52 protein-coding genes (2 of these 52 only partly in view) are annotated in these 57,671 nt (G+C 54.9%); 51 read left to right on the top strand and 1 reads right to left on the bottom strand.

Annotated elements, in window-relative coordinates:
• The 47 genes from rseP to BCM02_RS05555 all read left to right on the top strand — a co-directional run.
• On the top strand, window positions 1-378 hold the 3' portion of the coding sequence (rseP, locus tag BCM02_RS05785) for an RIP metalloprotease RseP (RefSeq protein ID WP_148928118.1). It extends 909 nt beyond the left edge of the window; 378 of the gene's 1,287 nt are visible here — the last part of the coding sequence; its start codon lies off the left edge, out of view; it ends in the stop codon at window positions 376-378.
• Window positions 379-385: 7 nt separating this feature from the next.
• Window positions 386-1,834 (top strand): proline--tRNA ligase, encoded by a 1,449-nt coding sequence (proS, locus tag BCM02_RS05780; protein WP_148928117.1) that lies wholly within the window; start codon window positions 386-388, stop codon window positions 1,832-1,834.
• 112 nt (window positions 1,835-1,946) lie between these two features.
• Window positions 1,947-6,278, top strand: a complete 4,332-nt coding sequence (locus BCM02_RS05775; RefSeq protein WP_148928116.1) for a PolC-type DNA polymerase III — start codon at window positions 1,947-1,949, stop codon at window positions 6,276-6,278.
• 340 nt (window positions 6,279-6,618) lie between these two features.
• On the top strand, window positions 6,619-7,080 hold the full coding sequence (gene rimP, locus BCM02_RS05770; RefSeq protein WP_148928115.1) for a ribosome maturation factor RimP: 462 nt from the start codon (window positions 6,619-6,621) through the stop codon (window positions 7,078-7,080).
• Between the two features lie 57 nt (window positions 7,081-7,137).
• Window positions 7,138-8,235 (top strand): transcription termination factor NusA, encoded by a 1,098-nt coding sequence (gene nusA, locus BCM02_RS05765; protein WP_148928114.1) that lies wholly within the window; start codon window positions 7,138-7,140, stop codon window positions 8,233-8,235.
• Window positions 8,236-8,282: 47 nt separating this feature from the next.
• A complete protein-coding gene (gene rnpM, locus BCM02_RS05760; protein WP_148928113.1) occupies window positions 8,283-8,594 on the top strand; it encodes an RNase P modulator RnpM in 312 nt (103 codons plus the stop codon).
• Window positions 8,581-8,910 (top strand): L7Ae/L30e/S12e/Gadd45 family ribosomal protein, encoded by a 330-nt coding sequence (locus BCM02_RS05755; protein WP_187434048.1) that lies wholly within the window; start codon window positions 8,581-8,583, stop codon window positions 8,908-8,910. Before rnpM ends, BCM02_RS05755 begins: the two co-directional genes overlap by 14 nt.
• Entirely contained in the window at window positions 8,903-11,947 is a 3,045-nt protein-coding gene (gene infB / locus BCM02_RS05750) for a translation initiation factor IF-2 (RefSeq protein ID WP_148928111.1), read from the top strand. Before BCM02_RS05755 ends, infB begins: the two co-directional genes overlap by 8 nt.
• A 7-nt stretch (window positions 11,948-11,954) precedes the next feature.
• Entirely contained in the window at window positions 11,955-12,311 is a 357-nt protein-coding gene (rbfA, locus tag BCM02_RS05745; RefSeq protein ID WP_148928110.1) for a 30S ribosome-binding factor RbfA, read from the top strand.
• On the top strand, window positions 12,308-13,312 hold the full coding sequence (locus tag BCM02_RS05740) for a DHH family phosphoesterase (protein WP_148928109.1): 1,005 nt from the start codon (window positions 12,308-12,310) through the stop codon (window positions 13,310-13,312). Before rbfA ends, BCM02_RS05740 begins: the two co-directional genes overlap by 4 nt.
• A complete protein-coding gene (gene truB / locus BCM02_RS05735) occupies window positions 13,309-14,229 on the top strand; it encodes a tRNA pseudouridine(55) synthase TruB (RefSeq protein ID WP_148928108.1) in 921 nt (306 codons plus the stop codon). Before BCM02_RS05740 ends, truB begins: the two co-directional genes overlap by 4 nt.
• Before the next feature lie 76 nt (window positions 14,230-14,305).
• Window positions 14,306-15,256 (top strand): bifunctional riboflavin kinase/FAD synthetase, encoded by a 951-nt coding sequence (locus BCM02_RS05730; RefSeq protein WP_148928107.1) that lies wholly within the window; start codon window positions 14,306-14,308, stop codon window positions 15,254-15,256.
• Between the two features lie 172 nt (window positions 15,257-15,428).
• Entirely contained in the window at window positions 15,429-15,698 is a 270-nt protein-coding gene (rpsO, locus tag BCM02_RS05725; protein ID WP_090574209.1) for a 30S ribosomal protein S15, read from the top strand.
• Between the two features lie 289 nt (window positions 15,699-15,987).
• Window positions 15,988-18,096 (top strand): polyribonucleotide nucleotidyltransferase, encoded by a 2,109-nt coding sequence (gene pnp / locus BCM02_RS05720; protein ID WP_148928106.1) that lies wholly within the window; start codon window positions 15,988-15,990, stop codon window positions 18,094-18,096.
• Between the two features lie 148 nt (window positions 18,097-18,244).
• Window positions 18,245-19,240: a polysaccharide deacetylase family protein gene (locus BCM02_RS05715; RefSeq protein ID WP_148928105.1), complete on the top strand. Its 996-nt coding sequence runs from the start codon at window positions 18,245-18,247 to the stop codon at window positions 19,238-19,240.
• Between the two features lie 90 nt (window positions 19,241-19,330).
• Complete coding sequence (locus BCM02_RS05710; RefSeq protein ID WP_148928104.1) at window positions 19,331-20,584, top strand: M16 family metallopeptidase; 1,254 nt, start codon at window positions 19,331-19,333, stop codon at window positions 20,582-20,584.
• Entirely contained in the window at window positions 20,577-21,020 is a 444-nt protein-coding gene (gene dut, locus BCM02_RS05705) for a dUTP diphosphatase (protein WP_148928103.1), read from the top strand. Before BCM02_RS05710 ends, dut begins: the two co-directional genes overlap by 8 nt.
• A gap of 215 nt (window positions 21,021-21,235) precedes the next feature.
• The gene (gene dpsA / locus BCM02_RS05700; protein ID WP_148928102.1) at window positions 21,236-22,135 is read left to right on the top strand and encodes a dipicolinate synthase subunit DpsA; all 900 of its coding nucleotides are present in this window, start codon (window positions 21,236-21,238) and stop codon (window positions 22,133-22,135) included.
• The gene (locus BCM02_RS05695) at window positions 22,132-22,725 is read left to right on the top strand and encodes a dipicolinate synthase subunit B (RefSeq protein ID WP_148928101.1); all 594 of its coding nucleotides are present in this window, start codon (window positions 22,132-22,134) and stop codon (window positions 22,723-22,725) included. The genes dpsA and BCM02_RS05695 overlap by 4 nt, the downstream gene beginning before the upstream one ends.
• 493 nt (window positions 22,726-23,218) lie before the next feature.
• On the top strand, window positions 23,219-24,433 hold the full coding sequence (dapG, locus tag BCM02_RS05690; protein ID WP_148928100.1) for an aspartate kinase: 1,215 nt from the start codon (window positions 23,219-23,221) through the stop codon (window positions 24,431-24,433).
• A 103-nt stretch (window positions 24,434-24,536) separates the two neighbouring features.
• A complete protein-coding gene (gene dapA / locus BCM02_RS05685) occupies window positions 24,537-25,400 on the top strand; it encodes a 4-hydroxy-tetrahydrodipicolinate synthase (protein WP_148928099.1) in 864 nt (287 codons plus the stop codon).
• 473 nt (window positions 25,401-25,873) lie between these two features.
• Complete coding sequence (locus tag BCM02_RS05680; protein WP_148928098.1) at window positions 25,874-27,553, top strand: ribonuclease J; 1,680 nt, start codon at window positions 25,874-25,876, stop codon at window positions 27,551-27,553.
• A gap of 126 nt (window positions 27,554-27,679) precedes the next feature.
• Complete coding sequence (locus BCM02_RS05675) at window positions 27,680-28,432, top strand: ClpP family protease (RefSeq protein ID WP_148928097.1); 753 nt, start codon at window positions 27,680-27,682, stop codon at window positions 28,430-28,432.
• Window positions 28,429-28,653 carry a YlzJ-like family protein gene (locus tag BCM02_RS05670; RefSeq protein WP_148928096.1) on the top strand — a complete coding sequence of 75 codons (225 nt, stop codon included), beginning with the start codon at window positions 28,429-28,431 and terminating at the stop codon, window positions 28,651-28,653. Before BCM02_RS05675 ends, BCM02_RS05670 begins: the two co-directional genes overlap by 4 nt.
• 67 nt (window positions 28,654-28,720) lie before the next feature.
• Window positions 28,721-31,399 (top strand): FtsK/SpoIIIE family DNA translocase, encoded by a 2,679-nt coding sequence (locus BCM02_RS05665; protein ID WP_148928095.1) that lies wholly within the window; start codon window positions 28,721-28,723, stop codon window positions 31,397-31,399.
• Between the two features lie 99 nt (window positions 31,400-31,498).
• Window positions 31,499-32,314 (top strand): spore cortex-lytic enzyme, encoded by an 816-nt coding sequence (gene sleB / locus BCM02_RS05660; RefSeq protein WP_148928094.1) that lies wholly within the window; start codon window positions 31,499-31,501, stop codon window positions 32,312-32,314.
• A gap of 139 nt (window positions 32,315-32,453) precedes the next feature.
• A complete protein-coding gene (gene yfmF, locus BCM02_RS05655; RefSeq protein WP_148928093.1) occupies window positions 32,454-33,734 on the top strand; it encodes an EF-P 5-aminopentanol modification-associated protein YfmF in 1,281 nt (426 codons plus the stop codon).
• A gap of 2 nt (window positions 33,735-33,736) precedes the next feature.
• The gene (gene yfmH / locus BCM02_RS05650) at window positions 33,737-35,023 is read left to right on the top strand and encodes an EF-P 5-aminopentanol modification-associated protein YfmH (RefSeq protein WP_148928092.1); all 1,287 of its coding nucleotides are present in this window, start codon (window positions 33,737-33,739) and stop codon (window positions 35,021-35,023) included.
• A gap of 14 nt (window positions 35,024-35,037) precedes the next feature.
• Window positions 35,038-35,769 carry an elongation factor P 5-aminopentanone reductase gene (gene ymfI / locus BCM02_RS05645; RefSeq protein WP_148928733.1) on the top strand — a complete coding sequence of 244 codons (732 nt, stop codon included), beginning with the start codon at window positions 35,038-35,040 and terminating at the stop codon, window positions 35,767-35,769.
• A gap of 137 nt (window positions 35,770-35,906) precedes the next feature.
• Window positions 35,907-36,152, top strand: a complete 246-nt coding sequence (locus BCM02_RS05640) for a DUF3243 domain-containing protein (RefSeq protein ID WP_148928091.1) — start codon at window positions 35,907-35,909, stop codon at window positions 36,150-36,152.
• A gap of 157 nt (window positions 36,153-36,309) precedes the next feature.
• Window positions 36,310-37,074 (top strand): DUF3388 domain-containing protein, encoded by a 765-nt coding sequence (locus BCM02_RS05635; protein WP_148928090.1) that lies wholly within the window; start codon window positions 36,310-36,312, stop codon window positions 37,072-37,074.
• Between the two features lie 18 nt (window positions 37,075-37,092).
• Window positions 37,093-38,055 carry a helix-turn-helix domain-containing protein gene (locus tag BCM02_RS05630; RefSeq protein ID WP_148928089.1) on the top strand — a complete coding sequence of 321 codons (963 nt, stop codon included), beginning with the start codon at window positions 37,093-37,095 and terminating at the stop codon, window positions 38,053-38,055.
• 111 nt (window positions 38,056-38,166) lie between these two features.
• Window positions 38,167-38,658, top strand: coding sequence for a YajQ family cyclic di-GMP-binding protein (locus BCM02_RS05625; protein WP_148928088.1), 492 nt, complete (start codon window positions 38,167-38,169; stop codon window positions 38,656-38,658).
• A gap of 138 nt (window positions 38,659-38,796) precedes the next feature.
• Window positions 38,797-40,125 (top strand): 30S ribosomal protein S12 methylthiotransferase RimO, encoded by a 1,329-nt coding sequence (gene rimO, locus BCM02_RS05620; RefSeq protein ID WP_148928087.1) that lies wholly within the window; start codon window positions 38,797-38,799, stop codon window positions 40,123-40,125.
• Window positions 40,122-40,700: a CDP-diacylglycerol--glycerol-3-phosphate 3-phosphatidyltransferase gene (gene pgsA / locus BCM02_RS05615; protein WP_148928086.1), complete on the top strand. Its 579-nt coding sequence runs from the start codon at window positions 40,122-40,124 to the stop codon at window positions 40,698-40,700. The genes rimO and pgsA overlap by 4 nt, the downstream gene beginning before the upstream one ends.
• 75 nt (window positions 40,701-40,775) lie before the next feature.
• Window positions 40,776-42,029 carry a competence/damage-inducible protein A gene (locus BCM02_RS05610; protein WP_148928085.1) on the top strand — a complete coding sequence of 418 codons (1,254 nt, stop codon included), beginning with the start codon at window positions 40,776-40,778 and terminating at the stop codon, window positions 42,027-42,029.
• 343 nt (window positions 42,030-42,372) lie between these two features.
• Entirely contained in the window at window positions 42,373-43,431 is a 1,059-nt protein-coding gene (recA, locus tag BCM02_RS05605) for a recombinase RecA (RefSeq protein WP_148928084.1), read from the top strand.
• 97 nt (window positions 43,432-43,528) lie between these two features.
• Complete coding sequence (locus tag BCM02_RS05600; protein ID WP_148928083.1) at window positions 43,529-44,230, top strand: RecX family transcriptional regulator; 702 nt, start codon at window positions 43,529-43,531, stop codon at window positions 44,228-44,230.
• Between the two features lie 302 nt (window positions 44,231-44,532).
• The gene (rny, locus tag BCM02_RS05595) at window positions 44,533-46,074 is read left to right on the top strand and encodes a ribonuclease Y (RefSeq protein ID WP_148928082.1); all 1,542 of its coding nucleotides are present in this window, start codon (window positions 44,533-44,535) and stop codon (window positions 46,072-46,074) included.
• 96 nt (window positions 46,075-46,170) lie between these two features.
• Complete coding sequence (locus BCM02_RS05590; protein ID WP_148928081.1) at window positions 46,171-46,965, top strand: TIGR00282 family metallophosphoesterase; 795 nt, start codon at window positions 46,171-46,173, stop codon at window positions 46,963-46,965.
• A gap of 155 nt (window positions 46,966-47,120) precedes the next feature.
• Window positions 47,121-47,381 (top strand): stage V sporulation protein S, encoded by a 261-nt coding sequence (locus tag BCM02_RS05585; RefSeq protein ID WP_006286829.1) that lies wholly within the window; start codon window positions 47,121-47,123, stop codon window positions 47,379-47,381.
• Between the two features lie 152 nt (window positions 47,382-47,533).
• The gene (locus BCM02_RS05580) at window positions 47,534-48,487 is read left to right on the top strand and encodes a dipeptidase (RefSeq protein ID WP_148928080.1); all 954 of its coding nucleotides are present in this window, start codon (window positions 47,534-47,536) and stop codon (window positions 48,485-48,487) included.
• A gap of 184 nt (window positions 48,488-48,671) precedes the next feature.
• Complete coding sequence (locus tag BCM02_RS05575; RefSeq protein ID WP_148928079.1) at window positions 48,672-50,411, top strand: 2-oxoacid:acceptor oxidoreductase subunit alpha; 1,740 nt, start codon at window positions 48,672-48,674, stop codon at window positions 50,409-50,411.
• Entirely contained in the window at window positions 50,412-51,278 is an 867-nt protein-coding gene (locus BCM02_RS05570) for a 2-oxoacid:ferredoxin oxidoreductase subunit beta (protein WP_148928078.1), read from the top strand.
• 199 nt (window positions 51,279-51,477) lie between these two features.
• Window positions 51,478-52,047, top strand: coding sequence for a phosphate propanoyltransferase (pduL, locus tag BCM02_RS05565; protein ID WP_148928077.1), 570 nt, complete (start codon window positions 51,478-51,480; stop codon window positions 52,045-52,047).
• Window positions 52,048-52,294: 247 nt separating this feature from the next.
• Entirely contained in the window at window positions 52,295-53,890 is a 1,596-nt protein-coding gene (miaB, locus tag BCM02_RS05560) for a tRNA (N6-isopentenyl adenosine(37)-C2)-methylthiotransferase MiaB (RefSeq protein WP_148928076.1), read from the top strand.
• A gap of 18 nt (window positions 53,891-53,908) precedes the next feature.
• Window positions 53,909-54,406, top strand: a complete 498-nt coding sequence (locus BCM02_RS05555) for a YlbF/YmcA family competence regulator (RefSeq protein ID WP_148928075.1) — start codon at window positions 53,909-53,911, stop codon at window positions 54,404-54,406.
• 404 nt (window positions 54,407-54,810) lie between these two features.
• Here the strand turns inward: BCM02_RS05555 and BCM02_RS05550 are convergent, their stop codons facing one another.
• Complete coding sequence (locus tag BCM02_RS05550) at window positions 54,811-56,037, bottom strand: MFS transporter (protein ID WP_246183240.1); 1,227 nt, start codon at window positions 56,035-56,037, stop codon at window positions 54,811-54,813.
• A gap of 160 nt (window positions 56,038-56,197) precedes the next feature.
• Here BCM02_RS05550 and BCM02_RS05545 point away from each other — a divergent pair, with 160 nt between their 5' ends.
• The 4 genes from BCM02_RS05545 to BCM02_RS05530 all read left to right on the top strand — a co-directional run.
• Window positions 56,198-56,560, top strand: a complete 363-nt coding sequence (locus BCM02_RS05545) for a DUF3889 domain-containing protein (protein WP_187434046.1) — start codon at window positions 56,198-56,200, stop codon at window positions 56,558-56,560.
• Window positions 56,561-56,615: 55 nt separating this feature from the next.
• Entirely contained in the window at window positions 56,616-56,927 is a 312-nt protein-coding gene (locus BCM02_RS05540; RefSeq protein ID WP_148928073.1) for a YbjQ family protein, read from the top strand.
• A gap of 348 nt (window positions 56,928-57,275) precedes the next feature.
• Window positions 57,276-57,662, top strand: a complete 387-nt coding sequence (locus BCM02_RS05535) for a DnaJ family domain-containing protein (protein WP_148928072.1) — start codon at window positions 57,276-57,278, stop codon at window positions 57,660-57,662.
• A protein-coding gene (locus BCM02_RS05530; RefSeq protein ID WP_148928071.1) for a rhodanese-like domain-containing protein crosses the window boundary here: on the top strand, window positions 57,659-57,671 show its 5' portion. It continues 299 nt past the right edge of the window; only the first 13 of its 312 coding nucleotides appear in the window; the start codon lies at window positions 57,659-57,661; its stop codon lies beyond the right edge, outside the window. Before BCM02_RS05535 ends, BCM02_RS05530 begins: the two co-directional genes overlap by 4 nt.

The raw sequence follows: 57,671 nt of genomic DNA, 5'->3' as shown, positions 1-57,671 counted from the left end.
GGTCAAGATATGAAAAATTGGACCATAATGATCTTCGATGGCTTCAAGAAGCTCATCCTTGGCCAATTCAAGATGGACGATCTAGGCGGTCCTGTCCGTACCGCGCAGGTGACGGGACAGATTGCCCAGCAAGGAATCGAACAATTGACCAAGTGGACGGCGGTGCTCAGCCTATACTTGGGGATCTTTAATTTACTGCCTATTCCCGCATTGGATGGAAGCCGGCTGATGTTCCTCGGTCTTGAAGCGGTCCGCCGAAGGCCGATCGATCCGAACCGGGAGAGCATGGTCCACTTTATCGGCTTCGCGCTGCTCATGCTGCTGATGGTGGCCGTAACGTATAATGATATTTTGCGATTGGTGAGAGTGAAGGAGTAGAGCGTTCATGTCGAAAGAGAAGCAGTTTGTGACGGAGATTACGCCGCAGGGCGAGGATTTCTCCAGATGGTATATAGACGTTATTAAGAAAGCCGAGTTGATGGATTACTCTCCGGTACGGGGCTGTATCGTGTTCCGTCCGGAGGGCTTTGCCCTTTGGGAGAATATCCAAAGCGACCTCGACCGCCGTTTCAAAGAAACGGGACATCGCAATGCATACTTCCCGCTCTTCATCCCGGAAAGCTTCTTCCAGAAGGAGAAGGAACACGTCGAAGGCTTTAACCCGGAGCTGCCTTGGGTAACCGAAGCGGGCGGCGAGAAGTTGGAAGAGCGTTTGGCGATCCGACCGACTTCGGAGACGATTATCGGTCATATGTACTCCAAATGGATTCAGTCGTACCGCGATTTGCCGGTGCTGATCAACCAATGGGCGAATGTGGTTCGTTGGGAGAAGCGCACGCTGCCGTTCCTCCGCACGAGCGAGTTCCTGTGGCAGGAAGGCCACACGGCGCACGAGACCGAAGAGGAAGCACGCCAAGAAACGATGCAAATGCTGAATACGTACAAGGAATTCGCGGAAGAAGTGCTCGCGATTCCGGTCATCGTCGGTCAGAAGACGCCGTCGGAGCGTTTCGCCGGCGCGGTCGATACGTATTCTATTGAAGCGATGATGAAAGACGGTCGAGCAGTGCAAGCCGGCACGTCCCATTACTTGGGCGACAAATTCGCGATTGCGTTCGATATCAAATATTTGGATCGCAACAATACGCTGCAATATTGCCATACGACGTCGTGGGGCGTTTCAACTCGCTTAATCGGCGCGCTGATTATGGTGCACGGCGACGACCGCGGTCTCGCGCTGCCGCCGAAAATCGCGCCGACGCAGGTGGTCATGATCCCGATCGGACCGCCGAAGACGCGGGAGCAGGTCGTCGGCCGCGTGGACGAGTTGTTCGCGCAACTGAAGAAAGCAGGCGTACGCGTCAAAGTGGATGATCGCAGCGACGTCAGCCCGGGCTGGAAGTTCAACGAGTACGAAATGCGAGGCGTTCCGATCCGTCTGGAGCTTGGCCCGCGCGACATGGAGAATGGACAAGCCGTCCTCGTCTCCCGAATCTCCGGCGAGAAGCGCATCATCCAGCAGGATCAATTGCTGGAAGAAGTGCAGCGCATGCTGGACGAAATCCACGCAGACATGTATAATCGAGCCTTGCAGTTCCGTTCCGAGCACTTCTATTCGGTCGAGACGCTGGACGAGATGAAGACGCTGTTGGAAGAGAAGCGCGGATTCTCGCTCGCAGGCTGGTGCGGATCCGACGCTTGCGAGAAGCAAGTCAAAGAAGAAACCGGGGCGACAAGCCGCAATATTCCGTTCGATCCGGCGGAGAAGAAGACGAAATGCCTATGCTGCGGCGAGGAAGCTCAGCATACCGTCGTTTTCGCGCGTGCTTATTAATATAGCCATATCGTAACCTTTCATATTGATCGACACTCCCCTACAAGTTGCAGAAGCGCTGTTCGTCATCACGACCGCTTGTAGGGGATTATTTATTTGGGGAGGAAGAAGGGTGAGCCATACCGGGGATAAGCGACAACGATTTGAACTGCTCATGCAGCAGGCGGAGTTGTCGCCGCAATTATCGGCAGAGCATTTTAGCGACGGGTATATTGACAAAGTCATCGTAAGCCGCAGCAACCGGGAGTGGACGTTTTGCATTCGCAAAGCGTCTTTGGTGCCTTTGCCGGCGTTTAGCTTATTTTGTCGCAGTGTACAAGCGAAATTCGCCCATATTGCGGAAATTCATATTATGCTCGCGTACGAGGACGATCTGCATACGGATACGATCGTGCGTGAATACTGGCCCGCGTTCGTAGAGTGGGTTCAGAAGAACAACGCGTCCGTCAACGGCTGGCTTAGCAAAGCGCAGCTCGAAGCAGAAGGCGGACTCGTGACGCTTCATCTGATGGACGAGATCAGTCTGGAGCTGGCGCGCAAGAAGCGGATCGACGAGATGGCGGTCCAATTTTTCGAACGGCAGTTCGAACGGACGCCCAAGATGAAACTGACCGTTGGCAAAGTCAACAGCGAGCATATCGAGCAGTTTATCCAGAAACGGCAGCAGGAGGAGCGCGAAGTCATCGAGGCCATGATGAACAGCGTGCCGGTCGAGGAAGCGCCGCCGTTGGATGAAGGCGAAGTGCCGCTCGTCGTGGGCTATGACATCAAAGAACCGCCGGTGCCGATTATGAACATTCTCGAGGAAGAGAAGAAGATTACGGTCCAAGGGACGATCTTCGGCCTTGAGGTGAAAGAATTGCGCAACGGCAGCACGCTTTTCACGTTCAACCTGACCGACTTCACGGATTCGATCGCGATGAAAATGTTCGCCAAGACGAAAGAAGACGTCAAGGTGCTCAGCAATCTGGCGAACGGCAAATGGGTGAAGGCACGCGGCCGCATCGAATACGACCGGTTTATGATGGAGCCGGAGCTCGTCATGATGCCTTCCGATTTGCATGAGGTCAAAGCGCCTTCCGAGCCGATAGATGACGCCGCGGAGAAGCGCGTCGAGTTTCATCTGCATACGACGATGAGCACGATGGACGCGGTCACGCCGGTGGACGTTTATATTAAGCAGGCGGCGAAATGGGGCCATAAAGCGATCGCGATATCGGACCATAGCAACATTCAGTGTTTCCCGGAAGCGGCGAAGGCAGGCAAGAAGAACGGGATCAAGGTGTTATTCGGCCTCGAAGCAAACGTCGTTAACGATGCCGTACCGATGGTGCTGAATTCGCGAGATGAAGTGATGCAGACGGCGACGTACGTCGTATTCGACATCGAGACGACCGGTCTCTCGGTCATCAACAACACAATCATCGAGCTGGCCGGCGTGAAGATGCGGGAAGGCAAGGAGATCGATCGGTTCTCGACGTTCATCGATCCCCATGAGGACATTCCGTACCACATTCAGCAGCTGACCAATATTACGAACGAAATGGTGCAAGGCGCTCCCGAGCTCGAACCAAAGCTGCGTGAATTCGTGGAATTCGTCGGCGATGCGGTGCTCGTCGCGCATAACGCCAAGTTCGATATGGGCTTCATTCAAGCGGCGTGCAAGAGATTCGGCATGCCGGAGGTAACCAATCCCGTACTCGACACGTTAGAGCTCGCCCGTTTTCTCCATCCGAGCATGAAGAACCACCGGCTGAATACGCTGTCGGATAAGTACAAGATCAGTCTCGAGAATCATCACCGCGCCATCGACGACTCGATCGCCCTAGGCGGAGTCATGTACGGCCTGATCGGCGACGCCGTCGCCCGCAATATTACGAATCTTCATATGCTCAACGATTACGTCGGTCTCGATATTTCGAACTCCCGGCCGTTCCACTGCGGCATCTACGCGCTTAATGCGGTCGGCAAGAAGAATTTATTCAAGCTCATCTCGATGTCGCATACGGAGTACTTTAAGCGGGTGCCTTGTATCCCGAAGAGCAAGTTGTCCGATATGCGCGATGGACTGCTAATCATCTCGGGCTGCGAGAAGGGCGAGTTTTTCGAGACGGTGTTGAACAAGTCGCTCGAAGAAGCCGAAGATGTCGCGGAATATTATGACGTGCTGGAGATCCAACCGGTCGGTTTCTATATGCATTTAGTGGACAAGGGTCTCGTCGGCAGCCGCGCGGAGATCGAGCAGGCGCTTCGCCGCGTGTGCGAAATCGGAGACAAGCTGAACAAGCCGGTCATCGCGACGGGCAACGTCCATTATTTGCGTCCGCGCGAGAAAATGTTCCGCGATATTACGATCCATGGCATTACGGGCTTCAGTCCGCTCAAGGATCAGAACAAACCGGACGCGCATTTCCGCACGACGAAGGAGATGCTCGGCGAATTTGCTTTCTTGGGCGAATCCCGTGCGCATGAAGTCGTCATCAAGAACACCAATGAATTAGCAGACCGGTTCGAGCCGTATGACATGTTCCCATCGACCGGGGGTCCGACCGATAACGGACTGTTCAGTCCGATCATCGACGGGGCGGAAGAAGAAATTCGCAACACTTGTTATGAAACGGCCAAACGGTTGTACGGCGAGCCGATTCCGGATATCGTCGTGCAGCGTTTGGAGAAAGAGCTCGTGCCGATTATCAAATACGGATTCTCCGCGAACTATTTGATCTCCGAGCGGCTCGTGAAGAAATCCAATCAAGACGGCTATCTCGTCGGTTCCCGGGGATCCGTCGGATCATCGGTCGTTGCGACGTTTCTCGGCATCTCCGAGGTTAATCCGTTGCCGGCGCACTATACGTGTCTGAGCGAGGAATGCAAATACAGCGAGTGGTTCCTTGACGGCAGCTACCCGTCGGGCTTCGATCTTCCGGACAAAATTTGCCCGAACTGCGGCCGACCGCTTAAAGGCGAAGGACAGGATATTCCGTTCGAGACGTTCCTTGGTTTTAAGGGCGATAAGGTTCCCGATATCGACTTGAACTTCTCCGGCGAATACCAGCCGACGGCGCACAACTATACGAAAGTGCTATTCGGGCCGAAGAACGTGTTCCGCGCAGGGACGATCGGCACGGTCGCGGAGAAGACGGCATACGGGTTTGCCAAGAAATACGAAGAGCACACCGGCAAGAAGTGGCGCGGAGCCGAGTTGAATCGCCTGGCGGCAGGCTGTACCGGCGTTAAGCGGAGTACGGGCCAGCATCCCGGCGGCATCGTCGTCGTACCGGATTACATCGAGGTGGATGATATTACCCCGGTCCAGTTCCCGGCGGATGACGTCAATGCGGAGTGGAAAACAACCCACTTCGATTATCACGCCTTCGACTCGAACTTGCTTAAGCTCGATATTCTCGGACACGACGATCCGACGATGATGCGGATGCTGCAGGACTTGACGGGCGTCGATCCAACGACGATTCCGATGAACGACCCCAAGGTGATGAGCATCTTTAGTTCGACCGAAGCGCTTGGCGTTCTTCCGAGCCAAATTCGCACACCGGTCGCGACGTACGGCGTACCGGAGATGGGAACCAAGTTCGTGCGACAGATGCTCGAGGAGACCAAGCCGTCGTCCTTTGCCGACTTGCTCCAGATTTCGGGTCTATCTCACGGGACTGGCGTATGGCTCGGCAATGCGCAAGAACTAATCAAGAATAAGACGTGCACGATCAAGACCGTAATCGGCTGCCGCGACGACATCATGTTATTCCTGATTTATAAAGCGGGCATGGACGCTTCGCTGGCCTTCAAAATTACGGAGAGCGTGCGTAAGGGCAAAGGCTTGACGCCGGAGTGGATCGAGGAGATGAAGCGGTGCAAAGTGCCGCAATGGTATATCGACTCATGCTTGAAAATCGAGTATATGTTCCCCAAAGCGCACGCAGCCGCATACGTTATTTCGGCGGTGCGGACGGCCTACTTCAAACTTTATTATCCGATCCAGTTCTATGCGACTTACTTCTCCGTGCGCGCGGACGATTTCGATTTGGAATTGCTGTGCCAAGGGTACGATGCGATCTTGCGCCGTTTGATGGAAATCGAGGCCAAGGGCTTCAATGCCACGCCGAAGGAGAAAAACAGCGTTTCTCAGCTGGAGATGTCGCTGGAGATGACCTCGCGAGGGTTCAGCTTCAAGCCGGTCGATCTATACCGCTCGGACGCGACCCGCTTTATTGTCGACGGCAACTCGCTAATTCCGCCGTTTGGCGCGATTGCCGGTATCGGCGAGAACGCGGCGCGCAATATCGCGGCTTCGCGCGATCATGGCGAGTTTTTGTCCATCGAGGATTTTCAGCAGAAATCGAAAGCGACCAAAACCATCGTGGAAGTACTCACGGGGATGGGCTGTTTCCGGGGCTTGCCGGAGTCGAACCAGCTGTCGCTGTTCTAAGCTGCCTGGCCGCGAACGGTTGTCACCACAACATGGTTATGCTATACTCGTTATGGTAATGCTGATGATACGTTCTTTTTCGCAGAAGAGTGGGGAAACCCACTCTTTACGTTTTGTCCGCGACTTTTTTCGACTGCGCGGGCAAAGACTAACATCCGCATCGGTTCAAGAAATGCAGCCGTTGCCGCTATGCATGGACAAGACGCATGCCGCAAACGACGGGGATGCGATTGTATATATGCCTGTCGGCGGGCACGACGTTCGTCCGACGGGAGCATGCCGGTCATGCACGCAAGTAACATACATACGAACAACGCAGCTGTACGAGGGAGGCACACGTTTGAGTACATCCAAAATCAAATCCGTCGTCGAAGAGATGGTTCGCCCTTTTCTAGACGAGAATGGCTTTGAGCTTGTCGACATTGAATACGTCAAGGAAGGCAGCAATTACTTTTTGCGCGTGTTCGTGGACAAGGAAGGCAATATCGATATCGACGAATGCGGCCGGATCAGCGAGTATTTGAGCGAGAAGCTGGATCAGAACGACCCGATCCCGGATGCTTATTTCCTCGAAGTATCTTCTCCGGGGGCAGAGCGTCCGCTCAAGAAGCCGGAAGACGTGCGCAAAGCGGTTGGCAAACACGTGTTTGTCACTACTTACGAGCCAATCGACGGCAGCAAGGAATTCGAAGGCAAGCTGCTTGCGTTCGAAGGCGACGAGCTGGTCGTGGAAGTCGGCAAGAAGAAACACGCCCTTCCATATGCCAAAGTCGCAAGCGCCCGGCTCGCCATCGTATTTTGATCGCGCCCAGCGCGGGATGGGCGGACGGAACGAATTGAAAGGGGGAACTCATTTCCAATGAGCATGGAGTTTATTGAAGCGCTGTCGGAAATCGAAAGAGAGAAAGGCATTGCGAAAGACATTTTAATTGAAGCGATTGAAGCGGCATTGATTTCCAGCTACAAACGCAATTTCAACACCGCCCAGAACGTCAGGGTGGATATTAACCGGCACTCCGGCGTCATTAAAGTATATGCGCGCAAAACGGTCGTCGATGAGGTGTTCGATCCGAGGCTGGAAATTTCGGTCGAAGCCGCACGCGCGATCAACCCGCATTATACGCTCGATGACATCGCGGAGATCGAAGTCACGCCGCGCGATTTCGGACGGATTGCGGCGCAAACCGCTAAGCAAGTCGTGACCCAACGCATTCGCGAAGCGGAGCGGGGTCTCATTTATAACGCTTATATCGACAAGGAAGAGGACATCGTCAACGGGATCGTACAACGTCAAGACGTCCGCAACTTGTTCGTCGACCTCGGCAAGGTGGAAGCGGTTCTGCCGCTGACCGAACTGATGCCAACCGACAAGTTCAAGCACGGCGACCGCGTCAAATCGTTCATCACAAAAGTGGAGAACACGACCAAGGGACCGCAGATTTTCCTCTCCCGGACCCATCCGGGGTTGCTGAAACGCTTGTTCGAGCTCGAAGTGCCGGAAATTTACGACGGCGTCGTCGAGATTCGTTCGGTCGCGCGCGAAGCGGGCTTCCGTTCCAAAATTGCCGTCCATTCCCGCAATGCGGAAGTCGATCCGGTCGGCTCCTGCGTCGGTCAAAAAGGAATGCGGGTACAAACTATTGTTACGGAGCTGAAGGGCGAGAAGATCGATATCGTTCGCTGGTCGGAGAACGTGGAAGAATATGTAGCGAACGCGCTCAGCCCGTCAAAGGTGCTCGAGGTTATCGTGTATGAGCAGGAGAAAATGGCGCGCGTCATCGTGCCGGATTATCAGCTGTCGCTTGCGATCGGCATTAAAGGCCAGAACGCCCGCCTTGCCGCGAAGCTGACCGGCTGGAAGATCGATATCAAGAGCGAGACCCAAGCCGAGCAAGAGTTCGGCCGGCCGAAATCGCCGATGAGCACGATGCACCAGGACTCCGTCTCGATCGATTAAGCGAAGGGCCCTTTTCGGGCCAATGTTTTCGATTAGGGGGAGTAGCGGTGAGACCAAGAAAAATCCCGCTGCGCAAATGCGTGGCTTGTCAGCAAATGCTGGCGAAGAAAGAACTGATTCGGGTCGTGCGTACGCCCGATGAAGCGGTGCTGATTGACTTAACGGGTAAGAAAGCCGGGAGAGGCGCTTACTTGTGCGGCAAAGTGTCGTGCTTCAAGCTGGCTAAGAAGTCGAAGGCGCTGGACCGTGCGCTCAAACAGCCGGTCAGCACGGAGATTTATGATCAACTCGAGCAGGATTTTATCGCGGTCGAGGATGAGTTTATCGCGGCCAAAGATCGGGCGGATGACGATGAATAAAACGCTATCTCTTCTAGGTATGGCCATGCGGGCGGGCAAGTTGGTGACGGGCGACGAGACGGTCCTGAAGACCATTCGTCAAGGCAATGCGAAGATCGTTATCGTGGCTGCCGACGCATCGGACAACACGAAGAAGAAATATCGCGACAAATGTTCGTCCTATAATGTGAAACATATCGAGGCGCTCGACCGGGACTCGATCGGACGCGCCATAGGCAAAGCGGAGCGGGTTCTCGTCGCCGTGACGGACGGAGGTTTTGCTGCCGGCATCGAACGAAGTTTAATCCAATCTTCGGAGGTGGAGAGTATTGACTAAACAGCCAGACAGCAAGGATAAAGATAAATTGCGCGTCTACGAATATGCCAAATCGCTTAATATGAGCAGCAAGGAGATCATCACGATTTTGAAGCGTCTTGATCAGCCGGTGAATAATCATATGAGCGTAATGGAAAACGAAATGGTGAGTAAAGTCGAAGGCTTCTTCCGAAATATTAAACAGAACGCGGCCGTCAAAAGGGCGCAAGAGGGCGCGAGCGTAGCTTCTGCGGCCCGTCCGTCCCAACAGGAATCCAAAAGTCAGCAGAACCGTCCGGTACAGCAACGGCCGCAAGAGCAGACCGCGCAAGGACAGGAAACGAAACCGGCGCAAGCCGAATCGAATTATGAACGACAGGGGAATACGTCCATTAAAACTAACTCAAACACACCAAACCAAGGCGGACAACAAAGCCGTCCGCAAAGCAGTCGTCCACAAGGTCAAGGAGGCCAAGGCGGAAGCCGCGGCCCAGGTCAGCAAGGTCAAGGCGGTTACCAAGGCAACCGCGGTCAAGGTCAAGGCCAAGGCGGTCAAGGCCAAGGCGGTCAAAGCGGAAGTCGCGGTCCGGGTCAAGGCGGTGGCTATCAAGGCAGCCGTCCGCAAGGCCAAGGCGGACAGGGCGGAAGCCGCGGTCCGGGTCAAGGCAGTGGCTACCAAGGCAACCGTCCGCAAGGTCAAGGCGGCCAAGGCGGTCAAGGCAGTGGCTACCAAGGCAGCCGTCCGCAAGGTCAAGGCGGTCAAGGCGGTGGCTACCAAGGCAGCCGTCCGCAAGGCCAAGGCGGTCAAGGCGGTGGTTATCAAGGTAACCGTCCGCAGGGCCAAGGCGGTCAAGGCGGCGGATACCAAGGCAGCCGTCCGCAAGGCCAAGGCGGCGGATACCAAGGCAGTCGTCCGCAAGGCCAAGGCGGCGGTCAAGGAGGCGGTTACCAAGGCAGCCGTCCGCAGGGCCAAGGCGGTCAAGGCGGCGGTTATCAAGGCAGCCGTCCGCAAGGACAGAGCAGCGCTGGAGGCCAAGGGCGTACGTTTGACCGTCCGGCTCCTTCTTCGGGCGGTTCCGATTTCGGAGGACGTTCCCAAGGCGGCCAAGGCGGCCAAGGCGGCCAAGGTGGTAATCGCGGCGCTGGCGGCGCGAGAAAACCGCAGAAGCCGGGCGGCAATAGCTACGGCGGCAACAACCGCGGATTTGATGATAACCGTACGGGCAACTTCAGAGGCGGCAATCGCGGCAAGGGCGGCCGGGGCAAGGGCGGCCATCAGATGGAGCGCAAAGAGAAAGTCGACAACACGCCGAAGAAGATTATCGTACGCGGCGAGATGACGGTCGGCGATCTAGCGAAGCTCCTTCATAAAGACGCTTCCGAGGTCATCAAGAAACTCATCTTCCTCGGCGTTATGGCGACGATCAACCAAGAGGTCGACATCGACACGGTTCAACTGATCGCCACCGAATACGGCGTTGAAGTCGAAGTGAAGATTCCGGTAGAAGAAGACGCGTTCGAAACGTTCGAGGAGAAGGACGAAGAGGAAACGCTCGAAAGCCGTCCGCCGGTCGTCACGATCATGGGTCACGTTGACCACGGCAAAACGACGTTGCTCGACGCCATCCGCAAGACGAGCGTAACGACGGGCGAAGCCGGCGGCATTACGCAGCATATCGGCGCATATCAAACCGAAATTAACCATAAAAAAATCACGTTCCTGGATACGCCGGGCCACGAAGCGTTTACGCTCATGCGCGCCCGCGGCGCCCAAGTAACGGATATTACGATCATCGTCGTGGCAGCGGACGACGGCGTCATGCCGCAGACCGTTGAGGCGATCAACCACGCGAAAGCGGCAGGCGTGCCGATTATCGTCGCGGTGAACAAGATCGATAAACCTGATGCCGATCCGGACAAAATCAAGCAAGCGCTCACCGAATACGAGCTCGTGCCGGAAGAGTGGGGCGGCGATACGATTTTCGTCAATGTTTCCGCGAAACAGCGTATCGGTCTCGAAGAGATGCTTGAGATGATTCTGCTCGTAGCCGAAGTGAACGACTACAAAGCGAACCCGAACAAGCGGGCGCGCGGTACGGTCATCGAAGCCGAGCTTGATAAAGGCAAAGGTCCGGTAGCGCGCGTGCTTGTCCAGCATGGCACGCTCAAGATCGGGGATGCGTTCGTTGCGGGCAACTGTTTCGGTCGCGTTCGCGCGATGGTCAATGATAAGGGCCGCCGTCTGAAGGAAGCTGGACCAAGTACGCCGGTCGAGATTACGGGCCTGACGGAAGTGCCGCTCGCGGGCGATCCATTCCTCGCCTTTGAAGACGAGCGCAAGGCGCGCGCTATCGCGGAACGCCGCGCGATCAAGCATCGCCAGACCGAGCTTGGCGCGAATTCCCGCGTTACGCTCGACGATCTGTATAAACATATCAAAGATGGCGAAATTAAAGACCTGTTCGTCATTATCAAATCCGACGTACAGGGCTCGACGGAGGCGCTTAAAGGCTCCCTGGCCAAAATCGATATTGAAGGCGTTCGCGTTAAAGTCATCCATAGCGGCGTAGGCGCGATTACGGAATCCGATATCAACCTCGCATCCGCATCCAACGCGATCGTCATCGGCTTCAACGTTCGTCCTGAACCGCAAGCGCTGGCGACGGCAGAGCAGGAGAAAGTCGACATCCGCCTGCACAACATCATCTATAACGTGATCGACGAGATCGAGCACGCGATGAAAGGGATGCTGGATCCGATCTTCAAAGAAGTGGTTATCGGTCAAGCTGAAGTTCGGAACATCTTCAAAGTCAGCAAAGTCGGCACGATTGCAGGCTGTATGGTTACATCGGGCAAAGTTTCCCGAAATGCTAAGGCCCGCTTAATCCGCGGCGGTATCGTAGTATTCGAAGGCGAAATCGAGACGCTCAAGCGCTTCAAGGATGATGCCAAAGATGTTTCGCAAGGCTACGAGTGCGGCATTACGCTTGACCGCTATAACGACTTGAAAGAGGGAGACACGATCGAAGCCTACATCATGGAAAAAGTTGAGAGGTGATTAACCTATGGCGAAAATTCGCGTAGGGCGTGTCGGAGAACAAATCAAGAAAGAAATCAGCACCATCATCCAGACGGAACTGAAAGATCCCCGGATCGGTTTTATTACCGTGACGGGGGTCGAGGTGACGGGCGACCTGTCCCAGGCGAGAGTCTTCCTCAGCGTGCTCGGCAATGACGAGCAGAAGGAAGAGACGCTCAAGGCGCTATCGAGAAGCACCGGGTTCATCCGCTCCGAGCTCGGCAAGCGGATCCGGTTCCGCCATACGCCGGAGCTGATCTTCAAGTTCGACAGCAGCATCGAGTACGGCAGCCGGATCACGTCGATTCTCGGCCAATTGAATGATGGAGGTAATGGACAATGACGGCGGGCATGCCGTCATTTCCTGCATACGCGGAACAATTGGGACAGGCGCTTGCGTTTATGCGGGGAGGCGAACACTTTCTGATCGTTTCCCACGTCCAGCCCGACGGAGATGCCATCAGTTCAACGCTGGTGACCGCCTGGCTGCTAGCCAAGCTGGGCAAGACGTTCGTCATGATGAACGAGAGCGCGGTTCCGCTGCGGCTAGGCTATCTGAAAGGTTCTTCCTATATTCAGAACATGAACGAGGTTGCCGATGAAGCGCGTTTCGACCGCATTATCGCGGTGGATTGCGCGGATTATAAGCGGATTGGTCTCGTTTCCGAACGGTTCGCGCAAGGTTGCGGCTTGCTCAACATTGATCATCATCCAACGAACGACCATTTCGGAACCGTGAATTTGATCCGAGCGGATGCGGCTGCAACGGTCGAAATTTTGTATGACCTTATCGAACACGCCGGGATTCCGCTTGACGTTGAGGCAGGCACGGCCGTCTATACGGGCCTGTTGACCGACACGGGAGGATTCCGCTATTCCAGCACCTCGCCGCGCGTCATGCAGATTGCTTCCGCCATTTTAACGCTAGGCGTATCGGGACATCTGCTGGCCGAACATTTGCTGGAGAAAATGACGAAAGCGCAGCTACTCCTTCTGCAGCGCGGGCTTGCGAACCTGACCTTCTCTGCCGATAACCGCATCGCATGGATCACGGTTGGTCATGCGGATCTCGAAGCGACGGGAGCGACGAGCGAAGACCTGGAAGGACTCGTGAACTACGCGCGGAACGTCGAAGGCGTCGATGTCGGCATGCTCTTTAAGGAAGCGGCAGACGGTTGCGTGAAGGTAAGCCTTCGTTCGTCCGGGGCGGCCAACGTATCGGCGATCGCCCAGACGTTCGGTGGCGGAGGTCATGTGAGGGCTGCAGGCTGCCGATTGGATATGGCGATGCAGGACGCGGTTAACCAGGTTATTCAAGCGGTTAGCGAGGCTTTAAAAGGATGACGGACGGGATTTTGGCAATATGGAAGCCCGCTGGCTGGACGTCCCACGACGTGGTGGCCAAGGCCAGAGGGATACTGAGAATCAAGCGTATCGGCCATACCGGAACGCTCGATCCGCAAGTAACCGGCGTGCTGCCGATCTGCGTCGGCCGCGCGACTCGGGTCGTCGAATACGTCCAAGAGCGTCCGAAGGCATACGAGGCGGTACTTAAGCTCGGCATTGCGACCGATACGGAGGATATGACGGGCACGGTGCTGGAAGACCGGCCCGGCATCCGGTTAACGGAGGGGCAGCTGCGCGAGGCGTTAGCTTCATTCGTCGGGGAGATCGAACAGGTGCCGCCGATGTTCTCGGCCGTACGCGTGGACGGGAAACGGTTGTACGAGCTCGCTCGCGAAGGCAAGGTCGTCGAACGTAAATCCCGACGCGTCACGATTCACGAGATCACGCTAATCAGCGCGGATTTGGAGCAGGATTACCCGGAGATTCGTTTCGCGGTCGTTTGTTCCAAGGGTACATATATTCGGACGTTATGCGTCGACATCGGCCGGCTACTGGGTATGCCGGCAACGATGAAGGAGCTGGTGCGCACGATGTCCGGCGGCTTGACCCAAGCGGATTGCGTGACGTTGGAACAACTCCGCGAGCTACAGGCTAGCGGGGGGATTGCCGACAAGCTGATCCCCGCGGACGCACCGCTTGATTATATGCCTCGCGGCGACGTCGGCGAGATCACGGCGCGTAACGCGCTTCAAGGCAAGAGGATCGCCTTCAAGTATGTTCGCATCGAGGAAGCGGCGCTGCGCGAGTCATCGCTCATTCGTCTTTACGGCAACGACGGGATGTTCCTGGGCGTGTACGAACCCGATGCGGAGAACGAGACGCTGAAGCCCGTCAAAGTATTTACGCCCGTATAAACCCTTGGCCGTGCGCGTATGCATCGTATTGCGGAACAGCCTAGTTGAGACGAAGAACGTAAAGCAGGTGTAGCTCTTGAAAATCATTTCGTTGCATTATCCACTAACGGCCGGCGAGTTGGAAGACGCAGAACCGACAACGATCGCGATCGGCCATTTCGACGGCGTTCATCGCGGACATCAGAACGTCATCCTCACGGCGGTGGAATCGGCGCGTGATAGCGGCGCGAAAGCAGCCGTCATGACGTTCCATCCGCATCCGAAGGAAGTGTTGGGACATAGCGCCGGGCAGTATGTATCGGCGCTTACGCCGCTCGCCGACAAGCTGGAATGTTTCGAACGGCTCGGCGTCGACATCGTATTCGTCGTGCAGTTCGATTTGGCGTTCGCGGCGGTATCGCCAAGCATGTTCGTTCACGACATCTTGCGTCCGCTTCAAGTCGGCCGCGTCGTTGTCGGCTTCGATTTCGCGTTCGGAGCCAAAGGGGCGGGCAATGCTTCGGTCATGCGCGAACTGTGCGAACCGCAAGCGATCGAAGTGAGCGTCATCGAACCTTTTTTGCTGGATGGCGAGAAAGTAAGCAGCACCCGGATACGGGCGATGTTGGCGGAAGGAAAGCCTCAAGTTGCGGCCGAACTGATCGGAGCGCCTTACGCGGTCCGCGGCACGGTCGTGCAAGGGGAAGGACGTGGGAGAACGATCGGTTATCCAACGGCGAACGTGCAACCGAGCGCATCGTACGTGGTGCCCAAGATCGGCGTTTACGCGATTCGCGCGGAGGTCGACGGCCAGCTTTACGACGCGGTTCTAAATATCGGCGTCAAGCCAACCTTCCACGAACACTTGCCCGAGCCCGTGTTCGAAGCGCATTTATTCGACTTTCATGAAAGCCTGTATGGCAAGACCGTCACGTTGCGTCTGATTGCATTCTTGCGCGCGGAGCGGAAGTTCGAATCGATCGATGCGCTCATCGCGCAAATCAAAGCCGACGCGGAAGAGGCCCGCTCTATCCTTATATCAAATTAATAGCGGACTCCATTTACTTTTCGGTATGGCTTGTGGTATACTCTTAAACGTTGCGTAGTTGAAGCGGATTTTACCAAGTATGCTGCGCACTGAACCTTTGCTTGGCCATCGTGCTTTCACCGGGACGATCGGCGAGGCAATCGGCGATTATGATACAAGGAGGTGAACAAGGATGGCACTTACGCAAGAACGCAAGCACCAACTGATCGACGAGCACAAAACTCATGCGAACGATACCGGATCCCCGGAAGTTCAAATCGCTATCCTGACGCAAAACATTGTGAACTTGACAGATCATCTTCGGACGCACAAGAAAGATCACCACTCGCGCCGCGGTCTGCTTAAGATGGTTGGTCAGCGCCGTAAACTGCTGGCTTACCTGAAAAACAAAGATGTTAAACGTTACAGCGCACTGATCGAAAAACTCGGTCTTCGCCGATAACATGCGGGGAAAAAGCAACCTGGTTGTTGGGCCATTCGTAAGGATGGCCTCGCCGGGTTGCTTTTTGTAACGTAAAGGACTTGTCCGAGGAAAGGACGGAGTATGGTTAGCCGCCTTGGATGAAAAGCTACATAATGGGGTTATTGCGGTTCCGCTTCACGACGGAGTGACGGATCGATCCTAATTGATAAGCTCCAACTTTTGCGGGAGCTTTTCTTATATCAACTTGCAAACTGATAGAACTGCAGCCATCGGGGGAGAGACCTCAGGTGCAGCAAGGAGGGATTTCATGATACAGCGTGTTGAAATGTCGCTAGGCGGACGTCCGCTTATTTTGGAGACGGGACGATTGGCGAAACAAGCGAATGCGGCGGTGACGGTCCGTTACGGCGAGACGGTTATCCTGTGTACGGTAACGGCTTCGAATGAACCGAAAAAGCTGGACTTTTTCCCGCTTACGGTGAACTACGAAGAAAGACTGTACGCGGTAGGCAAAATTCCAGGCGGATTTATTAAACGCGAAGGCCGTCCGAGCGAGAAAGCGATTTTGGCGAGCCGTTTGACCGACCGACCGATTCGTCCGTTGTTCCCGGAAGGGTTCCGGAACGAAGTTCAAATCGCGGATATCGTCATGAGCGTCGACCAAGACTGCCCGCCGGAGATTGCGGCGATGATCGGAACGTCGGCGGCGTTGTCGATCTCGGACGTGCCGTTCAACGGACCGATCGGCGGCGTTATCGTCGGACGAATCGACGGCGAGTTTATTATTAACCCTACGATCGAGCAAGAATCGAAGACCGACATTTATGTCGTCGTCGCGGGCACGAAAGATGCCATTATGATGGTTGAAGCGGAAGCGAACGAAGTGCCGGAGAGCGTGATGCTGGAAGCGATCATGTTCGGGCATGATGAAATTCGCAAGATCGTCGCGAAGATCGAAGAGCTCGTAGCTGTTGCCGGCAAGCCGAAAATGGAAGTCAAACTTCATGAACCGGATGCGAAGGTGAACGAGCAAGTTCGCGCATTCGCTTCGGAACGTCTTGTACAAGCCGTCCGCATTCACGAGAAGCACGCGCGCCAGGATGCCATCGACGCGGCGAATGCGGAGACGATCGCTCATTTCGAAGTCGAATACGCGGAGACGCCTGAGTTGCTCGGCGACGTGAAGGAAGTGCTGTACGATATCGTCAAGGAAGAAGTTCGGCGACTGATCACGCACGACAAAGTGCGTCCCGACGGCCGCGCGCTGGACGAGATTCGTCCAATCGAATGCGACGTCGCGCTTCTGCCGCGCACGCACGGTTCCGGTCTGTTCACGCGGGGACAGACGCAAGCGCTCAGCATTTGTACGCTTGGCGCGCTAGGTGACGTGCAAATTCTCGACGGTATCGACCTGGAAGAAACGAAGCGTTTCATGCACCATTACAACTTCCCGCCGTTCAGCGTCGGCGAAGCGAGACCGCTACGTCCTCCAGGCCGCCGCGAGATCGGACATGGCGCTTTGGGCGAGCGCGCTCTCTCCAAAGTCATTCCGCCGGAATCCGAATTCCCGTACACCATTCGCCTCGTATCCGAAGTGCTGGAGTCGAACGGTTCCACGAGCCAAGCAAGTATTTGCGCGAGCACGCTGGCAATGATGGATGCGGGCGTACCGATCAAGGCACCGGTAGCCGGCGTGGCTATGGGTCTCATCAAGAATGGTGAGCATTTCTCCATCCTGTCCGATATTCAGGGCATGGAAGACCACCTCGGCGATATGGACTTCAAAGTCGCGGGTACGCCTGAAGGCGTGACAGCGATTCAAATGGACATCAAAATCGACGGCATCGACCGCGCGATTTTGACGCAAGCGCTCGAGCAAGCTCGCGTAGGCCGTATGCACATTTTGAGCAAGATGAACGAAGTCATGCAGAAGCCGCGCACAGAGCTGTCTCAGTACGCGCCGAAGATCGTCATCATGAACATCAATCCGGACAAAATCCGCGATGTCATCGGCGCAGGCGGCAAAGTCATCAACAAGATTATCGAAGAGACCGGCGTCAAAATCGATATCGAACAAGATGGCAAAGTGTTCATCGCTTCCTCCAACCAAGCGGCGAACGAGCGCGCGAAGCAGATCATCGAAGGCATCGTCCGCGAAGTCATCGTCGGCGAAATTTACTTGGGTACGGTCAAACGGATCGAGAAATTCGGCGCGTTCGTGGAAATTTTGCCAGGTAAAGACGGCCTAGTTCACATCTCCCAGCTGTCGACCGAACGGGTGGCGAAAGTTGAGGATGCCGTGAAGATCGGCGATCAATTTACCGTCAAGGTAACGGAGATCGACAATCAAGGCCGCGTCAACTTGTCCCGCAAAGTATTGCTGGTCGCTCAACAAGAAGAGCAGGCGCAGTCTTAGGACGTCGCCGCTCTCTCCTTTATATCGTCGAAGAAAGAGCCAGAGTCATATCTGTCTCTTTTTTTGTTTTCCAACATCCCCCACACCTGCTCGTTCATATTTCCGTCCAAGCTGTAATAGGATGAAAGAGAAGGGTGGGACGAACGTCATGAAGCTGGGAAAGATGGTCGCGATGGCGATTATGATGGGGACGCTGTTGATCGCGGTTCAATGGAGCGGAGATTGGACGGCTTATATAAACGGCGTGAAGCAGGGTATTGGGGCGCGAGAGGCGTTCGCGAACTTGTCCATGTCGCCGGGAGATCGGACGCTGCGCAAGACAATCGAAGAAGAGGCGGCGAAGACGCGCGTTAAGCCGATCAATGCACAGGTTGACCGTATTTGGAAAGCGATTCCCGGGTATAACGGATTGGAGATCGACGTAGAGCGTACGATGGAACGGATGAAACATGCGCCGTTGCATACGCCGATCGATTATGTATATAAGGAAACGCCGCCGGCCGTCGGGCTTGACGATCTGGGAGCGGTCCCGATTTACCGGGGAAATCCGAACAAGAAGATGGCTTCGTTCATGATAAACGTCGCATGGGGGAATGAATATGTGGAACCGATGCTGAAGACGCTTCGAAAGGGGGGCGTCAAAGCGACCTTCTTTCTCGACGGTACATGGCTGATGAACAATCCGGATTTGGCCAAACACATTCAGGCGGAAGGTCACGAGATCTCCAACCACGCATATTCGCATCCGAGCATGAGCAAGTTGTCCAGGCAAGCGCAACTCTCTCAAATTACGCGAACCGAAGCGTTGCTGAAGTCGACGCTTGGCGTGCAAAACCGTTGGTTTGCTCCTCCTTCGGGCGATTATAACCAGATGACCGTGGATGTGGCATATGGTCAAGGCCTGCAAACCGTGCTTTGGACGCTCGATACCGTCGATTGGCAGCATCCTTCGCCGAGCTCGATCGTCGCCAAGATCGGCAGCAGGATCGAACCGGGATCCCTGATTCTAATGCATCCGACCGATTCGGCGAGCGGGGCGCTGCCGGGGTTGATCACGGCGATCAAAGCGAAAGGGTACGCGCTTGGCACCGTATCCGACACGCTGTCGCCCGACCGTGTGCCGCAAGTTGTGACCGCGCCTTAATTTTGTTATAGTGATATCATTGATTTTTAGGATCATGCTCATGATGATGGGGGTTCTCTTCATATAGAGAATGCTCGAGGAGGAATAACCTTGAATACATACACGCTTAGCAACGGACTGCGGGTCGTCGTGGAGTATATTCCTACATGCCGGTCGGTCTCGTTCGGGATCTGGGTCAAGACGGGGTCGCGCAATGAGACGCCGGAGAACAATGGAATCTCGCATTTTATCGAACATATGCTGTTTAAAGGAACGGAGAAACGCTCCGCCAAAGACATTGCCGACCTGTTCGACGGCATCGGCGGCAACGTGAACGCGTTCACGGCCAAGGAGTATACCTGCTATTTCGCGAAAGTGCTGGACCAGCATTTGCCGCTCGCCGTCGACGCGCTCGCCGATATGTTCTTTAATTCCCAGTTCGACGACAACGAACTCGCGAAAGAGAAGAACGTCATTCTTGAAGAAATCGCGATGTACGAGGATACTCCGGACGACAAGGTGCATGACGAAGCTTCGCGCGCATCGTACGGCGATCACCCGCTGGCATATTCCATTCTCGGACTGGAAGAGCGGCTAACGGCGATGACGAGCGACACGCTGCGTAATCATTTGAAGAGTAATTACCGGATTGATAATACGGTCATTGCGGTGGCGGGCAATGTGGAGAAAGAAGCGCTGATCGAACTGCTCGAACGTCATTTCGGCGCGTTCGCCAACCGAGGGACCGATAGCCCGATCACCGCGCCGGCATTTGAAGGCACCTATCTCTTCCATCAGAAGAAAACGGAACAAAATCACATTTGCATGACGTTCCCAGGCTTGTCGATTGCCGATCCGCAGCTGTACGCGATGATTCTGCTGAATAACGCGGTAGGCGGCGGCATGAGCTCGCGTTTGTTCCAGGAAATCCGAGAGAAACGGGGGTTGGCTTATTCCGTCTACTCCTATCATACCTCGTATGCGGACAGCGGTTTGTTCACTGTCTATGCGGGAACCGCGCCGAAACAGACGAAGGACGTGTTAGACCTGACAATCGAGATGATGCAGGAACTGTCGGCGAAGGGATTGTCCGACGCAGAGCTGCATCGCGGCAAGGAGCAGCTTAAAGGCAGCCTGATCTTGAGTCTTGAGAGCACCAGCAGCCGAATGAACCGCCTGGGCAAGAACGAGCTGATGATCGGTAGGCACTACACGCTGGATGAGTTGCTGGCCCGCATCGACGCGGTAAGCATGGACGATATCCGCGACGTCACGAAATGGATGCTGTCCGTACCGTTCGCGGTCGCGATGGTCGGCAGCAACGATAAGGCGGCAGCTTCGATCGGGAGGGATTGCCTTGTATAACGTGTTGTTCAAACGGCTCCCGGGCAACGAAGAGATCGAACTGCCGAGCAAAATGTCCGAGCTTGCGGCCGGCTTTGATCTGAGGGCCGCCGTGAGTGAGCCCATTACGCTTGTTCCGGGCGAGCGCAAGCTGATTCCGACCGGTTTCGCGATGGCGATGCCCGGCGAACTCGAAGCGCAAATTCGGCCAAGGAGCGGCCTAGCCTTCAAGCATGGCATCACGTGCTTGAATACGCCTGGTACCATTGATGCGGATTATCGCGGCGAAGTGAAGGTGCTGCTCGTCAATTTAGGCCAAGAGCCATTCACGATCGAACGCGGCGAGCGGATTGCGCAAATGGTATTCCAGGTTGTGCCTGCGGTCACGGTCCAAGAAGCGGATGAGCTTCCGGATACGGTGCGCGGGACTGGGGGTTTCGGCCATACGGGCGTGTAACTGCAATATAGATGAAAGAAAAACCGAAGCGGGGGCTTCGGTTTTTTTATTTATGCCGAGTATTTCCTGCGACAATCGCCTTCAGTCGAACCTTATGCGGGGCACGCACCCATTTTAGGCTGCTGCATAATATGGTCTATAGCCAAGTGCGCTAATGGCGATTCGGCAAGCCCGCGAAGGCTGCCGCAAGCCACGGGGAAAGGAGTGATTCCTGAATGCTGACAGGGGTTCAAGTCGTGCTGCTCGGAGGCGATGCCCGCCAGCTTGAGGTGATCCGCAAGTTGACGGAGCTAGATGCATCCGTAACGGTCGCCGGCTTTGACCAATTGCGTACTCCGCTAGACGGAGCGATCCAAGCCGAGTATAGCCAAGAACTGTTCCAATCGGCCGATGCCCTTATTTTGCCGGCCGTTGGCACGGATGACGACGGAAAGATCATGACCGTATTCAGCGATCAGGAGCTGATCTTGACAAGCCAAGAAGTTTCGAAGTTGCCGAAACATAGCACCGTTTACGCCGGGATGGCGAAGCCTTATTTGCGCGAATTGTGCGGCAAGCACGGGATAGCGCTTGTGGAGCTGTTCGACCGCGACGATGTCGCGATCTACAATTCGATTCCGACGGCGGAAGGCGCCATCATGATGGCCATTCAGAATACGGACATTACGATCCACGGTTCTTCGTCCATGGTGCTCGGCATCGGCAGAACGGGACTTACGCTAGCGAGAACGCTGCAAGGTTTAGGGGCGAAAGTGAAGGTAGGCATACGGAAAGAAGAGCACTATGCAAGGGCGTACGAGATGGGTTTTGAGCCGTTTTACCTCAAGGATCTCATCCGTCAGGTGGGGAATATTGACTTGCTTTTTAACACAATTCCGACTATGATAGTCACAGCGCAAATTATCGCAAATTTGCCATCGCGAGCGGTCATAATTGACCTTGCTTCCAAGCCGGGCGGAACCGATTTCCGTTTTGCCGAGAAGCGGGGTATTAAAGCGTTGCTCGCCCCCGGTCTTCCTGGTATAGTCGCTCCCAAAACCGCTGGACGTATCATTGCGGAAGTGCTCAGTCGGCTAATTATGGAAGAGACCAGTAAGCGGGGGAATGCGCAATGAAATGGCAAGGAAAAACGGTAGGTTATGCGTTGACGGGATCTCATTGTACATTTGAAGAGGTCATGCCTGTTATTCAGCGGTTTGTGGATGAAGGAGCGAATGTCGTTCCGATCGTCTCGCACTCGTTCTTGACGACGGATACGAGATTCGGCACGTCCGCCAGCTGGCAGGAACAGCTAAGATCGATCACGGGCAATGAGTTGATTACGTCGATCGTGCAAGCCGAGCCGCTTGGACCTTCCAAACTGCTCGACGTGCTCGTCATCGCGCCCTGCACGGGCAATACGACGAGCAAATTGGCGAATGCGATGACCGATAGTCCGGTACTTATGGCTGCAAAGTCGCAAATGCGGAACCAGCGCCCGCTGGTCATCGCGATCTCGACGAATGACGGGCTTGGGCTTAACGCGGCGAATATCGCAAAGCTGCTTGTGACGAAGAATGTTTATTTCGTTCCGTTCGGGCAGGACAATTGGGTCCAGAAGCCGAATTCGCTCGTAGCCAGCATGGATCTCGTTCCGGAGGCTTGCGAAGCCGCGCTTCAAGGCAAACAACTGCAGCCTCTGTTGTTGGAGCGGTATCATATTTAATATCTAATTAACTGAAGAATTGCGAATTTTGTTTATCTTTATAATCCGATGTAGGACGGCGTTGTTCGCGGCGAGCGACATAACGTTTGTCCTTCGGCCTTTATAGAGATGCGCACGTATAGCTGTCGTCTAAGGACAATCGGAATCTGTCTACGCAGCACAATAAACTATAACGACCTAGAAGACGTGAAGACACTGCTGTCCGATCTCCTGACGGAGTTCTCGTTGACCAGCGGGGAGTAGGCTTAGCGCTTGCTTGCCGCCGAAGCAGAAGGGAACCGGCTGGATTTGCCGGTCGTTTGCGCCGCGGGCCTTATGGTTCGCGGCGCGGCTTTAACATGTGAATCGTTCGGTAGATTTGCTTATAGGCGGGGCATGGAACGCCATGCAAGTCGTCGAGATATCGCAAGCTAATCAGAACTTGCTAATTACAGCGGGTTGCCTTTCGCGACGGTCTGACATTCGTCTTTCGGTCGATAACGGAGGTTTGAACATGCCCATCTTAGTTCAGAAGTTCGGCGGCACGTCGTTGTCTACGCCGGAAGCGCGCGAGCTTGTTATCAAGCATATCGAGCGCGAACGCAGTCAGCAGTATGGGCTGGTCGTAGTCGTGTCGGCTATGGGGCGCAAAGGCGAACCCTACGCAACCGATACGCTGCTCGGTTTCATACGCGACAATGGCGATTCACTGCCGTCGCGGGAGAGGGACTTGCTGCTTGGCTGCGGAGAAATTATTTCCGCGGCCACTTTGTGCAGCCTACTGCAGAGCCGTTCTATCCCGGCTGTCGCCTTGACTGGCGGCGGCGCAGGCATGATCACGGACAATCAATTCGGCCGTGCTCGTATTCTCGAAATACGCACGGAGAAAATCGAACGTCATCTTAATGAAGGCAAGGTCGTCGTCGTCACCGGGTTCCAGGGCGTGACCGAAGATGGGGATCTTACCACGCTTGGCCGCGGCGGCAGCGATACGTCGGCAACGGCGCTTGGCGCAGCCCTTCATGCGGAGCGCGTGGATATTTACACCGACGTCAACGGCATTCTCACCGCCGATCCGCGAATCGTCGAAGATGCGCGCCCGCTCACCGTTGTCGGCTATGCGGAAATTTGCAACATGGCTCGCTTGGGCGCCAAAGTCATTCACCCTCGCGCGGTCGAGATCGCGCAGCAAGCTCGGGTTCCGCTCCGCGTGCGCTCTACGTTTTCGGAAGACGAAGGCACGCTCGTTACCGATATTACGGACGCGCGACAAGCGGCACTGGTCAAGGACCGTCATGTAACTGGCGTTGCGCATGTTAGCGGCGTAACGCAAATTACCGTTCATGCGCAGGAAGGACCTGCTGACGTGCAGCTGCACGTTTTCCAAGCGATGGCGAAGCATCAGATCAGCGTTGATTTTATCAACGTGACGCCGAGCGGAGCGGTGTATACCGTATTCGACGAAGACGCCGAACGAGCGATTACGATTTTGCGTGCAATCGGTTTTGCGCCAGTTGCCGTTAGAGGATGCGCCAAAGTGTCCGTTATCGGCGGTGGCATGAACGGCGTGCCGGGTATCATGGCTCGAATCGTGGAAGCATTGACGGAGCAAGGAATTCCGATCTTGCAATCGGCGGATTCCAACACGACAATTTGGGTGCTCGTAAGAGAGTCGGATATGGCCGGAGCGCTGCGCGCGCTGCATGCCAAATTCGCTCTTCACGAATAGAAGCTAGGCCGAACGCCGATTTGCGGCGTTCGGATTTTTTGCAAGGTTCATGCCAGGGCCGCACGCAGGTAGAAGTCGGCTGTAGGATCTAGGAGGAGACCGCATGCAATTCGGAAGATTAATTACGGCAATGGTAACCCCGTTCGACGAGGTCGGCGCAATCGATTGGGAAGCGACGGGTAGACTGGTTGATTATTTGATCGATGCGAAAAAAAGCGACAGTTTGGTTGTTTCCGGCACGACGGGCGAATCCCCGACGCTAACGGATGGCGAGAAGGAAGCGCTTTTCCGGTTCGTCGTGGAACGCGCGACTGGCCGTGCTCGCGTCATTGCAGGTACGGGCAGCAACGATACGGCGCATTCCATTCATTTGACGCGCATTGCGGAGCAAGCCGGCGTTGACGGCGTGCTGCTTGTCGTACCGTACTACAATCGCCCGACCCAAGAGGGCATCTATCAGCATTTCAAAGCGATAGCCGAATCCACCAAGTTGCCGGTCGTGTTATATAATGTACCGTCTCGCACGGTTGCGAGCATGACGGCCGAGACGACGCTTCGTTTAGCGCAAATCGAGAATATCGTTGCGACCAAGGAGTGCGCGTCGTTGGAGCAGGTTTCGCAAATCATCGCGGGAGCGCCCGAAGGATTTCTCGTATACAGCGGCGACGACAGCGTAACGCTGCCGGTTCTTGCGATTGGCGGCCAAGGAATCGTCAGCGTGGCCAGCCATGTTATCGGAGACCGCATGAAGACGATGATCGAAGCTTATCTGGACGGCCGGGTGCAAGAGGCGGCTGCGCTGCATACCGAATGTTTCCCGGTCTTCAAAGGCTTGTTCGACTTGCCGAATCCGGTACTCGTGAAAGCGGCGCTTGGTTTGGTCGGCCAACCGGTTGGCGGCGTTCGTTTGCCGCTGGTCGCGGCGAACGAGGCGGAAATCGACATCCTTCGCAAGCTTCTGCCTTAGCCGTCATCCACAATTGGAGAGAACCGCGACGGGACCGGTGCACCTGCATCGGTCTTGTCGTTTGTTACGGGAATACAAGTTTTATACGTTTTGTGTTTATCAAATCATCTTGTATTTCTCCGGAACGTAACGTATGTCGCCTATAAAGGACGGCGCCAATCGTTTCACCTTGAAATACAAGAATTTATACATTCCACGCTTATCAATTAACCTTGTATTTCTCCGGAATGAAACGGATGTCGCCTATAAAGGATGGCGCCAATCGTTTCACCTTGAAGAATACGTTTACTTGTGTTTCTTAATTTCAATCATGTATAATGTTCTCAAGTGACGATGTGCGGCAAATTTTAGCAAATTCGATTAAGGTTTGAGCGGCGTCCATAGACCCGATTGAGATACGACCCCGTTTTTTCGCATTGGACGAAACGTAGGGGATTACATTTATGCAATTTTCATAGGAGGTACAGATCCACTTGTCGAAGAAAAACAACCAGGATAAACTGCTCATTTTCGCATTGGGCGGCGTAGGTGAAATCGGTAAGAATATGTATGTCGTTCAATATGCGAACGATATCGTCGTTGTTGACGCGGGCTTGAAGTTCCCGGAAGAGGACATGCTCGGCATCGACATCGTTATTCCGGATATCACGTATTTGACGGAGAACCGGGATAAAGTACGCGGTATTCTTATCACGCACGGCCACGAGGACCATATCGGCGGCCTGCCTTACGTATTGAAACATCTGAACGTGCCGGTGTACGGCACGAAGCTGACCCTCGGTCTGATCGAGGGTAAATTGAAAGAAGCGGGGCTGCTTGGCGAGACGAAGCGCATTCTGATCAATGCGGAATCAGAGCTTCAGTTGGGCTCGATCACGGCTTCGTTCTTCAAAACGAACCACAGTATTCCGGATTCCGTGGGCGTTTGCTTGGACACGCCGGAAGGAACAGTCGTACATACGGGTGACTTCAAATTCGACCACACGCCGGTCAACAACCAATATGCGGACCTGCAGCGGATCGCCGATATCGGCAAACGCGGCGTTCTGGCCCTGCTGTCGGACAGCACGAACGCGGAACGTCCGGGCTTCACGCCGTCGGAGAGCATGATCGGCCCCGAGCTCGAGGATATTTTCCGCAAATCGCCGCAGCGCGTCGTCGTTGCGACGTTCGCGTCCAACGTGCACCGGATTCAACAGGTCATTAACGCGGCTATGGCGACGCGCCGCAAAATCGCCGTCGTCGGCCGCAGCATGGTGAACGTCGTAACCATTGCTTCCGAACTAGGCTATCTAGATATTCCGGAAGGCATGATTATCGAACCGGAAGAAGTGAACAAAATGGCGGCGGATCGCGTCGTCGTACTGTCGACCGGCAGCCAAGGCGAGCCAATGTCCGCTTTGACCCGCATGGCCCGCAATACGCATCGCAAAATCGACATTATGCCAGGCGATACGGTCATTATCGCGGCAACGCCGATTCCGGGCAACGAGCGTTACGTCGGCCGTACGGTGGACGAGCTGATGCGTCTGGGCGCGAACGTGATTTATGGTCCGGGCTCCATTTCCGGCGTACACGTATCCGGTCACGGCAGCCAAGAAGAGCTGAAGCTCATGATTAATTTAATCCGTCCGAAATTTTTCATTCCGATTCACGGCGAATTCCGCATGCTTCGTTCGCACGCGCTGCTTGGCGAGTCGGTCGGTATCGAGAAGGAGAACATTTTCCTTGTTGATAACGGGGACACCGTCGAGTTCCAGGGCGGCAACGCGCGTAAAGGCAATAAAGTGCCGGCGGGCAATGTATTGATCGACGGTCTTGGCGTTGGCGACGTCGGTAATATCGTTCTTCGCGATCGCAAGCTGTTGTCGCAAGACGGCATTCTTGTCGTGGTCGTGACGCTCAGCAAACAAGATGGCGCGATTTTGTCCGGTCCGGACATTATCTCCCGCGGGTTCGTTTATGTACGCGAATCGGAAGGTTTGCTGGAAGAAGCGAACCGAATCGTTACCTCGACGCTGCATAAGCTGATGAACGACAATGTCAACGAGTGGGCATCGCTCAAGACGAACGTGAAGGATGCGCTCGGTCGCTTCCTCTACGAACAGACGCGCCGTCGTCCGATGATTTTGCCGATTATTATGGAAGTATAATTCCCAGGTTCCTTTCCTGATCGCTGTTCGCGAGAAGGGAGGAGCCTTTTTATTTTCTCCCTCCTCTGTATAATTCCAGTACCTCACCCCATACTATGCACAGTTCATAAAACAGGAGGAACCGAAATGTGGGAATATGCAGCAACGAATGAGAAAGCGGAGCAGCCCGAACCACAGGGAGGCGAGAAAAAGCCATCGAATCCGATCGTCGACACCATTCAGCAATTAGGACAAACGATGACGCCGGCATCCGAATCGAATATCTTCTGTATGACCATTATCGGTCAGGTGGAAGGGCATTTGGTGCTGCCGCCGCAGAACAAGACCACGAAATACGAACATCTCATTCCGCAATTAGTCGCGGCTGAACAGAATCCGAAGATCGAAGGCATTATGATCGTGCTCAACACGGTGGGCGGTGACGTCGAAGCCGGTTTGGCGATCGCGGAAATGATCTCGTCGCTTACGAAGCCGACGGTGACGCTGGTGCTTGGGGGTGGCCATTCGATCGGCGTGCCAATCGCCGTGTCTGCCAACAAATCGTTTATCGCAGAGACGGCGACGATGACGATTCATCCGATCCGGTTGAACGGCCTTGTCATCGGCGTACCGCAAACGTTCGAATACTTGGACAAGATGCAGGAGAGAGTAACGCGTTTCGTGACTTCCCATTCGAATATTACGGAACAGAAATTCAAGGAACTTATGTTCAAAACCGGGGAACTGACGCGCGATATCGGAACGACCGTTATCGGGGCGGATGCCGTCAAACACGGTTTGATCGATGCGGTTGGCGGTATCGGAGACGCGCTTCGTGATCTGAATCGGTTCATCGACGAGCATAAGCGGAGCAAAGCGCCGGGGGGTCTTACGCAATGACGCTCTATACGAGCATGCCCCTCGAGCTTGTGCTAAGCGGCATGAATGAGCAACCGGGACCATATGTGGATATCGTCATCGGCGACATCAAGATGCAAGTCGAGCCCATGTCGCCGGGCATCGGGAAGATCGTCCGTTTACTGGAATGTCCGCTGGATGCTTATCTGAACCCGCAGTATTCACCTGGCACGATGATCGCCTATTCGGCTCCCCAAGCTTAATTTCGGTGTTCGGTCGGCATAGGAACATTTGTCCACCTATGGTATAATGCAACCAGAGGTGACGGATGTGGCGAAACGGAAAAAACGAAAGAAAAGCTCGATCGGGACGAGCCTTAAATATGAAGTGTACGGCATTCTTCTCATTACGCTTTCGGTCATTGCCTTGTCCGGCGAAGCCGCAGTAGGACGCTCGTTGTCGAAACTGTTCGGTCTGCTGCTGGGCAAGTTTTATTTTGTGTTGGCACTTGTCGGCATTTACGTGGGTCTGGTCGTCATGGTGAAGCGCGCGTGGCCGACGGGGTGGACAAGCCGGAAGAGCGGGCTGTTGTTGTTCGTGCTCGGCATGACGCTGTATAGTTCCATGGCGATGATGGATCTGAAGACCGAGCCTGTCGGTGGATTATCATCCGGGTTTATACTGAAGGAGCTCGGAAGCGACGTCAGAGCCGCTCTGCTGGATCCGGACCCGGCGATGGCGTCGGACGAGACTGCGGTAGCGGGTCAAGCCATCAGCGGTGGGTATGCGGGCGCCATCCAATATACGCTGCTCTACATGCTATTCGGTTATTTTGGCTCTCGTTTCGTCATGGTCGTCATGTTTGCCATCTCGATCATGTTAATGACGGGCAAATCTTACGTCGAGCTCGCCGGCGTCATGCGCAAACGCGGCGGACACATGCTCTCCTTGCTAAGAGCAAAGTTATTCCCCCCTGGCGGACGCGTCGCGAAGCAATCGTCCAAGAGCGGCACGACTTCGGCTGCAACCTTGTTGGATGACGATGATCTGGACGATGATGACGAGGAATTGCCAGTCGAACCTGCCCGGAGACCGAGAAGGAAACTTCCGTTCTTCTCTTGGTTCACGGAACAGCCGGCATCAACGGGCGATGGCGCAGAACCGGACAATGAATGGATGATCGAAGAAGAGCGGTCTGTTTCTCCGGGACGGAAGAAAGCCGTGCCGATTGCATCGCAATGGCAGGATGACGAAGACGACGACGAGGTAGGAAGCTGGCAATCTTACGCGCAGCAGGATGAGGAAGAACAGGGGACGCTGGACTCTGACAAGCTTCCCTGGCAACAGGATGCCGGCCAGCCGGGAGCGAACCTGGGTCCAGCCGCTGATACCGCCTGGCCGCTTGTCGGGAACGAGCCCGGCGATCAATTGGATGAACTGGACGACTATCGAGAAGATGCCGAAGAGAACGAACTTCATGAGGGAACGCAGCCGTCGGCCCGCTCACCGTTGCTCGATAGTCCTGCGCTTGCGGCGGATGACTCGAATATTCAGCCGGAGCTGATTAGACCTTTACCTGTGAAGAAGCCATACCAGCTGCCGCCGTTCTCCTTGTTGTCCAAGCCGTCTGGCGGGGGCCGCGGCGGAGAAGGTCTGGAAGCAAATGACGCTAGGCGGAAGCTGGAGGCGACCTTGGAGAGTTTCGGCGTCAAGGCGAAAGTGCTCGACGTCGTGCGCGGTCCCGCCGTTACCCGCTATGAAGTCCAGCCTGCCACGGGGGTGAAGGTTAGCCGAATCGTCGGTCTCACCGACGATATCGCGCTCGCGTTGGCGGCGAAGGATATTCGGATGGAAGCGCCGATCCCCGGCAAGTCCGCTATCGGTATCGAAGTTCCGAACATGGAGGTTTCCGTCGTCACGATGCGGGAAGTGATGGAGACGCCTTCGTTCCAAGGAGTGAATGCTCGACTTTCCATCGCGTTCGGCCGAGATATCTCGGGGCAGCCGATCGTGGGCAATCTCGCGAAGATGCCGCATTTGCTCGTGGCGGGCGCCACAGGTTCGGGTAAATCGGTTTGCATTAACGGCATCATTACGAGCATTTTGTACAAGGCGCGACCGGACGAAGTGAAGTTCCTTATGATCGACCCGAAAATGGTCGAGTTGAATATGTACAACGGCATTCCGCATTTGCTCGCGCCGGTCGTAACCGATCCGAGACGCGCTTCGCTCGCGCTCAAGAAAATCGTCGTCGAGATGGAGAAGCGCTACGAGCTGTTCTCCAAATCCGGCACGCGGAATATCGAGGGCTACAACACGCTCATGGCCGACAATCCGGCCGCGGTTCTGCCTTTCATCGTCGTCATCGTGGACGAGCTCGCGGACCTGATGATGGTTGCGGCGGGGGATGTGGAGGATGCGATTACGCGGCTGGCGCAGATGGCGCGCGCGGCCGGTATCCACTTGATTATCGCGACCCAGCGTCCGTCCGTCGACGTCATTACCGGCGTCATCAAGGCGAACATCCCGTCCCGCATCGCATTCGGGGTATCTTCGCAGGTCGATTCCCGGACGATTCTGGACATGGTAGGCGCGGAGAAGCTGCTGGGACGCGGCGACATGCTGTTCCTGCCGGTCGGCATGTCGAAGCCGATCCGGGTGCAAGGCGCCTTTCTCTCCGACGCGGAAGTTGAAGCGGTCGTGAATTTCTCGCGAGGCCAAGCGGAGGCAGAGTACAAAGAAGATCTTGTGCCGGAGTTGGATGAATCCGATTCCGAGCAGAACGAACAGCTGGACGAGCTGTTCGATCAAGCCGTCCGCATCGTGCTCGAGGCCAAGCAGGCTTCCGTTTCGCTGCTGCAGCGCCGGATGCGGGTAGGATATAATCGCGCGGCTCGCCTAATTGACCAGATGGAGGCGAAATCCGTCATCGGCCCGTACGAGGGAAGCAAACCGCGCGAAGTGCTTATGAGTTTGGATCAATACGATGCCGGAAAGATCAGCTCCTAGATCCAAATCCATGCATAGAAGGAAGAATGATTTCTCATACTACAGGTAGCTTGCTTGCTCCTTTAGAATCCACTAGCAAGGGAAAGGCAGATCCTAAGGATGAGAAATCGTTTAATTACGGTGACCTTGGTCATCGTCCTTCTGTTGTTCGGTGCGTTCACGCTCAGGCATGCAGGAGGCGGGAAGACCGCCGAAACGTTTAGCAATGCCACCTTGAAGCTCGGCTCTTCGGGCAAGGACGTCTATGAACTGCAAGGCCGACTGAAGTATTTGGGGTTCTTCGACGGCAAAGTCGACGGAGACTTCGGGGCGAAAACAAAAAACGCCGTCACCTGGTTTCAGTGGAAATTCGGCTTGAAATCCGACGGGATCGTCGAATCGAAGACGAAGCTGAAGCTGTGGGAAGCGACGAAGAGTTACAAGCCTACGGCCGCGGAGTTGCCGCGGAAGGCGGGGACCGGCTCGACGGGAACGGGAGCCTCGGGCGGTACGGCTTCGCGCCCGGTCGCGGAATCGACGGGACCGGCGACGACGCTCAGCAAATCGAACCGCCTTGGATTGTCGGAGAACGACCTCAAGCTGATGGCGAACGCCGTTTACGGCGAAGCGCGCGGCGAACTGTACGAAGGGCAGGTCGCGGTCGCCGCCGTTATCCTCAACAGGCTGAAGTCGCCTAGCTTCCCGAATACGATCTCGGGGGTTATCTTTCAGCCGGGCGCCTTTACGGCCGTGGCGGACGGCCAAATTTGGCTGACGCCGAACGAGCGCGCGCGCAAAGCCGTGCAGGACGCGATTAACGGCTGGGATCCGACCGGAGGCTGCATATATTACTTCAATCCGGATACCGCAACCAGCAAATGGATTTGGTCCCGGCCACAAGTGAAAACGATCGGCAAACATATTTTTTGCATGTAGCCGCTTAAGCTGAAGCAGCCCGCCAAGCGGGTTGCTTCTTCCATTTCCATTCAGGTAGAATGGAATAGATTCCATGAACCTGGAATAGATTGACTATGATGCGCAGGCTATAATTCGAACGGAAGGGGATGCGGGAATCGTGACCAAAGCCCGGTTTGAACGAGGACAACTCAATCGGATTCGTATGCATGTGCTGCCTACGGAACGATTCAAGACATTCTCCATATCACTATTTGCAGGCTTGCCGCTAGCGGAAGAGACCGTCACCGAGACGGCGCTCATTCCTTTCGTGCTTCGCCGGGGAACGGAGAAGACGCCGGAGACGATTGCATTCCGCGAACGGCTTGACGATTTATACGGTGCCGGCTTCGGCTTTGACGTGTATAAGCGCGGGGACGCGCAGATCGTGCAATTCCGCATGGATGTCATCAATGATAAATTCGTATCCGCCGATCAGCCGTTGCTGGCGGAATCGCTCAAACTGCTCGGCGAGGTCGTGACGGCGCCCGCGCTTGAGAACGGATTGTTCCGCGATAAATACGTGGAAGCGGAGAAAGATACGCTGAATAAACGGCTGGAAGCGATCGTGAACGATAAAATCCGCTATGCGGCCGAACGCTGCATCGAAGAGATGTGCGCAGGCGAACCGTATCGGCTGCATGCCTTGGGTCAACGCGCCGATATCGCGTCCATAACGCCCGCCTCCTTAACCGAACAATACCAGCGCTGGCTGTCGACCGCCGCATTCGATCTTTACGTTGTCGGCGACACTACGCTTGCGGAGGTCGAGCAGCTTGTCGCAAGCGCCTTCCGCATCCCGCAAGGCGAACCGGCGGGTTATTCCAAATCGTCCGATCCCCGGCATGTAAGCGAAGTCAACACCGTTATTGAACGGATGGAAGTAAATCAGGGCAAGCTGAACATGGGACTGCGGACGCATACGACATATGCAGACGATGATTATCCAGCCGCATTGCTTTTTAACGGTATCTTGGGGGGCTACCCTCATTCCAAGTTGTTCCTGAACGTGCGGGAGAAGGCAAGTCTCGCGTATTACGCGGCGTCTCGTTTGGATGGGCATAAAGGCATTTGCACGATACAATCCGGGATCGAGATCGGTAATTTCGAGAAAGCGACCGCGATTATTCAAGAACAGCTCGAGAGCATGCGCGCAGGCAACTACAGCGAGCTCGAGACGAGCCAAACGAAAGCGATGATCGCGAACCATCTGCGCGAGTTGCAGGATTCGGCGGGCGAAATGATCGCTTACGACTTCAATTCGGTACTGAGCGGACGCGACCGGAGCGCCGAAGAACTGCTGCGGCAGGTACAGGCGGTTACCAATGAGCAAATCGCCGCCGTGGCGCGCAAGACCGAGCTGGATACCATCTATTTCTTGCGAGACGGAAAGGAGGCGTAAGCATGGAGAAACTCGCTTATCCTGGCGTTCAGGAGACGATCTACCGCGAAGTGCTGCCGAACGGTCTTGAAGTCGTCGTGCTTCCGAAAGATGGATTCAGCAAAACCTATGCAACGTTCTCGACCCGTTACGGTTCTATCGATAATCGTTTCGCGGTTGGAGGCGAACAACAAATTTCGGTGCCGGACGGCATAGCGCATTTCTTGGAGCACAAAATGTTCGAAGAGCCGACGGGCGATATTTTCGCCACGTTCGCTTCCCAGGGAGCATCGGCCAATGCCTATACGACATTTGACCGGACGGTATATCTCTTTTCGGCTACCGAACAGATTGAAGCTAACCTCGAGACGCTAATTAACTTCGTCCAAAGCCCGTATTTTACCGACGAGAACGTGGAGAAGGAAAAAGGCATCATCGAGCAGGAAATCAACATGTACCGGGATAATGCCGACTGGCGCGTCTACTTCGGCCTGATCGACGCCCTCTACCAGAAGCATCCGATTCATATCGATATCGCGGGGACGGCCGAGTCGATCGGGAAGATTACGAAGGAGACCTTGTACAGCTGTTACGAGACGTTCTATCATCCGTCGAATATGTTCCTGTTCATCGTAGGCGGCGTCGATCCGGAGAAGGTGATGGAGCTCGTCCGCCGCAATCAGGCTGCCAAGCAGTTCGAAGCGCAGGGGGAGATCAAACGCTTCATCGACGCGGAGCCCGAAGCGGTGCGCACGCCGCGCAAAACCGCGCAGCTTCCGGTGTCGCTTCCGAAAGTGTTATTCGGGTTCAAGGAGAACCGGGCGCCGCTCGCATCCGAGGCGCTGCTTCGTACCGAGGTCGCGACCAAGTTGATGCTCGACACGCTGCTCGGATCAAGCTCGCCGATCTACCATGCGCTGTACGACGACAATCTGATCTCGGATTCGTTCGGCCATGAATTTAACAGCGCCGAGGATTACGCGTTCTCCGTGATCGGCGGAGAAACCAAAGATCCAGAGGCGCTATTGACCCGATTACGCTCGGCGATTGAGGAAGCGCAAGCGAATGGACTGAGCGAAGCCGCGTTCGAGCGGACCAAACGCAAAAAAATCGGCAGTTATCTCCGGCTTCTGAATTCCCCGGAAGCCATCGCCGGCGAATTTACCCGTTATCGGTTCCGCGGCGCGGATCTATTCAAGCTGGTCCCGGTGTACGAAGCGATTACGCTCGACGAAGCCAACGCGCGGCTGCGGGAACACTTTAGTTGGGATCTCATGGCCGTCTCGATCGTCTCGAAGGACCCTGCTTGAAACCATTGAAGGAAATGACGGTTCTTGTGACCGGGGGAAGCCGCGGAATCGGCGCCGCCATCGCGCGGCGCTTCGCGGCCGAGTCCATGAACGTCGTCATTCATTATATGCAGTCGCATGAAGCCGCCAATGAGACCGCCCGCAGTTGCATGCGAATGGGGGCCACGAACGTCATGACCGTTGCCGCCGACATGCGTTCGAAGGAACAACTGTTGCGAATGCGCGAGAAGTTGGAGGCGGCAGGCATGGTTCCGGACATTCTCGTCAACAATGCGGGGATCGCTCATTACGGAATGCTCGCCGATGTAACGGAACACGAATGGGATGATGTCATGGCGGTTAATTTGAAGGGCATGTTCTTGAGCACCCAAATGTTCATGCCCTCGATGATCGCCCAACGGTATGGACGAATTATCAACGTTTCTTCCATCTGGGGGATGTCTGGCGCTTCCTGCGAAGTACTGTACTCCACGACCAAAGGCGGCATGAACGCGTTCACGAAGGCGCTCGCCAAGGAGCTGGCTCCGTCGGGCGTAACGGTGAATGCCGTTGCTCCGGGGGCCGTCGAAACGGTCATGTTGGATAACTTGGACGCAGGGGAGAAAGAGGCGCTCGAATCGGAAATTCCGCTCGGCCGGTTCGCGCAGCCGGAAGAAATCGCTTCGCTCGTTTATTTTCTTTCGCTTCCGGAATCATCCTATATTACGGGGCAGATCATAAGTCCGAACGGCGGATGGTTAACCTAACATGGTTCGCACTCGCTGCTTTTTTCGCCGCGCATGAAACTTTTGGACAAGCCGCGTCGTCGTATAAGAGAACCCTTATGCGCGCACAATACGACTGTTGCCGGTTAACGGTCAAACGCTAAGGAGGGCCTCAGACAATGACAACTGTACTGACGAATTTCGACACTTGGAAACAGTTCTTGTCCGACCGCGTCGAGCAAGCCAAGAAGATGGGCCTGAATGAAGAGACAATTTCGAACCTGGCTTTCGAGATCGGTTCTTTCCTTGACGAGCGCGTCGATCCGAAGAATGAAGAGCAGCGCATCCTTAAAGAAATTTGGGATGTAGGCAATGAAGAAGAGAAAAAAACGATTGCAAGGCTGATGGTGAAGTTGGTCAATTAACAACTGGCGCCATTTGCGGAAAGCCTCCGGTTCAGGGAGGCTTTTCTGCAATATTTCTGATCGCCGTTGCAGGAGTTTGGCGAATATTGTAGAATAATCTTTCGAACCGCAACATAATGAAGGAAGCAAGGGGCCGATTCCCTTGACGAGGTGTCTCATGGAGTATAAACAGTGGTATATGGAATATAAGATACATAAGAACCGGCCAGGCTTGCTTGGCGATATCGCTTCCTTGCTCGGCATGCTGGAAGTCAACATCTTGACGATCAACGGGGTGGAGAACCGCACGCGCGGCATGCTGCTGCAGACGAACGACGAAGAGAAAATCGAAATTTTGGGCCGCATGCTCCAGAAGGTGGAGAACATCACCGTCACGAAGCTGCGTTCGCCGCGTCTGGTTGATATTTTGGCCGTCCGTCACGGTCGTTACATAGAACGAGATTCCGATGACAGGAAGACATTCCGATTTACGCGCGACGAGTTAGGCTTGCTTGTCGATTTCTTGGGCGAAGTATTCAAGCGGGAAGGCAATCAAGTGATCGGTCTGCGCGGTATGCCGCGCGTCGGTAAGACCGAGTCGATCATCGCGGGATCGGTCTGCTCCAACAAGCGTTGGACGTTCGTCTCTTCGACTTTGCTTCGCCAGACGGTCCGCAGCCAGCTGTCGGAGGAAGAGATGACACCAAACAACATCTTCATCATTGACGGCATCGTCAGTACGGTACGTTCCAATGAGAAGCATTACGCGCTGCTGCAGGAAATTATGGCAATGCCATCCACGAAGGTGATCGAGCATCCCGATATTTTCGTAAAGGAATCCGCTTACGATTACAGCACTTTTGACTACATAATCGAGTTGCGCAACACGCCGGACGAGGAGATCAACTACGATTCCTTCACGGCGCATTACAACGACTTCTAAGTAAAGGGAGGTGTGGTCATGTCGGATTTGGGAGCCCTGCTCCGAAAGGCGCGGGAACAGCGCGGCTATTCGCTCGACGATATTCAGGACTTGACGAAGATTCGCAAGCGTTATCTGGAAGCGATCGAAGATGGCGATTATTCCATTTTGCCGGGCTCGTTCTACGTGCGCGCTTTCGTGAAAAACTATGCGGAAACGGTTGGTTTGGACGCGGAGGAAGTGCTTCGCCTCTATCAACACGAGATGCCAACGCCGCCGCAGGAGCCGGTCGTCGAACCCGTTCAGCGTCCACGCCGCTCGCAAGTGCATACGACCGACCGTTGGAGCCGCTGGGGGTTCCGGGCGCTCATGTGGTCGTTTCTCATTCTGATTGTCGTGATCGTCTACGTGTTCTACATTAATAACCCGACGGACGATGTGAATACCGCCGACGATCAGACGAAACTGACGGACAAGATCGATACGGGAAAACCAGCAGAGTCTGGAGCGGGTACGAATAATACGTCGTCCGGAACGACGAACGGGCAGAATGCGACGAAGCCGGAGACGGTGACGCCGGATCCGGTCGTGCCAGCAACGCCGCCAGCTACCGTTCCAACGCTCGTGAAGAGCTCCGGCAGCATGGATTATTACGAGATTGCTACGGCGGGCACTCACACGATTGAGATTAAAGCGACGGGCGGTGCCTGCTGGATCGGTATTAGGAACAAAGACCGGAACGGCAAATACGTCGAGAATACGACGCTGCAGGACGGGGAGAGCATCACGAGCGAATTTACCGGTCCGACGTACATAAGCGTGGCGAAAGCTAATATTGTCGAGGTCAAAATCGACGGCCATGTGCTTGACGACGGAGATAAAGTGAGCAAGTCTCACAGGTTCCAGCTTAATCTCGCGGACACGGTTTCTGGCGGAGCGAACGGCCAAGCCACCGGTACGGACGAAAGCGGCGGTCAGTCGGGCAATACGGCAACCGAGTAAGATGTGGAGAAGGCACTAGGGCCGCGCGCGATGCGGAGAGTGCCTTTTCTTTATATAGGGGAATAGGGTATAATACGGGACGAAACCGTCGTAAAAGGAGTTGGACGCATCGTGAGTTCGGAAAATTCATTCGATATCGTATCCAAAGTGGACATGCAGGAGATGAACAACGCCATTACGCAGGCGGAGCGGGAGATCGAGACCCGATTTGACTTTAAAGGAAGCAAGAGCAGCATCAAGTTGGAGAAAGAAGAGCTTGTCGTCACGTCCGAGGACGAATATAAGCTCGGCGCGGTGCTCGATATATTGAAGTCGAAGATGATCAAGCGCGGCGTACCGATCAAGAACTTGGACTATGGCAAAGTCGAGGCAGCTTCTCTTGGTACCGTTAGACAGAAGATCCGTCTAAAAAGCGGGATCGAGCAGGACGTTTCGAAGAAGATCAACGTATTGATTCGCGACTCCAAGCTGAAGGTGAAGAGCCAGATCCAAGGCGATCAAATTCGCGTCACCGGCAAGTCGAAGGACGATTTGCAGGCGGTTATGAATTTGCTGCGCGGCGCGGATTTGCAAGTCGAGCTTCAGTTTACGAATTTCAAGTAAACCGAAACGCACATAAATAGGCCGAAAGTCCCTTTCCAAGTCTCCGGATGCAGGAAATCGGGGCTTTCTGCTATTTTGACATTCGTATTTTGCTTGTATTATACTTGTTAAGATAGCTTGACTGAAGGGATCGGTTCCATGACAGAACGAGTTAAAGTAGTGACGCTTGGCTGCGAGAAGAACCTAGTGGACTCGGAGATTATGTCCGGCCTCATCCATGAACGCGGATATCAGCTGGTCGATCAGGCCGATGACGCGACGGTAATCATCGTCAATACGTGCGGATTCATCGACGCTGCCAAAGAAGAGTCGGTTAATACGATTCTTGACATGGCTGAACGCAAAGAGACCGGACGTTTGAAAGCGCTCATCGTATCTGGCTGTTTGACGCAGCGCTACAAGAAACAGCTGATGGACGAAATGCCCGAAATCGATGGGATCGTCGGCACCGGCGATTTTCACCATATTAATAAAATCGTGGACGAAGCGCTTCGCGGGAAGAAACCGGCCATGGTCGGCCACCCGGCGTTCGACTACGATCTGAAACTGCCGCGCATCATGTCGACGCCGCGTTATACCGCGTACGTCAAGATCGCGGAGGGCTGCGATAATGCTTGTACGTTCTGCTCGATTCCGATCATGCGCGGCAAGTTCCGCAGCCGTTCAATCGAATCGATCGTGGCCGAAGCGGAGGGGCTGGTGGCGCAGGGCGTGAAGGAAATCAGCCTGATCGCGCAGGATTCGACCAATTATGGCACCGATATTTACGATGGCTTCAAGTTGCCCGAGCTGCTTAATCGCGTCAGCGAGATCGAAGGCTTGGAATGGGTGCGCCTGCATTACGCGTATCCGGGATTTTTCACGGACGAGTTGATTGAGACGATCGCGTCCAACCCGAAAGTGTGCAACTATATCGACATGCCGCTGCAGCATAGCGAAGATACGATTCTGAAGCGGATGCGCAGACCTGGTCGCCAACGAGACGTTCGCGAATTAGTCGAGAAAATCCGCGCGCGCATTCCGGATGTCGCGCTTCGCACGTCGATGATCGTCGGTTTCCCGGGCGAGACGGACGAGGATTTCAACCGGTTATGCGAATTTATTCGCGAGCTGAAGTTCGACCGCCTTGGCGTATTTACCTATTCCGCTGAAGAGGACACGCCGGCGGTTCGGTTACCGGGCCAGGTGCCGGACGACGTGAAGGAATGGCGGGCCAACACGCTGATGGAGATTCAACGCGAATCGGCCAAAAGCAATGGCGGTAAATACATCGGACGCGAGATCAACGTGCTCGTGGAACGGTATGATGGCCGCAGCGACGTATACATAGGACGTTCGGAGTATGATGCTCCGGAGATCGATGGCGAAGTGTTTATTTCGAACTGCTCCGCGTCGATTGGACAAATGCAGAAAGTACGGGTCACGCACGCGTATGAATTCGATATGTCCGGGGAGGGCTTATCGTGAACTTAGCGAACAAAATCACGCTCGCACGGATCTTTCTCGTGCCGATCATCATGTTCCTGCTGCTGATTAACGTCAACTTGAACGAGCTCAGTTTCGCGGATTTCTCGATTACGTGGAATCAGATTCTCGCCACGTTGATTTTCATCGTGGCAGCCGCGACGGACGGCCTGGACGGCTATATCGCGCGCAAGAACAAGATCGTCACCAATCTCGGCAAGTTGCTCGACCCGCTTGCGGATAAGCTTCTCGTGGCGGCCGTGCTCATTTCCCTGGTGGAGATGGACAAGGTCGATGCATGGATCGCGATCGTCATCATCAGCCGCGAATTCGCCGTAACGGGTCTTCGCCAGATCGCCTTGCTCGAAGGCGCGGTGCTGGCCGCTTCCACTTGGGGCAAATGGAAGACCGCGGTACAGATTACGATGATTATCGCGCTCTTGCTGAACAACTTTCCCTTTACGTTCATCGATATCCCGTTTGACCAAATCTCCAGCTGGGCGGCCGCACTCATCACGGTATATTCGGGCATCGATTATTTCGTCAAAAACAAAAATCTTATTCCGCTAACGGAGTAGGCCTTGCGTACAAGCATCATCTCTTCCGCGCGAAGGGATGGTGCTTTCATCTTCTTGGGAATGGAGCGGTGTGGTATGCGCGCAGAAATCATAGCGGTTGGCACGGAATTGTTGCTTGGTCAGACGGTAAACACGAACGCGACTTATTTGTCTCAAGGACTCGCGGAACTTGGGATCGACGTTTATTTCCAAACGGTCGTCGGCGACAACGAAGGACGCATCCGCCAAGCGATCGAGCTGGCTCGAGGCCGCGCCGATCTCATCGTCTTCACGGGCGGACTGGGTCCAACGCAGGATGATTTAACGAAGGATGCGCTGGCGAACTATTTGAAAGCCGAAATCGAACAGCATGGCCCGTCGATGGCCAAAATCGAACAGTTCTTCGCGACGAGAGGCGTGCATATGGTCGAGAGCAACCGGCGTCAGGCCAACTCGATCGTAGGCAGCGCGCCGCTGGCCAACGAAGCGGGGTTAGCCGTGGGTAACGCGCTGACCGTGGAAGGCACGCATTATTTGCTGCTGCCAGGCCCGCCGCGCGAAATGAAGCCGATGTTCGACGGTCCCGGCAAAGCTTGGCTTAGATCGGTTATGGGCGAGGAGAGACGGCTGTTCTCGCGTACGCTGAAGTTTGCCGGCATCGGCGAGTCGAGCTTGGAAGCGGCTTTGATCGACCTGATCGACGCCCAGACGGACCCGACCATCGCGCCCTACGCGAAGGAGGGCGAAGTTGCGATCCGCATCGCGACGAAAGCGCACGCGGAGTTCGAAGCGTCCGCGAGGCTCGACGTGCTGGAGACAGAGATCGCGGAGCGCGTGGGTCAATACCTGTACGCCCGGGAGGATATCCCGCTTGAAGAAGCGATCGTGCGCTTGCTGCGCTTATCGCGATTCAAACTGGCGAGCGCCGAGAGTCTGACCGGTGGACTGTTCGCGGAACTGATTACGAATGTCCCGGGCAGCAGCGGGGAATTCATCGGAGGCGTGGTCACATATACGAACGAGATGAAGCATAAGCTGCTCGGCATTCCGATGTCGCAGCTCGAAGGAGAAGGCGCGCCCGGCGCGATCAGCGAGTCCACGGCGTCGCTCATGGCGGAGCGGGTGAGGGAGCTGACGGACAGCGATTACGGCATCTCGCTGACCGGCGTGGCGGGACCATCCGAAGCGGAAGGCAAGCCTGTAGGTTTGGTCTACTTTGGCCTATCGAGACGGGGGAAACCGACGATCGTTCATACGGCCCATTTGAGCGGGAACAGGAGCATCATCCGTACGCGTGCCGTGAAGTCGGCGCTGTACCGGTTATGGCAGTTGCTTAAGTCTCCAGAGTAGTAGGCGAACGATAAGTATGGCTAAGTTGTGACAACTCGCAAAATTAGCTTGTCCGTTGTCCGAGTTTCCTCTATAATCGACAGTAACTGACGGAAGAACCGTGGCGAAGAATACTTTGCCGCGGTTTTTTTTTTGAACTACAAGAGATTTTACGTTTACACGTCTTAATCAATTTGTATTTCTCCAAAATGAAACACGCTCCGTCGCCAAGGACGACGAATGCCGTTTCACTTTGATTCATCCGTCTGGAAGAAAAAATAAGAATATATGTTCGTAAAAAGTATTGTAATCGAGAACAAAACAAGGTATCATGAAACTATCAATCGAAAAGGGTGTGAATGCGTTGTCAGATCGTCGCGCAGCGCTCGAGATGGCTTTGCGTCAAATCGAGAAACAGTTTGGTAAAGGTTCTATAATGAAGCTTGGCGAATCCGCGAACATGACTGTCGAAACAGTATCCAGCGGTTCGCTGGCATTAGATATTGCCCTTGGAATCGGCGGATATCCAAGAGGCCGAATTATTGAAATCTATGGACCGGAATCTTCCGGTAAGACTACAGTCGCGCTTCACGCGATTTCCGAAGTACAACGTTCCGGCGGACAAGCCGCATTTATCGACGCGGAGCACGCGCTCGACCCGCTCTACGCGAGCAAGCTTGGCGTTAACATCGACGAGTTGCTGCTCTCCCAGCCGGATACGGGCGAGCAGGCGCTCGAGATCGCGGAGGCGCTCGTTCGCAGCGGCGCGGTCGACATCATCGTAATCGACTCGGTAGCCGCACTCGTGCCGAAAGCCGAGATCGAAGGCGAGATGGGTGATTCGCACGTAGGTCTGCAAGCGCGTCTGATGTCTCAAGCGCTGCGCAAGCTGTCCGGCGCGATCAGCAAATCGAAGACGATCGCGATCTTCATCAACCAGCTTCGCGAGAAAGTCGGCGTTATGTTCGGCAACCCGGAGACGACGCCAGGCGGGCGCGCGCTTAAGTTCTATTCCAGCGTACGTCTTGACGTTCGCCGCGTAGAGACGATCAAACAAGGTAACGACATGGTCGGTAACCGTACACGCGTGAAGGTCGTCAAGAACAAAGTAGCGCCTCCGTTCAAACAGGCGGAAGTCGATATCATGTACGGCGAAGGCATTTCCAAAGAAGGCAGCATCATCGACATTGGCGTCGAGATGGATATCGTTCAGAAGAGCGGCGCCTGGTTCTCCTTTAACGGCGAGCGTCTGGGCCAAGGTCGGGAGAACGCCAAGCAATTTTTGAAGGATCATAAAGACATCTCGAACGTAATCGAGAAGCAAATCCGGGAAGCGAGCAATTTGGCGGCAGCGGCAGCGCTCGACGCTGGCGGCTTCAGCACGGACGACGAAGACGAGGACGAGCTGGAGCTCGAACTGTAAGTCCGAAGCGTCAGCTTATATAAGACCGGATATGGAGCAGAACAGGGCCCTCAGGCGCCTTGTTCTGCTTTTGGCATATTAAGGAGGCAAGTTTGCGTTGAACGAACAGGAGCAAGCGGAGGGCGCTCAGACGGTCCGAATTACGTCAGTCGAGCAAATCCGCAAAGAAAAGTATAGGTACAATTTGTTTGTGGACGGCAGCCAGGATCAACCGTTTATCGCCGTGCACGAAGACATCATGATTAAGTTCCGACTATTTAAAGGGCGGGAGATTCATCCGGAAGAGCTGAAAGAGATCGCGGAGGAAGATACAAAGCACCGCGCATATGCCTTAGGCATTCAATATTTGGGCCATCGGCCGAGAACGCATAAAGAAATGGCCCAGTACTTGGCGCGCAAAGGGATCGATGAGCAGGCGGCGGAGCAAGCGATCGCCAGATTAAAACAAGAACGATTGGTCGATGATGCCGATTACGCCAGCCGATTCGCCGCTTCCCGGCTTCGTGGCCAAGCGAAGGGCAGATTGCTGCTGCGGCAGGAGCTGCGTATGCGGGGAATCGCGAAGGAGACGGCCAAGGAAGCGACGGACGAGCTCGACGCGGAAGAAGAGACGTCCATAGCCGTACGCGCGGCCATCAAGAAGTGGCCGTATATTAAAGGAGAGCCTCGCGAGCGACGGCATAAGCTGATGGGCTATCTGCTGCGCAGAGGATTTCCCGGCAGCGTGGTGAAAGAGGCGATACGACAGGCGGTCAGGCAGTCCGAAACGGAGGATGAACCTGACATGCTTGACAATTGATTTTATCAACAGATAAAATGAATGATGTATTCCTTTATCATGAATCAATTTTCCTTCCAAAGATTGATTCGTAGAAGCGATCATTTTCGTCACCAAACATGATTGTTGAAGCGGGATGAAAACCGGCTAGTACCGTAACACAAGGCGAAAAGGCTTCGCCGTCTATGGCGGTGCAAGTTTCGTTCCGGAGAAATACAAGTTGTTTTATAAGCGTGAAACTTATAAATTCTTGTATTTCAATGAAAACCAAATAACTTACCCGGGCGTATGCCTTGGTGGTGCAATGAGGAGGTGAGAAAGATATGGCAACCTGGCTCTGGCTTCTGATCATTCTCCTTGTTGGCTTGATTTTCTTTGGACTAGGCTATTATATTCGGAAGTTACTCGCCGAGGCCAAGATTTCAAGCGCTGAGCATGCCGCCGGTCAAATCGTTGACAACGCGCGCAAAGATGCGGAAGCGCTGAAGAAAGAAACGGTCCTCGAAGCGAAAGACGAAGTCCACAAGCTCCGTACCGAGGCCGAGAGAGACATTCGCGAACGTCGTAACGAGGTACAGCGTCAAGAGCGACGGCTCGTACAGAAAGAAGAGTCGCTGGATAAGAAAATAGAAGCACTGGAACGCAAAGAAGAACTAGTCGCCAACAAAGAGAAACGGATCGAAGAGACACAAGAGACAATCGATTCGCTCTACAAGCAGCAAGTAAGCGAACTGGAGCGCATCTCGAACCTGACGATGGAAGAAGCCAAAACGATCATTCTCCAGAGCGTCGAGCAAGAAGTACGGCACGAGACGGCTCAGATGATCAAGGAAATCGAATCGCAGGCGAAAGAAGAAGCGGACAAAAAAGCGCGCGATATTATCTCGCTGGCCATTCAACGTTGTGCGGCTGACCACGTTGCGGAGACGACCGTGTCGGTCGTAGCGCTTCCGAACGAGGAAATGAAAGGCCGTATTATCGGTCGCGAAGGACGCAATATTCGCGCTTTGGAAACGTTGACCGGTATCGATCTCATCATCGACGATACACCGGAAGCGGTCATCTTGTCCGGCTTTGATCCAATTCGCCGCGAGATTGCCCGTACATCGCTGGAGAAACTCGTCGCGGACGGCCGGATCCACCCGGCTCGCATCGAAGAGATGGTGGAGAAATCCCGCCGTGAAGTGGACGAGCGTATTCGCGAATACGGCGAGCAAGCTACATTTGAAGTCGGCGTACACGGCCTGCATCCGGATTTGATCAAAATTCTCGGTCGTCTGCGTTATCGGACAAGCTACGGCCAGAACGTGCTGAAGCATTCCATGGAGGTTGCTTATTTGACCGGCCTCATGGCTGCCGAGCTCGGCGTAGACATTACGCTCGCGAAGCGCGCGGGTCTGCTGCACGATATCGGCAAAGCGCTTGACCATGAAGTGGAAGGCTCCCACGTCGAGATCGGCGTCGAGCTTGCGAAGAAATACAAAGAACATCCGGTCGTTATCAACAGTATTGCGTCTCACCACGGCGATTGCGAAGCGACTTCGGTCATCGCGATGCTCGTAGGCGCGGCGGATGCCTTGTCGGCAGCCCGTCCGGGAGCGAGAAGAGAAACGCTGGAGACGTATATCAAGCGGCTGGAGAAGCTGGAAGATATTACGGAATCGTTCGACGGCGTCGAGAAATCGTATGCGATCCAAGCAGGACGCGAAGTTCGCGTCATGGTTCAGCCGGACAAAATCGACGATACCGATGCCTTCCGTCTGGCGCGGGATATTACGAAGAAGATCGAAAGCGAGCTCGATTATCCGGGTCACATCAAGGTCACGGTTATTCGGGAAACGCGCGCGGTCGAATACGCGAAGTAATCGAATACGCATGAATTGCTGAAAGTGGCTGCGATGCAGCCACTTTTCGGATTTTCTGGGGACGAAAGAAAGAGCACATGAAACGAGGTACGAAACATGAACGTGTTATTCATCGGGGATATCGTGGGAAGCGTGGGCCGCGCGGCCGTGAAGAAGGCGCTGCCTGCTTTGAAGTCCAAATATAATCCGCACATCATTATCGCCAATGGCGAGAACGCGGCTGCTGGCCGCGGCATTACGGCGGCGATCGTGAAGGAACTGCTGGATGCGGGCGTGCACGGCATTACGATGGGCAACCATACATGGGACAATAAAGAGATATTCGAGTGGATCGATGAACAGCAGCGACTGGTTCGTCCGGCGAATTTTCCGGCAGGCGCGCCGGGACAAGGCGCGATGATCATTAAAGCAGGCGGCAAGGAACTTGCCATCGTCAACTTGCAGGGCCGTACGTTTCTGCCGGCGATCGACTGCCCTTTCGCAAAGGCGGATGAGTTGATCGAACAATTGCGGCAGAGAACGAAATGCATTCTCGTCGATTTCCATGCGGAAGCCACGTCCGAGAAGATCGCCATGGGCTGGCATTTGGACGGACGCGCGTCTTTGGTGGTTGGCACGCATACGCATGTTCAGACGAACGATGACCGTATTTTGCCGGAAGGTACGGCGTATTTGACTGACGTCGGCATGTGCGGACCGATTAACGGCGTGCTCGGCATGGAGCGGACGGCGGTGCTGCACAAGTTCAAGACGCAACTGCCGGTTCGATTCGTGGTAGATGAAGGCGACTGGCATTTCCATGCCGTGTTGGTTGATCTGGACGATGCCACGGGCAAAGCGAAGCGGATCCAAAAAATCCGTTTGACCGAGACCGATCTTATGATGATGTAAGCAAGGCTATAGCAGCTCAAAATAGAATATACGAAAATTCTCGCAATTCGGAAGACTTTGCAAACTCCCGGCCAGAAAGAAGGAATTTTATTGCTTCTCTCGAATACTATCTAAATAGTGGTATTCATCCATCTTTCCCGAGGAGGTACTTTTTCATGGAAGTCTTAAAAGTTTCAGCAAAGTCCAATCCAAATTCCGTAGCAGGAGCGCTGGCGGGCGTCCTTCGTGAGCGCGGCGCGGCTGAATTGCAGGCAATCGGGGCTGGTGCGTTGAATCAAGCCATAAAGGCAGTTGCCATCGCTCGCGGATTCGTGGCGCCAAGCGGCGTCGATTTAATTTGCATCCCGGCTTTTACCGACATCGTTATAGATGGAGAAGACCGCACTGCCATTAAGCTCATCGTCGAGCCAAGATAGCGGTGCTGCCTATATAAGAGTGTTCCGATGGAACCTGTTTACCCCGTAGACAGGTTTTTTGCTTTGAAATACAAGGGTTTATAAATTTCTTGCTTATCCATCATCTTGTTTGAAGCGCGGCCGGTAGATGAAGGGCGAAGGAGCGTAGGAAGATGAATCAAGGAAGAAGCGCGGATTTCCATTGCGATGTATTATGGAAGCTGCTGGACGATGAGACGTTATCGTTCGAACACGATCCTTCGGGAAAGCTGGATGTGACGCTGACTAGGCTGCGCGAAGCAGGAGCGGGGCTCCAGACGTTCGCGATTTTTATATCAAGCGCCATCTCCAAAAACATGGAGCCGGTACTGAAGAGCATTGATCTATTTTATGAGAAAGTGCTAGCGCACCCCGATATGATGCTCATTCAGACCAGACGGGATCTGGACACTGCAGAGCAATCCGGCCGTATAGGCGCGCTGCTCTCGCTCGAAGGCGCCGATGGACTGCAAGGAGACATGGCCATGCTGCGGATTTTGTTCCGGCTTGGCGTACGAGCTTGCGGATTGACATGGAACAACGCGAATTGGGGAGCAGATGGCGCGACGGAACCACGGGCAGGCGGTCTGACGAGGAAAGGACTGGAGTTCGTGCGGGAATGCAACCGGCTGGGCATTCTATTGGATGTGTCGCATTTGAGCGAGAAGTCGTTCTGGGACATGGCCGACGCGACTAGCAAACCGCTGATCGCATCCCATTCCAACGTCAAAGCGTTATGCGACCATCCGCGTAATTTGACCGACGATCAAATCCGCGCGCTCATCGCGATGGATGGAAGGATCGGATTTACATACGTGCCGCAATTTATCGTGCAAGACGGCCATGCGTCGGTGAGCGATTGCGTGAAGCATATCGAGCACATGTGCGAATTGGGGGGAGAATCGCATATTATGCTGGGATCGGATTTCGACGGCATCGATACGCATGTGACCGGTCTGGCGCATCCGGGCGAATTGTACAGGTTTAGGGAAGCGCTTCATAAATTGTATAAAGAGGAAACGGTCTCCGGATTCCTTAAAGACAATGCGTTTCGCTTCTTGCGAAACCATCTTCCGGCGACGAACTAAGCCGCGTCGTTTATCTCGTTCCGATATGAATTCGATTGAAAACAGTTATATATAAAATTGCATAATCCCTTGCATTTTAACAGGAGCAGTCATAGAATTTAGATATTGTTTTGTTTACAAATGCACCAAATTACTATGGCCAACATTCATCGCTTGTATGTTCAAATAAGAGGAGATGTTTCATTTGATTAGTCAGCTGTCTTGGAAGATCGGAGGACAACAGGGGGAAGGAGTAGAAAGTACGGATCGCATTTTCTCGACCGCTCTTAACCGGTTGGGCTATTATCTGTACGGTTACCGTCATTTCTCGTCCCGCATCAAAGGCGGGCATACGAATAACAAGATCCGGATCAGCACGCATCCGATTCGGGCGATTTCCGACGACTTGGATATTCTGGTCGCATTCGACCAAGAGAGTATCGATCTCAACGCCCATGAACTCCGTCCGGGCGGAGTCGTCGTGGCGGATGCGAAGTTTAACCCCGTTCTTCCCGAGACGGTCAACGCGCAACTGTTCGCGGTACCGATCACGAAGATCGCCGAGGAGCTCGGCACCTCGCTCATGAAGAACATGGTGGCATCGGGCGCGTCCTGGGCGCTGCTTGGACTGCCCCTCGAAGTATTCAACAAAGCGGTGGAAGAAGAGTTCGGACGCAAAGGCCCGGCGATCGTCGAGAAGAACGTCGAAGCGGTTAAGCGCGGCGCGGAGTTCGTCCTGGAGCAAGCAGGCGGACCGCTGGACGCCTTCAAGCTGGATGAAGCGGATGGCAAGCAAAAGCTGTTCATGATCGGGAACGAAGCGATCGGTCTCGGTTCCGTCGCGGCGGGCTGCCGGCTCATGTCTGCCTATCCGATCACGCCGGCCTCCGAAATTATGGAATACCTCATTAAGAAACTGCCGAAGTTCGGCGGCACGGTCGTTCAGACCGAAGACGAGATTGCGGCAGTCACGATGGCGATCGGCGCGAACTACGCGGGCGTTCGTACGATGACGGCATCGGCCGGACCCGGTTTGGCCCTCATGATGGAGGCGATCGGCCTCGCGGGCATGACCGAGACGCCGCTCGTCATCGTGAATACGCAGCGCGGCGGTCCGTCCACCGGTCTGCCTACGAAGCAGGAGCAGTCCGACTTGAACGCGATGGTATATGGCACGCACGGCGAGATTCCGAAGATCGTCATCGCGCCTGCCTCGATCGAAGATTGCTTCTACGACATGATCGAAGCGTTCAACCTTTCCGAGCAGTATCAAGTGCCGGTTATCGTGATGACCGACCTTCAACTGTCCTTGGGCAAACAGTCCTGCGAGGAGTTGAGCCTGGACAAAATCGTGATCAACCGCGGCAAGCTGGTCCGAGAGAGCGAGTTGTCCGAACTCGAGCAGCATCAGCTCTTCAAGCGTTATGAGCTGACGGCAGACGGCGTATCGCCTCGCGTCATTCCGGGCGACAAGCACGGCCTTCACCACGTGACCGGCGTCGAGCATGACGAGACGGGTCGACCGTCCGAGAACGCCGGCAACCGTCAACGCATGATGGATAAGCGTTTGACGAAGCTGGACGGCCTGGTCATCCGCGACGCGGTACGCGCCGATTCGCCGAACGCGCAAGCGGACCTGCTCATCATCGGCATGGGTTCCACGGGCGGCACGATCGACGAGGCGCGCAGCCGTCTGGTCGGTGAAGGCATTACATCCAACCACATCACGATCCGACAAATTCACCCGTTCCCGACTGACATCGTCAAAGCGGAACTGAATAAAGCGAAGAAGGTCGTCGTGCTGGAGAATAACGCGACGGCTCAGCTGGCGGCGCAAGTGAAGCTGCATGCGGGCGGCGCCGACAAAATCGAAAGCGTGCTAAAGTACGACGGCAACCCGTTCCTGCCTTCCGAAGTGTACAAAGCTTGCAAGGAGTTGAACTAGATGGCTACATTTAAAGAGTTTCGCAACAACGTCAAGCCGAACTGGTGTCCGGGGTGCGGCGACTTCTCCGTGCAAGCGGCGATTCAACGGGCTGCGGCGAACGTCGGTCTGGAACCGGAGCAGCTCGCGGTCATTTCGGGCATTGGCTGCTCGGGCCGGATCTCCGGTTATATTAACGCTTACGGTTTGCACGGCATCCACGGACGCGCGCTGCCAATCGCGCAGGGCGTCAAGCTGGCGAACCGCGAGCTGACCGTCATCGCATCGGGCGGCGACGGCGACGGCTTCGCGATCGGCATGGGGCACACCGTCCATGCGATCCGTCGTAACCTTGACATTACGTATATCGTCATGGATAATCAAATTTATGGATTAACCAAGGGTCAAACATCCCCGCGCAGCGCGGAAGGCTTCAAGACGAAATCGACGCCGGAAGGCTCCATCGAGACAACGCTATCGCCGCTCGAGATTGCGATGTCGGCGGGCGCGACATTCGTGGCGCAGTCGTTCTCGAGCGATCTGAAGCAGCTGACGGCGCTAATCGAGGCAGGCTTGAACCATAAAGGTTTCTCGCTGATCAACGTATTCAGCCCTTGCGTGACATTCAACAAAGTAAATACGTACGACTGGTTCAAAGAGAACATCGTCAACCTGGATCAGTTCCCGGATTACGATCCAACGAACCGGATGGCCGCGATGAACAAGATTATGGAAACGAACGGCATGCTTACAGGATTGATTTATCAGAATAAGGAACGTCAATCGTATGAGAATCTCGTCGCCGGCTTCCAAGAGCAAGGCTTGGCTAATCAAGACATCCAGCTTTCGCAGGATCAGTTCGAGAAACTGCTTGCAGAGTTTAAATAAGACTCGCCAGGGGCATACGGGCCGATTGGGCCGTATGCCTTTTGATGCAAATACAAGGTTTTATATGTTTTACGCATATCAATCATCTTGTATTTCTCCGGAATGTAACGCGCTGCGCCGCATAAGACGGCGCAGCCGTTTCACCTTGGTTTGGACACAGTTAGAGTACGGAGATGGATTGGAAAGGATGATGAATGGAATGAAACTCGTACCGGTAGGCGTATCCGCCAGGCACATTCACCTCTCGCAGGAGCACGTGGAGGTGCTCTTCGGCGAAGGCGCGCAATTAACGGAGATGAAGCCGTTATCCCAGCCCGGCCAATATGCGGCGAATGAACAGGTTGCCGTCATCGGACCGAAAGGCACGTTCCCGAAAGTGCGTATTCTCGGACCCGCTCGCAAAGCGACGCAGCTCGAAGTATCGCGCACGGATGCGTTCGCGCTAGGCGTCAACCCGCCCGTACGCGAATCCGGCAATATTGAAGGCACGCCGGGCATCACGCTCAAAGGACCGGCAGGCGAAGTGACGATCTCGGAAGGCGTGATCGTGGCAGCCCGCCATATTCACTTCCACACGGACGACGCGGAGCGCTTCGGCATCGCGGACAAGCAGCACCTGACGGTTCGCCTACAAGGCGAGCGCGGTCTTGTGTTGGAGAACGTCATCGCGCGCGTGTCGCCGGAGTTCGCCCTCGATATGCATATCGATACCGATGAAGCGAACGCGGCCGGCGCCAAGACGGGCGACATGGCCGAGATTATCGGTTAACGGCTCCTTCTTATATGGACTTGCTTATACTCCCGCAACTGCCCGCGACGGCAGCGGCGGGAGTTTTGCATTTCACGAAAGCGCGCGGAGGCACGTCGTATTTTCATGGGGCATATTATATTTTCGGTTGGATATGTAAATGCGATAGTGCTATAATATCGTATTGGATTGCGCTTGCATTTTTTCTACTGGGATGAAAGAAGACTTGCGGCAGCCTGCGCCGCGCGCCAAAGGAAGTGAAGCTCAGATGAAGAGAGAGAACGACAGCTCACCCGATTTGAAAGCCGTCAAGGGCGAGAAGGACTACGCGAAATACTTCGATTTTTCGGGCGCCAAAGTGGTGAAGGAAGAGGACGGTCATACGACCTACCGTATTAGCGGCAGGGAGATTACGATCAATTCCGCGCCAAGCCTGAAAGACGAGAAGAAACGCGGCAAAGAAGAGATCCAAGTCCATTACGACTATACGATTCCCGAAGACTTGCGGTCGATTGGGGCGAATAAATATTATCTGATCTATACATACGGCTGTCAGATGAACGAGCATGACACGGAGGTCATGAAGGGCCTGTTCGAGCAAATGGGCTATACGGCCACCGAGGACCGTAGACAGGCGGACGTCATTCTGCTGAATACATGCGCGATCCGCGAGAATGCGGAGGACAAGGTATTCGGCGAGCTTGGCCACCTGAAGCATCTGAAGCGAGAGAAGCCGGATTTGATTCTCGGCGTGTGCGGTTGCATGTCGCAGGAAGAATCGGTCGTGGCCCGAATTCTGCAGAAGCACGCGTTCGTGGACATTATTTTCGGCACGCATAACATTCATCGTCTCCCGCATTTGATCCAGACGGCCTTGTTCAGCAAGGAGCTCGTCGTCGAGGTGTGGTCGAAGGAAGGCGACATTATCGAGAACATGCCGAAGAAGCGCGAAGGCATGCGGGCGTGGGTGAATATTATGTACGGCTGCGACAAGTTCTGTACCTACTGCATCGTGCCGTACACGCGTGGCAAGGAACGGAGCCGCAGGCCGGAAGATGTGATCGCCGAAGTGCGCGACTTGGCGCGTCAAGGATTCAAAGAAATTACGCTGCTGGGTCAGAACGTGAACGCGTACGGCAAGGATTTCGAGGACATTCATTACCGCTTCGGCGATTTGATGGACGATATCCGCAAAATCAACATCCCGCGCATCCGTTTCACGACGAGCCACCCGCGCGATTTCGACGATCACTTGATCGAGGTGCTGGCGAAACGCGGCAACCTGGTTGAGCACATTCACCTGCCGGTGCAGTCCGGCAGCACGGAAATTTTGAAGCGGATGAGCCGAAAGTACTCCCGCGAGACGTTCCTGGAACTGGTTCGCAAAATCAAACTGGCGATTCCGGACGTCGTGCTGACCTCCGACATCATCGTCGGCTTCCCGGGCGAGACGGACGAGCAGTTCGAAGACACGCTGTCGCTCGTGCGCGAGGTCGGCTTCGATATGGCGTATACGTTCATCTACTCGCCGCGCGAAGGCACGCCGGCCGCGGGCATGGAGGACAACGTGCCGGAGCAGGTGAAAAAGGCACGGTTGTATCGCCTGAACGACCTGCTGTCGGAACTGAGCCGGGAGAGCTACGAGAAGCTGAAGGGGCAGATCGTGGAAGTACTCGTCGAAGGCGAGAGCAAGAACAATGCGAACGTGTTGGCCGGACGGACGCGGACGAACAAACTGGTTCACTTCGAAGGCCCGAAAGAGTGGATCGGCGAATTCGTCCAGGTCGAGGTAACCGACGCGCAGACGTGGTACATTAAAGCAACACCCGTGAGCGGACCGGTAAGGGAAGACGCGGTTTCATAACTGAGGAGAGTGACGACAATGACGAACGAACAAGCGACTGCGGCATCCTTGCCTGGCTGCGGACATGAGCATATTCAAGGACACGAACATGAGAGCAATGTGCCGAGTTTCCGCACGGAAGATTTGATCGTGCGCGCGGATATTATGGCCAAGACGAAAGAACTGGCCGAAATGTTGTATACCGCGGAGGAAGTGCAGCAGTTTCGCCGTGCAGAACAGCAGATCAACGGCAACGAACGCATTCAAGGGCTGATCGCGCAGATCAAGAAGAAACAGAAAGAGCTCGTCGCGTTCCAGAACACGTTCAAGAATGCCGAGATGGTCGCCAAGATCGAGAAGGAAATCGACGAGCTGCAGGATGAGCTGGACGGCATTCCGATCATCGGAGAATTCCAGCAAAGTCAAGCGGACATCAACTACCTGCTGCAGACGGTCGTCTCGATCATCCGCGATACGGTAGCGACGAAAATCAACATGGAAGACGTCGAGCAAGAAGCGCCGGAGAACTGCGACTAGATCGTAATTCGGCACGCGTTTGACGCGATAGGGCGGTTCTAGCGTTACGAAGAGTGACGCAGGGACCGCCTTTTTCCAATTACAAGAATTTAGAAGAATCACGCCACCCGAGTACGGTAATAAGTGCCGTAACCGCCCGCGCATAAAGGACAAGACCATGTCCGATCCTAACGAAGGCATATGAAACAGCCGGAAGTAACGCGGAGGAGGGAAGCGCGATGAGCGACAACGGATCTCAGAAGAAAGAACCGGCGTCGAACGGTCCGGAGCATCAAGGACGTTCGGCCGCGAAGAAGAAATCGAAGTGAGGCAAGAGACACGCGAAGAGCGGCTTTCCCGAAGCGTCGGACGACGAATGGGAGTAGCCGCTCTTTTGGCGTTGATCGGGGAGCGTAAATGTTTTTTTAGCCGGAAAGCGTGCGCTGACCAGCGACGGATGAGGATGTTGATCTCCATCGTACGGCAAGCAGCATGGAAAAGAGCGCGATCCCGCCGCCTAGCCAGAATCCGCTCGCGAGTCCGTAGCGCTCGTTCATAAACCCCGCGACGAACGGCCCGGCGAACATGCCCGCGCTATAGACGGCTTGATAGAATCCCATGGCCGTTGCTCGTTTCTCCGTTTCGAACGGGGTGATGGCAAGTGCCATGAACAGCGGGAGGTGCAGCCCTTGCGCGATGCCGTTGAACGCTTGGGTAACGGCCAACATCCCGAGCGAGCCGGATAGCGGAATCGCGAGCGTAAAGACGGCGCTCAGCGCGAATCCGGCGGCAATGACGTTCCAGATGCCGAACTTTGGCGCCAGATACCGGCCCGTCACGAAGGTCGTGAACGCGTGCGGCACCATGAAGGCGATGACGATCCAGGTGAGCTCGCTCTTGGTCGCCCCGAGCGTCGTCGCGTGCAGCGGCGTAAAGCCGAACATCGTAATGAACAACACGCAGTGGGCAAGAATGGAGAGTACAGATACTTGAATCAGCAGGCGCGTCCGCACGACGCTGCGCAGCATGCGAAGCGAGATAGGCGCCCGTTCCACGCCTTCCTTGGGCTCCTTCACGAGTAGGGCAATCACCAGGCCGATGACGCCGAAGCCGATCCCGGCGGCGAATGCCGCATTCCACCCGCGCGCGCCGGCGAGCTGGCCGCTGAGGATCATCCCGATGAGCTGTCCGGCGGCGGTCATGAAGCTAATGTTGCTCATCGCCTTCGTGGATTCCGACGAACGAAAGTAAGCCGCATACAGAACCGTGAAGGCGGCCCAGACGGAGGCGGATACGCCCGAGATAATCCGCCCGGCAAGCGGCCAAACCCACGAGCCCGGCATCATGAACAGCAGACAGCTGAGCGCTCCGGATATCATGCCTAGTAGCAGGAATGGCTTGCGCTTGTGAAGCTTGTCGGAGTAGAGGCCCAGCGGGAACCGAATCAACAACTGCGTGAACCCATAACTGCCAAGCACGATGCCGATCAATGTTCCCGAATAGCCGCGCTCGCTCAGGAACGGAGAAAGAATAGGGACATAGACGTAGAGGGTCGACCAGTACAACAGCGTAACGACGATAAAGACGAGATGATCCATACGGTTGGCTGCAATCGCGGGATGGTCGTCGGGTCGAGATAAAGGGTCATGCACGAGTCGGTCATCTCCTTTTTCATAAGGACGATAATTCCCCTTAATGTAGCGGATGCCGACAGAAGTGACAATCCTTTTTTTGAGAGAAGCGATAATAGCGGTATGGGCAAGGCGGATTGGGGCAAACTACCAGCGAGTTCTTTCGTAAGGAGGGATGCGCATGAAAGCTTATCGTTGGATGATCTTGGCATTGACGGGAGTGTGGCTAGTCGTTGGACTCGTGCATCCGGATGAAGTCGGCGCAGAACCGTCTTATGCCAAGTGGGGAAGAATTGCGGTGAAAGAGACGATCAAGCGTTATCACGCCGACGTCATCGATTATAAGCATGTGGGACGGCAGGTCGATTCGGACGGCCTCGTGTCGGAGACGTTCAAATTAATTCTGAACAAAGAGCGGCGCCAATTCGCGGTGACCGTCCAAATTTGGTTCGAGCATCAAAGCGAGCAGGTGGTCCGGCTACAATTCACCGAAGAAGGAAAGTCCGCCGGCGGCATGAGGAAGCCGAAATATCGCATCGTCTGAAACGGGAGCCGATCGGCCGCGTATGGTAATTTATTAAAGTTGGGAGGGTTTGGATATGTTATTTTCGACAACGGCAACAATCGAAGGACGTCCGGTGCAAGATTACCTTGGCGTCGTCACCGGGGAAGCGATCATGGGGGCGAACATTGTCCGAGATTTGTTCGCATCGATTACCGATATCGTAGGCGGACGATCCGGTGCTTACGAGACGAAGCTGAAGGAAGCCAGAGACCTTGCTTTCAATGAAATGGGCAGCCATGCGTCGAGGCTCGGCGCGAACGCGGTTGTCGGCATCGATATCGATTACGAGGTTATCCGGGACGGCATGCTGATGGTCGCGGTTAGCGGCACGGCCGTTCGGTTGTAGAGCGCAGGCGAAGGAAGCCGCGAAGGAACACTCGCTTTTAAGGCGAGTGTTTTTTCTAATTCTAAGCGTTTATAAGCTTCGCGTATATAAAGGAGCTTAGAATTCTCCGTCGCTGAATGCTGCATTCCCCATCTTCGGGTTGTGAACGCAAACCAATCAGCTTATCCGGAATGAAACGCGCATCGCCGCTAAAAGACGCCGCTAGCCGTTTCGCATTGGCGCCGCGCCGTTCGCGTCCGTTTTTACGACTGGACACGTGTGATGGCCCGGTTTACAATGCATATGAAGAGAGCCGTTAGCCGCTATCGGGCGCGCGAAAGACTGGTGATTGCGAAGGAGGCCTTCCGAATGGACATATTCCGGCTTATCGCGGAGGAACGCATACGAGAAGCCATGGAGAATGGGGAATTCGAGCATTTTGAAGGCAAAGGCAAGCCGCTGATGTTGGAGGATCTGTCGCATGTCCCCGAAGATTTGCGGATGAGCTACAAGATCATGCGTAATTCCGGCTACCTGCCGCCCGAGATGCACCTCGCTAAGGAAATCGCGTCGCTGCAGGAGTTGCTTGCGCTGTGCACAAGCGATGAAGAGCGCGAACCGCTGCGGAGTCAATTGAACGAGAAGCGGCTGCGTTACCGGATGATGGCGGAAGCGAAAGGGCTGTACGATAATGCCGCCTACGCGCAATACGAGCATCTGATCAAGGGCAAATTAGAAGGAGATGACCGGCAGTGAATCAGGAAA

Origin of the sequence: Paenibacillus methanolicus (assembly GCF_008124765.1) — a bacterium.
GTDB classification, from domain to species: domain Bacteria; phylum Bacillota; class Bacilli; order Paenibacillales; family Paenibacillaceae; genus Paenibacillus_Z; species Paenibacillus_Z methanolicus.
The sequence above is the reverse complement of the archived record's forward strand: the minus strand, read 5'-3'. Positions and strand labels throughout refer to the sequence as shown.

Bases quoted from the DNA above. Each gene is read 5' to 3' on its own strand.
- sleB (WP_148928094.1), top strand. From the start codon at position 31,499: ATGAGAAATCGTTTAATTACGGTGACCTTGGTCATCGTCCTTCTGTTG.
- dpsA (WP_148928102.1), top strand. From the start codon at position 21,236: ATGCTGACAGGGGTTCAAGTCGTGCTGCTCGGAGGCGATGCCCGCCAG.
- BCM02_RS05555 (WP_148928075.1), top strand. From the start codon at position 53,909: ATGACGAACGAACAAGCGACTGCGGCATCCTTGCCTGGCTGCGGACAT.
- BCM02_RS05670 (WP_148928096.1), top strand. From the start codon at position 28,429: ATGACGCTCTATACGAGCATGCCCCTCGAGCTTGTGCTAAGCGGCATG.
- BCM02_RS05640 (WP_148928091.1), top strand. From the start codon at position 35,907: ATGACAACTGTACTGACGAATTTCGACACTTGGAAACAGTTCTTGTCC.
- yfmH (WP_148928092.1), top strand. From the start codon at position 33,737: ATGGAGAAACTCGCTTATCCTGGCGTTCAGGAGACGATCTACCGCGAA.
- BCM02_RS05580 (WP_148928080.1), top strand. From the start codon at position 47,534: ATGAATCAAGGAAGAAGCGCGGATTTCCATTGCGATGTATTATGGAAG.
- rimO (WP_148928087.1), top strand. From the start codon at position 38,797: ATGACAGAACGAGTTAAAGTAGTGACGCTTGGCTGCGAGAAGAACCTA.
- BCM02_RS05695 (WP_148928101.1), top strand. From the start codon at position 22,132: ATGAAATGGCAAGGAAAAACGGTAGGTTATGCGTTGACGGGATCTCAT.
- BCM02_RS05635 (WP_148928090.1), top strand. From the start codon at position 36,310: ATGGAGTATAAACAGTGGTATATGGAATATAAGATACATAAGAACCGG.
- dapA (WP_148928099.1), top strand. From the start codon at position 24,537: ATGCAATTCGGAAGATTAATTACGGCAATGGTAACCCCGTTCGACGAG.
- BCM02_RS05610 (WP_148928085.1), top strand. From the start codon at position 40,776: ATGCGCGCAGAAATCATAGCGGTTGGCACGGAATTGTTGCTTGGTCAG.
- BCM02_RS05570 (WP_148928078.1), top strand. From the start codon at position 50,412: ATGGCTACATTTAAAGAGTTTCGCAACAACGTCAAGCCGAACTGGTGT.
- rny (WP_148928082.1), top strand. From the start codon at position 44,533: ATGGCAACCTGGCTCTGGCTTCTGATCATTCTCCTTGTTGGCTTGATT.
- miaB (WP_148928076.1), top strand. From the start codon at position 52,295: ATGAAGAGAGAGAACGACAGCTCACCCGATTTGAAAGCCGTCAAGGGC.
- truB (WP_148928108.1), top strand. From the start codon at position 13,309: ATGACGGACGGGATTTTGGCAATATGGAAGCCCGCTGGCTGGACGTCC.
- ymfI (WP_148928733.1), top strand. From the start codon at position 35,038: ATGACGGTTCTTGTGACCGGGGGAAGCCGCGGAATCGGCGCCGCCATC.
- pnp (WP_148928106.1), top strand. From the start codon at position 15,988: ATGATACAGCGTGTTGAAATGTCGCTAGGCGGACGTCCGCTTATTTTG.
- dapG (WP_148928100.1), top strand. From the start codon at position 23,219: ATGCCCATCTTAGTTCAGAAGTTCGGCGGCACGTCGTTGTCTACGCCG.
- BCM02_RS05545 (WP_187434046.1), top strand. From the start codon at position 56,198: ATGAAAGCTTATCGTTGGATGATCTTGGCATTGACGGGAGTGTGGCTA.
- proS (WP_148928117.1), top strand. From the start codon at position 386: ATGTCGAAAGAGAAGCAGTTTGTGACGGAGATTACGCCGCAGGGCGAG.
- BCM02_RS05585 (WP_006286829.1), top strand. From the start codon at position 47,121: ATGGAAGTCTTAAAAGTTTCAGCAAAGTCCAATCCAAATTCCGTAGCA.
- rbfA (WP_148928110.1), top strand. From the start codon at position 11,955: ATGGCGAAAATTCGCGTAGGGCGTGTCGGAGAACAAATCAAGAAAGAA.
- BCM02_RS05540 (WP_148928073.1), top strand. From the start codon at position 56,616: ATGTTATTTTCGACAACGGCAACAATCGAAGGACGTCCGGTGCAAGAT.
- BCM02_RS05755 (WP_187434048.1), top strand. From the start codon at position 8,581: ATGACGATGAATAAAACGCTATCTCTTCTAGGTATGGCCATGCGGGCG.
- BCM02_RS05535 (WP_148928072.1), top strand. From the start codon at position 57,276: ATGGACATATTCCGGCTTATCGCGGAGGAACGCATACGAGAAGCCATG.
- pduL (WP_148928077.1), top strand. From the start codon at position 51,478: ATGAAACTCGTACCGGTAGGCGTATCCGCCAGGCACATTCACCTCTCG.
- BCM02_RS05630 (WP_148928089.1), top strand. From the start codon at position 37,093: ATGTCGGATTTGGGAGCCCTGCTCCGAAAGGCGCGGGAACAGCGCGGC.
- rpsO (WP_090574209.1), top strand. From the start codon at position 15,429: ATGGCACTTACGCAAGAACGCAAGCACCAACTGATCGACGAGCACAAA.
- nusA (WP_148928114.1), top strand. From the start codon at position 7,138: ATGAGCATGGAGTTTATTGAAGCGCTGTCGGAAATCGAAAGAGAGAAA.
- BCM02_RS05740 (WP_148928109.1), top strand. From the start codon at position 12,308: ATGACGGCGGGCATGCCGTCATTTCCTGCATACGCGGAACAATTGGGA.
- BCM02_RS05675 (WP_148928097.1), top strand. From the start codon at position 27,680: ATGTGGGAATATGCAGCAACGAATGAGAAAGCGGAGCAGCCCGAACCA.
- BCM02_RS05715 (WP_148928105.1), top strand. From the start codon at position 18,245: ATGAAGCTGGGAAAGATGGTCGCGATGGCGATTATGATGGGGACGCTG.
- BCM02_RS05590 (WP_148928081.1), top strand. From the start codon at position 46,171: ATGAACGTGTTATTCATCGGGGATATCGTGGGAAGCGTGGGCCGCGCG.